The following is a 57,671-nucleotide window of genomic DNA, read 5'->3' on the forward strand; positions in this document are numbered from 1 at the left end:
CAGTGTTACGAGAGAGAGGTTTCCGGCATTTATTTCAATTAAAATAGTTCTGCTGCCTATTGCTCCTGTACCCGCACCGGGCTGAGAATACCCACGAATATTCACGGGATTTGTAATATTGGGCAAAAAACTGGCAAGAACAATTGTTTTTACACCAGCTCCCGGGATATTAAATGTAATATCGTCTGATGCAGCCGTCGCATTAGCATTAATAATTGCCTGTCTTAGTGATCCTGTACCTGAATCATTTGTATTCGTAACAGGTATAGTCGCTGCTTTCAGGCTGTTAACGGTGCTTAAAAGCAATAACATCAAAAATAGAGCAAAGCTGAATTTTTGATATTTTCTATAAAAAATGGTAAAGAATTTCATTATTTTAAAAATTTTATTTATTGGTTATGATGACCAAAATATTTCATCAGATTGTTTTTTCATTTAAACTGAAAGAGCAGGAGGCGGTCTTACAGAAAAGCATACGTTGGCTGGTTGAGAGAAAAAATGAAAAATTTTTGAATTTAAAATTTTTACTTCACTGTAATCATAATCTTGGTTTACAAGATATTTTGTTACAGCTATGTCTATAACTTTAAAAACCGGCGTAGATGTTACAGCGTAATTGTTTCTCTTAGTTGTTTGAAAGTGATTGTTTATATTGGGGAAATCTTTAAAATTTACCTCGGTAGATTCTTTCTTTTCTATTTTTTTTCCTGCTGTACTTTTATTTGCCGAATCAAGTTTTCCTGAAATACTTTTGTGTTTTGTTCTTCTTTCCCTGAGACTTTTTTTGCTGTTTTTTTCAGACGAAATTTTAACAGATAATTTATGATCTATCGGAACTTTTGTTATAACTGAGTCGAATAATGATTCTTTTTCTGCATAAATATATGTTCCTTCTGATACGAAAATCTGAGAAGGACAGAACTGAACAAGCAGTAATATAAAAACAGTAAAAACTTTTTTCATTTTAAAAAAGTTTTTTGCAGATGGATAAATAAAACGGGACAATTGGAACTGATTATGTTTTCTGGTTCAAAGGAACGCAAACAAACCTGTTCAAAAACAAAAACAGCCTATCTATTGTGTATCTATTTTATTTTAATATGTTGAATTTCAGTTATTTATTTTTTAAACTTAACATAATTGAGCTTTTGTCTTTCTGTTTTGTTTTATCTTTTTGAAAAATTGAATTGGGATTTTTCTGAACTGTTTCAGGAGATAAACAATGCAGAATTGAGATGTTTTACATCGGGAATTTTGGGGTTGGAAATAAATAAGGCATTCTGAAATTTTCAGAACGCCTTTCATAAGTTTAGTGTTTTCAATTGTTGTTTCTAGAAAATCTCAGAAGCAAACATTTTCTTGTTGAGGTGTGCAATATGAGCTTTCAGAAAAGCATGAAGTTTGGTATTTTCTATAATGGAATCGGAAAATGTAGGGACAATCATAGATTTATTGGAAACAATATTCCGCATTATTTCATATTCTTCACCAAAAAAGATATCCAATCCGAATTCTTTTTTTACACAGGAATGCAGATAATCATCAATATACTTTTTAGAATCAACAGAAACTGCTTTTTCCGCATCAGAATTATTTTTCATACCCAGATCTAATAATTTTTAAAGGTAATGAAAAATATTTAAGTGTATAAATATTTATTAATTTAAATTAAATAGTATATTTGTATACTAATTTTTACAAAATGGAATATTCTTTGATTAAAGACATAATAGGATTATTAGAAGAATTTGAAACAGAAAATTCCGGAAATTTATATTCTAAAGATCTTCATGGATTTAAATCCTGGATATTTGATAAAGAGTCTTCTAAAAATAAGGATAAGCAGACTGAACCCTATTGGGAAGGAAAAGAAAGCGGGAGAACTCCTGAAAGTGCTATTAATACACTTTTGGTTCATCTCAACAGATATGCAAAAACTTATTCTAAATCTGCAATAGCCGATTCCGAATTTTCTACACAGGAAGAATTTATATACCTGATTAATTTAAGAGCTTACGGAAGAATGACCAAAACAGAGCTTATTAAAAAAAATATTCAGGAAAAACCTGCGGGAATGCTTATTATTACCAGATTATTAAAACAGGGTTGGATCGAACAGACCGAATCTGATGACGATAAACGGAGTAAGTACATCAGCATTTCAGAAAAAGGAATAATTGCCCTGGAAAAGCAGATGGAGAAGATCCGCAATGCCACAAATATTGTTGCAGGAAACCTAAATCATACAGAAAAAATGGAACTTATACGTATTCTGAACAAGCTTGATCGTTTTCACCACCCGATATTTTCCAGAAATATCGACAGCAAAGATCTGATTAATACGGTGTTTAAGGAATACACTTTTAAAAACTAAAACTATGAGCAAAAAAGTAGCAATTATCGGTTCAGGATTTTCCGGCTTGTCGGCAGCTTCTTATTTATCTAAAGATGGATACGAAGTACATGTTTATGAGAAAAACGGTGATGTGGGAGGAAGAGCCAGACAGTTTACCACAGATAATGGTTACGTTTTCGATATGGGACCAAGCTGGTATTGGATGCCCGATATTATAGAAGCTTTTTTTAATGACTTCGGAAGGAAATCTTCGGATTTCTACGATCTTATTCCTTTAAATCCTCAGTTTGAAATGGTTTTTTCAGACGGAGTAATGGGAATTCCGGAAAATTATGAAGAAATGAAAAGCCTTTTCGAAAGTATTGAAAAAGGGGCAGGAGAGAAGCTTGATGAATTCATGAACGACGCACAGTATAAATATGAAGTCGGCATGAAAGATTTCGTAAACAAACCCTGCCATTCATGGTTTGAATTTGTTTCTCCAAAAATTGCAAAAAGCGCTTTAAAATTAGATTTATTGACCAATTTTCAGCGTTTTGTAAGAAAATATTTCAAAAATCCTAAGCTTATTATGCTCATGGAATTTCCCGTAATATTCTTGGGAGCAGCACCAAAAGATATTCCCGCTTTGTATAGTCTGATGAATTACGGCGGTTATAAGCTGGGAACATGGTATCCGATGGGCGGATTTGCGAAAGTTACTCAGGCAATGATGCAGATCGCTTCCGAAAACGGAGTGCACTTCCATTTCAACTCCAATGTAGAAAAAATTATTCTTGAAAATAACAAAGCCGTTGGTCTGAAAATAAATGGTGAGGAATTAAGATTCGACACAATCATAGCTTCATCAGATTATCAGCATACCGAAACCTTATTACCAGAATCTCACAGAAATTATGATGAAAAATACTGGGAAAAAAGAGTTTTTGCTCCTTCATGTCTTATCTATTATTTAGGTTTTAACGAAAAAATTCCTAATCTTATCCATCACACTTTATTTTTTGAAAACGATCTTGAACTTCATACAAACGAAATTTACGAAGATAAAAAATGGCCTACCAAACCATTGTTCTACGCTTGCTGCCCTTCTAAAACAGATAAAGATACCGCACCGGAAAACGGAGAAAACGTATTTCTTCTGATGCCTGTAGCACCCGGAATTGAAGATTCTGAAGAAATGAGAGAAAAATATTTCCTTGAAATGATCTCAAGACTGGAGAAACATACCGGAACTTCGGATCTTATTGCTAAATTAGAGTATAAAAGAAGTTATTGCGTAGAAGATTTTAAGAAAGATTATAATGCATACAAAGGCAATGCATACGGTCTTGCCAACACCTTATCACAAACTGCAGTTTTAAAACCATCTGTAAAAAATAAGAAAGTAAAAAACCTTCTTTACACAGGTCAGCTAACGGTTCCGGGACCCGGTGTTCCTCCGTCCATTATATCAGGTAAAATAGTCGCCAGAGAAGCAATTAAATTGAATTAACTATGAAAAAACTTTTTGATGACCTGTCTTACAAAATAAGCAGGGAAACGACCAGACAGTACAGCACCAGCTTTTCTTTAGGAATTATGGCGCTTTCTCCGAAAATCCGAAATCCGATCTATGCCATCTACGGTTATGTGCGTTTAGCCGATGAAATCGTAGACAGTTTTCATGATCACGATAAGCAGAAGCTTCTTTCAAAATATAAAGAAGAAACATTCTGTGCTTTGGAAGATAAAATTTCCCTGAATCCGGTGCTTCATTCTTTTCAGGAAACCGTTCATCAATATAAAATCGATCATGCGCTGATTCATCAGTTTCTGAAAAGTATGGAAATGGATCTTCAGAAAATTGATTATAATTCAGATTTGTACAAAGAATATATTCTGGGTTCTGCGGAAGTCGTAGGATTAATGTGTCTTCATATTTTTACAGAAGGAAATATTGATGAATTTGAAAGGCTGAAACCATATGCTATGACTTTAGGATCGGCTTTTCAGAAAGTGAATTTCCTTCGCGATATGAAAGATGATTATCAGATTTTAGGCCGTTCTTACTTTCCGAATGTTGATATTTCATACTTTGATAATGCAGTAAAAGCCCAGATTGAAAAAGAAATTGAAGAAGAATTCAAAATTTCGCTGGAAGGAATCAGAAAGCTTCCTCCATCCTCAAGATTCGGCGTTTATCTGGCGTACAGATATTATATTTCGCTTTTCAGAAAGATTAAAAAAACATCCGCTGCCAAAATTATCAACCAGAGAATAAGAATATCCAACGGAAGAAAGCTTTCTTTAATGATGAGCAGTTACGTACAATATAAAACTTCTTTTTTGTAGATACATTTACTTTATACCCTTAATAATGAGACACAGACTATACAGAGAGCAGCAGCTGAATTGTGATATCGAAACCGCATGGAAATTTTTTTCTTCGGCAAACAATCTTTCCAAAATTACTCCTAAAGAGATGAACTTTGTTGTCCGCACCAAAATGGAAAACGACGAAATCTACGAAGGAATGAACATCGATTATTACGTTTCTCCTTTGTTCGGAATAAAAATGAAGTGGAGAACGAAAATTATTCAGGTAGATTATCAGAAGAGTTTTACGGATTTTCAGGAACAGGGACCTTATAAGCTGTGGCATCATCATCACGAGTTTATTCCCAATGAAAATGGTATTTTTATGAAAGATACTGTGGATTACGAATTGCCTTTGGGATTTTTGGGAGAAATTGCACACAGCATTCTGGTAAAGAAGAAAGTGGAAGATATTTTCACGTACCGATACCGAATTTTGGAAGATATGTTTAACAAAAATACCACGAAATAATGAATTTTCTGATTGTAGCAGCCACTTTCTTCATTATGGAAGGAATGACGTGGATCATTCATAAATATGTAATGCATGGTTTTTTGTGGTCACTTCACAAAGATCATCATGATCACAGCAACGACGGACCATTGGAAAAAAACGATTATTTCTTCGTTATTTTCGCTGTTCCCACCATTATTCTGATGTATTACGGAACCATGCAGAATTTCAATCACTGGTTTTACATCGGAGTCGGAATTGCCCTGTACGGAATGGCTTACTTTTTCGTTCATGATATTTTCATTCATCAGCGTTTTAAAATTCTGCGAAATACCCAGAATCCATACCTTTTGGCGATCAGAAGAGCGCACAAGCAGCATCATAAGCATACAGGAAAAGAAAGAGGGGAGTGTTTCGGATTTCTTTGGGTTCCGGTAAAGTACTTCAAAATGTATTTTAAAAAACAAACTACCTGAAAATGCTTCAATATACGTATCTGTTAATCAATTTTTTTACGGTTATCGTCTGTTTTATTTTTTCCTTCCATCATAAGATAAAATTCAACAGGCATTTTAAGGCATTTATCCTTGCTTCCTCTATTGTAGCCCTGTTTTTTATCGTTTGGGACATCTGGTTTACCAAAATAGGAGTGTGGTGGTTTAATGATAAATATCTTCTGGGACTCAGAATTGTAAATCTGCCGATTGAAGAAATCTTATTCTTCATCTGCATTCCGTTTTCGTGTATTTTCACCTACTTCTGTCTGGATAAATTCTTCAGGCTCGACTGGAAACCGGAAATGGAGAAAATATTTGTTATTTTTTCCATCCTTACTTTGGTTATTCTTGCATTGTACTGCAACGACAGAATTTATCCTTTTATGACGTTTTTAACAACGGCAATCAGTCTTTTTGTACTGTATTTCATATTAAACGCAAGATGGATCGGCAAAGCTTCTTTTATTTATCTGATTCTGATGCCCGGTTTTTTAGGGGTAAACGGAATTCTTACCGGAACAGGACTGGATTCTCCGATTGTAAATTACAATCCTGAACATTTTCTGGGAATCAGAATTTTGACGATTCCGATTGAAGATACGGTCTACGGTTATGAAATGATTCTATGGAATATTTTCCTGTTTCAGAAATTTAAAAAGAAAGAACAGACGATAGAAGAAACGGCATAATTTTATCATCATCAAAATAATTTTCCCGTTAAATCTATTTTTTCTGGTCACAGTTCTTCGGAGTCTGTGGCTTTTTTTTCGTCAATCTTTTTTCAGATTAATTTAGAAAAATACTTATGTAACAAAAGTAGCAGTAAAGCCATTTTTAAATCCTGAAATTTGTTCAGAAAATATTTTAAAAATGAACTTACTATCCATATTATTTGGCAAAAAAGATAACTCCGCACTGGAAAATGCATTGAAGAACAATCCTTTTCTGGTCGACGTGAGAACTCACTCCGAATTCGCTTCAGGAAGTGCAGAAGGTGCAGGAAATATTCCTCTGAACGAAATTAAAAATCAGATTTCAAAGTTTACAAACAAAAACCAGATTATTGTATTCTGCAGAAGCGGAAACAGGAGTGCCATGGCAAAAGGTATACTGGAAAAAAATGGCATTTCCAATGTGGTGAATGGCGGAAGTTTAGAAAATGTGGTAAAAACGATGCAGAAAATCAAAAATCTAGGTTGATTTTAAGCAGGAATAAAATCTTCAGTAAAATAAAAAATCAAAAAATGTTTCACAATCTATTTAAAAACTGGAACTTTGTAAGACTTCTGCGGTTGGCAATGGGAATATTCCTAACCTTTGAAGCAGTAAGATCAGGGATATGGTTTCTGATAATTACAGGAGTGATTTTTACAGTGATGCCATTGCTGAATATCGGATGCTGTTCAGGAAGAAGCTGTTCGGTTTCCACCAAAAATCATAAGCAGATAAATGATGAAATTGAATATGAAGAAATCAAATAAAACCATTAATAAACAAAATAGAATATGAACAAGTTTCAGGAAATCATCAGTCAGGACAAACCCGTTCTGGTAGATTTTTTTGCAGAATGGTGCGGTCCGTGCAAAATGCAGGCTCCCATTCTTCAGGATCTTAAAAAAGCAATCGGAGATTCGGCAAATATCATCAAAATAGATGTCGATAAAAATCAGGCAGTTGCCGCACAGTTCGGAATCAGAAGCGTTCCTACTTTAATGATCTTTAAAAACGGAGAAGTGAAGTGGAAACAGTCCGGAGTCTTTCAGGCAGATGAATTGGAAAAATTAATAAAACAAAACATCTAAAATGTACAGAAACATCATCATTGCATTCTTCTTAGTAGTCGTTACAGGATGCGGAAAAGCACAAAGTATAACAGATAACGTACTTCCCGCAACCGAATTTTCCCAGAAACTCGATAAAACCAAAGACGCACAGTTAGTGGACGTAAGAACCTCCGGAGAATTTAAAAACGGACATCTGAAAAACGCAATGAATATCGACTGGAACGGAGGAGATTTCACAGAAAAAGCCGCCGCTCTAGATAAAAATAAGCCCGTCTTCGTCTACTGTATGAGTGGGCCGAGAAGCACCGCTGCAGCCGCAAAACTCAGAGAATTAGGCTATAAAAACGTCTACGAAATGCAGGGCGGAATGATGAAATGGAGAAACGCAGATCTTCCCGAGATCAAAACATCAACAGCCAAAGGAATCACTCTTGCACAATACAATGATTTGTTGAAAAGCAAAACGCCCGTTTTGGTAGACTTCTATGCAGAATGGTGCGCTCCGTGCAAAAAAATGGAACCTTTTCTCAAAAAAATGGCTGCCGAAATGCCGGACAAGGTAAAGATTGTAAGAATCAATGTTGATGAAAACACAGAACTATGTAAAGAACTCAGTGTTTCTGCGCTTCCGGTTCTCAAACTTTATAAAAACGATAAAATTGTTTGGGATAATCTGGGATTGATCACCGAAGATGAGGTAAAAAAACAAATTACCCATTAAATCATGGAAAAATCTCTTCTGTGGATCAGAAAAAACTGGAGTACAGTGATTATGATTGCTGTACTCATTCTTTTGTGGGGAAGTCCCGATGCAAAAGCATGGGTGATGAGACAGATGATTTCCACCGGATTATTCAATTCAAAAATAGAAGAAAAAACAAAAGAATCTTCACTTGTACCGCCAAATTTCAGCGTAAGAAATGAAAACGGAAAAATAATCAATACTTCTCAACTAAAGGGAAAAGTAATCTTCATCAATTTCTGGGCTTCGTGGTGTCCTCCATGCCGCGCAGAATTTCCCTCCGTTCAGAAATTTTATGATGCTTATAAAACAAACCAAAATCTGGTGTTTCTTACCGTAAATCTTGATGATGAAATAATTTTGGGTAAAAAATATCTGCAAAAAGAAAAATTCAGCATTCCTTTTCTGGTTCCAGACAGCAGTATTCCCAAAGAATTATACAGTGGCTCTCTTCCTACAACCATTATTTTAGATAAGACAGGGAAGATAAGAATGCACCATTCCGGAATGGCAGATTACAGCAAAGACTCTTTCTATCAGGAAATTGAAGCGCTTTTGAAAGAATGATCTTTAAAAATATAATACCGGTTAAACTATTTCGGAATTAGCTGCAAAAGACAATCATAAATCTATTAATAAAATAATCAAAGCTTTCAAAAGAATAAAAATCGAAGATTCTTTTAAAACTGTTGTATTCTTTTCTTATTACGCTTATTAACTTTTATAAAACATTAAAATCTTAATGATTGTCCGTAATTTGCCATAATTGAAAAAGCTTTGAGTTCTTTGCTGAGTGAATAGTTTATGCTGAGCTTTTCGAAGTACTTTTGCGAACTTAAAAACAGTTAGTATTTAACAAAACCTTTGCGAGCTTTTGCGTCAAAATTAGCATGATCATTAATAACGAATAATCTCATAATTTAAAACCATTCTTAACGAAACATTTTATAATTTTGCAGAAGTGAAAAAACTGATCTCAATACTATTGCTTAGTTTATACTTGGTTTCTACAACCGAGCTCTATCAGTTTTTGAAAATTCCGGTTCTTATTGAACATTATCTGGAACACAAAGAGCAGAATCCGAAACTCACCATTGGTTCATTCTTCAAAATCCATTACGATAATCCGGTAAAAGATTCAGATTATACCAAAGATCAGCAGTTGCCGTTTGTTTCCCACGCAGCGCATCTTATCATCGTATGTACACCTGCGACACCCTTTACGTTTCAGTTGTCCGACAAAGAATCCAACCCGATTATTAAGTCCAAACAGACTTTTTACAAAAGCATCTTTTACAATAAAGATATTCTCAATTCCATTTGGCAGCCGCCGAAATCTTGTTGATTTTTTTCTGAATTCCTCTCAAATATCACTTTGGGAGATTTCTGATACTTATTGGTAAATTTTATACAGGTTTTTATTTGGGCAGCTAATCCGCCCTCCGTTCCCGCTTTTTGTAATTTTGCCAACGCTTTTCCAACCGAAAAATTACAAAAGAGCTCCACTCAGGTCGGGCTGCAAACCAGTATAAATTCCAGTGCTTAAAACAGGCATTAATTGGTATCAGACCATTATTATTTATTCATAAGCATTTGCTAGAATCGTAAATTCAAATAGAGGTATTTATCAGTAACCTAGTTATCTATCATCTATTATCAATTATCTATCATCTGCTAATAAGCCCAACAAAACATTATGCTTACAAAAATCATTGAGTTTTCTGTAAAGAATAAACTCATCATTGCGCTGTTGATTTTGGGATTGATAGGCATTGGTTCCTATCAGGTCACCAAACTTCCGATCGACGCCGTTCCCGATATCACCAATAATCAGGTTCAGGTCATCACCATTGCTCCTTCGTTTGGCGCAACAGACATCGAAAGACTCGTGACATTTCCCATAGAACAGGCGAACAATAACATTTCAGGATTAAAAGAGATCCGCAGTTTTTCACGATTCGGTTTATCGCTCGTTACCATCGTTTTCGAGGATGACGTCGATGTATACTGGGCAAGACAGCAGGTTGCAGAACGGCTGCAGCAGGTTCAGACCCAGATCCCACAAGGAATCGGAACTCCCGAATTAGGTCCTATTTCCACAGGTTTAGGCGAAATTTTCCAGTACGTGATCCGTCCCGAAAAAGGCTACGAGAAAAAATACGACATTACAGAACTTCGCACCATTCAGGACTGGATCGTAAGACGACAGCTTCTCGGTGTAAAAGGCGTTGCCGAAGTCAGCAGTTTCGGAGGAAAACTGAAACAATACGAAATTGCCGTAAATCCCGACAGATTAAACGCTTACGGGATTACCATCAACGATGTTTTTGATGCTTTAAACACCAATAACCAGAACACAGGAGGAGCTTATATCGAAAAAGGACCAACCGTTTTATACATTCGGAGTGAAGGTCTGATCGGAAATATTGAAGACATCAAAAATATTGCAATCGCTTCCAAAACCAATGAAATTCCGCTGTTCATAAGAGATGTTGCAGACGTGAAAACCAGCTTTGCCACAAGATACGGTGCAATGACGTTCAACGATCAGGGTGAAGTTTCCGGAGCAGTGGTGATGATGCTGAAAGGCGAAAACAGCAATCAGGTCATTAAAAATGTAAAAGAAAAAATCGCACAGATCCAGAAAACCCTTCCGAAAGGAGTAGTGATAGAACCGTTCCTCGATCGTACCAAAATGGTAAACAACGCCATCGGAACCGTAGAGAAAAACCTTACAGAAGGCGCATTAATTGTTGTTTTTGTACTGGTTCTTTTCCTCGGAAATGTACGCGCAGGACTGCTTGTGGCTTCCGTAATTCCTCTCGCAATGCTTTTTGCCATCTGTATGATGAATCTTTTCGGAGTCAGCGGAAACCTGATGAGTCTCGGTGCACTGGATTTTGGTTTGATTATCGATGGTGCGGTCATTATTGTAGAATCCGTCCTGCATCAGTTCAGCCATAATTCAAAATTCAAAAAAATATTCTCCGTCGGAAAAGAAGAAATGAACACCATTGTTATCGATTCTGCCGGAAAAATGATGAACAGTGCTGTCTTCGGTCAGATCATCATCCTTATTGTTTACCTTCCGATTCTTACCTTACAGGGAATTGAAGGAAAAATGTTCAAGCCAATGGCTCAGACGGTGGCTTTTGCTTTATTAGGCGCATTTTTATTGTCGTTAACCTACATTCCGATGATGAGTTCTTTGCTGTTGAGAAAAAGAAGCTCAAAACCAACCTTATCAGACCGGATGATGAAAAAAGTAGAGAAACTCTATCTGAAAACATTGCTTAAAATCTTAAGAGTTCCGAAAATGGTATTCTCCATCGTGGCTGTACTTTTCGTATTGGCAATTTTCATTCTCAGCAGAATGGGAGGAGAATTTATTCCTTCCCTTGAAGAAGGAGATTTTGCCGTAGAAACCAGAGTTTTGCCGGGAAGTAATCTTACCACAACCATTGAAAGTACCCAAAAAGCTGCTCACATTCTGAAATCGAGATTTCCAGAAGTACAAAAAGTAGTGACAAAAATCGGAAGCGGCGAAGTTCCTACAGATCCGATGCCGATGGATGCTGCCGATTTAATGGTGATTCTGAAAGATAAAAAAGAATGGACTTCCGCATCCACATTTCCGGAACTGGCAGATAAAATGAGCAAAGAACTGCAGGATGTTCCCGGAGTAACGGTAAGTTTTCAGTTTCCGGTGCAGATGCGTTTCAATGAACTGATGACGGGAGCAAGACAGGATGTCGTGGTGAAAATTTTCGGTGATGATCTGGACGTTCTTTCCCAAAATGCTCAAAAACTTGGGAAAATTATTGAAACCGTAGACGGAGCCCAGAATCTTTACATCGAACCGATTGCCGGAATGCCGCAGGTAACCATAGAATACAACCGTCCTGTTATTGCACAATATCATTTATCCATTTCCGATATTAACCGGATTGTGAATGCTGCATTTGCAGGACAGAGTACAGGTCTCGTGTTCGAAAGCGAAAAACGTTTTGATATGGTCGTTCGTCTCGATTCCAAAGTCCGTAAAAATGTAGATGATATTAAAAATCTGCTCGTTCCGACCCCTTTCGGAAACCAGATTCCGCTTTCCCAGCTAGCAAAAGTTGAAGTAAAGAACGGCCCCAATCAAATTCAGAGAGAAAATGCACAACGCAGAATTGTCGTTGGATTCAACATCAAAGGAAGAGACGTTCAGAGCATCGTGGAAGAACTTCAGACTAAAGTAAACAAAGAAATGAAACTTCCGACAGGTTATTATATGACTTACGGCGGTTCTTTTGAAAACCTGAACAATGCAAAACAGCGTCTGATGATTGCCGTTCCGGTTGCTTTGGCGCTTATTTTTGTGATGTTGTTCTTAGCATTCGGCTCGGTGAAAGAAAGTCTGCTGATTTACACCGCAATTCCACTTTCAATTATTGGCGGCGTATTTCTTCTTGCTTTGAGAGGAATGCCTTTCAGCATCAGTGCAGGCGTTGGATTCATCGCCCTTTTCGGAGTGGCAGTTCTCAACGGAATCGTTCTCATCTCAGAATTCAACAGATTATACAAAAGTGGAATCCGGAATATCGTAAGAATTGTAATTGATGGCGGAGAATCCAGACTTCGTCCGGTTCTGATGACGGCTTTCGTAGCATCTTTAGGATTTATTCCGATGGCGCTCAGCAACGGAGCAGGAGCAGAAGTGCAGCGTCCGTTGGCAACCGTGGTGATCGGAGGTCTGCTCGTGGCAACCTTCCTTACGCTTTTTGTATTGCCACTTCTTTATGTAACCATTGAAAAAGGATTTAAAATGAAATCGCCATCATTTGGAAAACGCAAACGCCTATGAAGAAAACGCGATTACATATGACCTTTAAAAAACAATAAATATCTACATATGAAAAATAATCACAAAAATATAACGGCTGTATTGATTTTGTTATTCAGCTTTGCAGGATTCGGACTGAAAGCGCAAACGCCAATCAATCTTCAGACTGCAATCAATACCGCACTGGAAAACAACAGAAATCTTAAAAACGAAAAGCTGAAATCGGAATATTCCAAAGCTTTGATAAAATCGGCTAATGATATTCCGCAGACTGGTGTAACATTCGATTACGGACAGATCAACAGTGCGTACAACGATATGAAATTTAGCGTTTCCCAGAACATTGCTTTTCCGACAGTGTATAAAAAGCAGAAAAATGTATATACCGAAGAATGGAAAAAATCTCTGCTGAATGTTTCCCTGAAAGAATATGAACTAAAAAAAGCAGTCAGCCTTACCTTTTACAACATTCTGTACTGGAAAGAAAAAGAAAAACTGCTGAATGAAATCCTGAAACTGTACACCGACTTTTCAGACAAAGCGAACCTCAGACTGAAAGCAGGAGAGAGCAATATTCTCGAAAAAACAACCGCTTCAAGCCAGAAATCGGCGATAGAAATTCAGTTAAAACAATTGCAGCAGGAATTAGCAGTTTTAAAGATTCAGTTTCAGTGGCTTTTGAATACGGAAACCGATTTCATTCCCGAAGATTCAAAATCTTTTGCCAATTCTTTAAACGAAAAACTGGCGGATCATCCTTTGCTGAAAATCTGGGAACAGCAGAAAAATATTTCCACAGAACAGATCGCGCTGGAAAAAGCAAAAATGCTTCCCGGTCTGCAATTGGCTTATAACCTGAACAGTTTTAAAGGATTGGGTCCGGATGATAAACTCTACAATGCAACACCTCAGTTTCATTCGGTTCAGGTCGGTGTTTCGCTTCCGATATTTTCAGGAGGTCAGAAAGCGAGAATTGAAGCCGCAAAAGTAGCGAAGTCTGTTGCAGAAAGTGAACTGAAAAACGCTGAATTCAACCTTCAGAATCAGCTTAAAAAAGCCAGAGAAATCTATCAGTCCAATCTGGAAATTGTTTCAAAATATGAAAGTTCCGACCTGAAAAATGCAGACGTCATTACCGAAACGGCAAAAAGACAGTTTATCGGCGGAGAAATCAATTACCTCGAATTTGTGATCCTCGTGAATCAGGCAGTACAGCTTAAAAACAATTACACCGATGCAGTCTGGAAACTTAACCAAAGTGCCATTGAACTGGAATACCTTACTTTAAATCCGTAAAAAAAATGAAATCAATTTCAATATATACCTTATTAATCAGCTTTTTTGTATTCATTCAATGTAAAAAAGAAGAAGCTCCCAAACAGGAAAAAAATATCCCGAAAGACGAAAATGTAGTGACTTTAACCGATGCACAGTTAAGAAATGCACCGATAGAAACAACCACACTTTCGTTACAGAATATCGCTTCCACCCTGAAATTAAACGGAATGATCGATGTTCCGCCGCAAAATCTGGTTTCAGTAAGCATTCCGCTTGGCGGTTATCTGAAATCCAGCAATCTTCTTCCGGGAATGCCGGTTTCCAGAGGTCAGGTGATTGCTGTGATTGAAAATCCACAGTTCATTCAGCTTCAGCAGGATTATCTGATGGCAAGATCCAAAGCACATTTTGCGGAACTGGATTACAACCGTCAGAAAACCCTGAACCAAAGTCAGGCAAGCAGCGACAAAGCGATGCAGCTCGCCCAATCTGAAATGAACAGCCAGAGAATTTTAATGAATTCATTGGCACAGCAGCTCAGACTCATCAATATCAATCCGGAATCTTTAAAATCAGGAAGCATTACGAAAAGCGTTCCCGTGTACAGCTCAATCAATGGTTTTGTAAGCAAAGTGAATGTGAATATCGGAAAATATGTAAATCCTTCGGATGTACTTTTTGAGCTCATCAATCCGGACGACATCCACCTGAATCTTAAAGTGTACGAAAAAGATCTGGAAAACCTGAAAAAAGGACAGCGTTTTGCAGCGTACACCAATGCAGATCCGGGCAAAAAATATTATGGGGAAATCCTTCTCATCAGCAAAGATATCAGTCAGGGCGGTTTGGCGGAAGTTCACTGCCATTTCGATAAATACGATCACAGTCTCGTTCCGGGAATGTATATGAACGCCGAAATTGAAACCAGCACCTCTTTTTCCAATGCGGTTCCGGAAGAAAGCATCGTGAATTTTGAAGGCAAAGACTTTGTGTTTGTTGAGGTTAAAAAACAAACGTACCGATTGACTCCGGTGACTTTAGGCGAAACGGAAAACGGGTTTATCCAGATTCTTAATTCTGATGATTTTAAGAATAAAAAGATCGTGACCAAAAATGCCTATACGCTTTTGATGAAGCTTAAAAATACGGAGGAAGAAGAGTAAAATATTAAGTTTAAAGTAATTTGATATAATTAATCGTCAGTTAAATATATAGAGTCTGTTTAAACTTTTTATTTAACCGCAAAAGTAAAAAAGATGAAGTAAACTTTTGAAGTAGCTTAGAGTAAAATAGCGTTGCTCCTTTAGAAGAAGAATCTGTGTAGAAATAAGAATGAGTGTATCTCTAATACGATAAATGTTCTAAAGATAGCGTTCCTACGGAACGCCGGATATCTTGCGAATATGATTTCTACACAGATAAAACTTCATCGAGTTTTCTAACATTTTACTTTAAACAACTTTTTTATTTAAATATCTAATCATCGCATTATGATAATCTTTTGAGCCTCTTGCGGATAATTCGGAAATTAGTTTAAACAATAAACTAAAGCTGAACAATTTATTGAACATTGTAGCGTTATAATTCAGATTAATTTAAAATCATTCTTAACAGAAGATTTTATACCTTTGATTGGGTGAAAAAGTTGATTTCCATATTGTTGCTGTCCTTATATTTGGTTTCTACAACCGAGTTATATCAGCTTTTAAAAATACCAACTTTGGTAGAACATTATTGGGAACACAAAAATATGAATCCCGATATGCCTGTAATTGCATTTCTGAGGGCTCATTATGATCATCCGGCTAAAGACGGAGATTTTGGAAAAGATCAGAAACTCCCGTTCATTATTCATTCCACAACGTTATCTTTGGTTTTTACCATCAATCCGGGTTTCTATTTTGAAACAAAAACAGAAAATTTCAGATCCCTGAAATCGCATAAAATTCCTTCCAAAGACGAAGATTTCTGCTACAAAGGATTCGCAGGATCAGTCTGGGAACCGCCGAAATCATTTTCTTAATCCATTTACAATCTGATTATATCATAATCAGAACACATCATTTATTCTAAAAAATCATTATAACATTTTACAGTAATGAAAACAATAGTATCAGCCATACTTATGGTTGTATTTTCCTTTGGTTTCCACGCACAAAACAGACTGGAAATCGCAAAAAAAACCGCTGCAGAAAACAAAGAACTTATTCTGCTTAATTTTTCCGGTTCAGACTGGTGTATTCCCTGCATCAAGCTTCATAAAAATATCATCGAAACAGAAGATTTCAAAAAACTGGAATCCGATAAAGTGATAGTCTACATCAATGCAGATTTCCCTAGAAATAAGAAAAATCAGCTTTCTGCCGATCTTAAAAAAGAAAACGCTTCTCTTGCCGATGCATACAATAAAAAAGGCTTGTTTCCGTACACGCTTTTATTAAATTCAGAAGGGAAAATTCTGAAAAGCTGGGAAGGACTGCCTTCAGAAAATGCATTGGCTTTCAGTAAGGAGATCAGAGAAATCAGAGAAAATCAAAAATAAAATAATAGAGATGCTTAGAGAATTCAAAAGACCTCAGAAACTGATGGGGAACGCTTTTGAAATTACCGTTGTAAGCGATAATGAAAAACTTGCTTATGATCATATTGATACAGCCATTGCCGAAATCCGCAGAATCGAAAAACTGCTGACAACCTTCAGCGATGACAGTCAGACCAATCTCATCAACAGAAATGCAGGAATAAAGCCTGTACAAGTAGACCGCGAGATTTTTGACCTCATTGAAAGAAGCTTACGAATCAGCAGAATTACAGACGGTTACTTCGATATTTCTTACGGCGGAATTGATAAAAGTTTCTGGAATTTCGACCGTGAAATGAAAGAGCTTCCCGATCCTGAAAAAATAAAAAATCATCTGAAACTCGTTAATTATCAGAATATTATTCTCAATCGCGACAATCAGACCGTTTTCCTCAAAGAAAAAGGAATGCGCATCGGTTTTGGAGGAATCGGGAAAGGATATGCCGCAGAAATGGCAAAAAGAATTCTTCAGGAAAGAAATGTACATTCCGGAATTGTAAATGCTTCGGGCGATTTAACGACTTGGGGAAATCAGGCGGACGGAAAACCCTGGACTGTAGGAATTGCCGATCCCGACAATGCAAAACAGCCTTTTTCTTATATGAATATTACGGATATGGCGGTCGCAACTTCAGGAAATTACGAGAAATTCGTGGTCATCAATGGTAAAAAATATTCTCATACCATCAATCCGAAAACAGGAATGCCGGTTTCGGGCGTAAAAAGTGTTACCGTATTTTGTCCCAATGCAGAAATTGCCGACGCAATGGCGACTCCCGTCAGTATTATGGGAATCGATGCCGCGCTCGGTATGATCAACCAGATCAATCAGCTGGAGTGCATCATTATCGACGATGAGGACAGAATTTATTCATCTCAAAACATTAATTTAAAATAAAATGCTTTGTTGTCAGAACAAAATTGAGTTAAATAAACACACAGTATCTGATTCAGAGTAAGGCAGTTAAATCAACTTTAAAAACAGATCAATACAAATGACAGACCTTATAAAAAACAGTCAGAAGCTTTTCGGATATTTATTTGGGCAGCTTTCACCGTCTTCCACTCCCGCTTTTTTGCTCGTTCCTCACAAAAAGAGCTCCGTTCAAGCCGGGCTGCGAAGATTCAACGCTTTAAATTACAGAACAATTGCAATTCTTTCGATATTGACAATTCCGTTTTTGAATTCCTGTACCACCATAAAAGAATACGAAAAAAATAAACTCAACGATGCCGAAATGGTTCTCGGAAACCGAACAATTGAAAAGACCGAACTGAGCTTTCAGTCTTACAGAGAAGGTTCTTCAGGAGCCAATGCCGGAAAAGTGGGCGGTGGTTGCGGATGCAATTAAGAAAAGAGAATGGTAAAAATTTAATGTGATCTACAATGAAAAAAATAATCATAAGTGTTGTTGCTCTTTTCGGAATTTTTAATGCAAAAGCACAGGAAAACACAAATAACGAACAGCCCAAAAAGCTGACTTTTGATGAAGCTAATTTAGTTTCTAGTTACTACAAACAGGACGGAAACAATTCTGCCGTTACAGGAGGAATCGGCTCAGAAAAACTGACCGATGTTTCCAACACGATTGATGTAACGATGGTAAAATACGATAAAAAATACCGTAAAAATAAATTCAATGTAAGTGTCGGGATCGATCATTATACTTCCGCATCTTCGGATATGATTGATCTGAAAGCCAATTCATCGGCTTCGCACGCAGACAACAGAATTTATCCTGCATTAAGCTGGAGCCGCGAGAATACAGATAAAGGAACGACTTTAATGGCGGGAGTTTCTACCTCTTTCGAATTCGATTATGCATCTTACGGTGCAAACATCGGGTTTTCGCAAAAAACAGCGAACAGAATGGGAGAGTTCACGGCGAAATTTCAGGCATATCTCGATCAGGTAAAACTCATTGCTCCGATTGAATTGAGAACCAACGGAAGCAAAGGCGGCGAACACGAAAACTACGGAACCAGCGGAAGAAATACCTTTGCTTTATCTTTGGCGTACTCACAGATCATCAATCAGAATTTTCAGGTTGAATTTCTGGCAGACGGAGTTCAGCAGACCGGATATTTAAGTTTGCCTTTCCACAGGGTTTACTTTAATGATAAATCGGTTCATCAGGAAGCTTTGCCGGATAAAAGATTTAAAATTCCTTTGGGAGTAAGAGCCAATTATTTCTTAGGAGACAAAGTGATTCTGAGAGCGTATTACCGTTATTATACTGACGATTGGGGCTTGAAATCCAATACTTTCAGTCTGGAAACGCCGGTAAAGATTTCTCCTTTTGTTTCGGTAAGTCCTTTTTACCGTTATTATTCTCAGACTGCGGCTAAATATTTTGCGCCTTATCAGCAGCATACCGCCTTTGATGATTTCTACACCAGCAATTATGATCTGTCCAAATTCGACAGCCATTTTTACGGAGCAGGAATCAGAATCAGTCCGAAGAACGGTTTATTCGGCGTAGAAAGACTGAATATGCTGGAAATAAGATACGGACATTACACAAAATCCATCGGAATGAAGTCTGATATTATTTCGTTAAATTTAAGGTTTAAATAAAAAAATCAGTTTAATTTTGACTTGTTAACACATTTAGCAAGTCATTTTTTTTAACTTAAAAACTAAAGCATATGCATCATCAGTTGGAAAAACATTATGTAAACAGAGTAGGCTGGCTTCGTGCAGCGGTTTTGGGTGCGAATGACGGATTGTTATCAACCACAAGTATCGTTATTGGTGTTGCCGCTGCTTCACCGGACAGAAATACAATTGTCCTTGCCGCACTTGCCGGAATGATTGCAGGAGCCATGTCTATGGCTGCAGGCGAATATGTATCGGTAAGTTCGCAGGAAGATACCGAAAAAGCAGATCTCCTGCGCGAAAAACGCGAACTGGAAGAAATGCCCGAAGTTGAACTTCTGGAACTGGCTAAAATCTACGAAAAAAGAGGCGTAAGCAAAGAAACTGCTTTGAAAGTGGCTACAGAACTTACGGAACACGATGCTTTGGCAGCTCACGCTCATGACGAACTGGGAATTAATGAAATTACTCAGGCTAAACCGTTACAGGCTGCATTGGCGTCATTCGGTTCCTTTGCTTTGGGAGCGTTACTGCCGTTTGTTGTATCGCTTTTGGCTCCTTTAAAAGAAATGGTTTATTTTCAGTATGGTTTTTCCATTGTATTTCTGATGATTTTGGGCGCCATTTCAGCAAAAACAGGAGGCTCAAAAATAGGAATCGCTGTTCTCAGAATTTGTTTCTGGGGAACTGTTGCGATGGGAATTACGGCTTTAATAGGGCATCTTTTCGGTGTTACGGTAGCTTAAATTTGTTTAAATAAATTCAGAATTAACCGCAAAAGTTGCAAAAGATATTCATACAGCGATTATTAGAATTTTTAAAGTTCTCAAAAGAATAAAAGTCAAAGATTTTTAAAAACTATTGTGATCTTTTTTATTTTTAATCACCAACTTTAAATGAAAGTTTAGTTGATCTTTTTTGACTTTTGCGGTTAAATAAAAAGTTTAAACAGACCTATAGTTAATGAATTGAAAGGCTGTCTCAAAAATTAAATTATTTGACATTTGTCATTCTGAGAACAGTGAAAAATATCTAAAAACCAGATGGTTAATGTTCTTTACTGAGTTTTATTTCTTTCAGAATAACATTTTTGAGACAGCCTTTTATTTTTTACAGAAATTAATTTTTCCTTCCATACATTAAAATTCTTTTGAAAGAATAAATTGCCGGAAGCTTAGGGAAATTTTTCTGAATTCTTTGTTTAAATTCTGTCTTAAAAGTTTCCTGCTCATCCTCCGAAAGTCTTTCCAGATAGGGAATGAGTGCAGATCCCGAAATGAAATTAAATAGCGTTTCATGATCTTCCGCGATGATGGGATACACCTTTTGAAATATGTTTAAATCATCAATTCCGTTTTCGAATAGAATTTGTACGTATTCGTCAATGGTTAAAACAGAAGAAGTACGGTTCCAGCCGTTTAATTGTGTTCGGAAAGGTTCCTCATTCGACATTTCAAACAAAATCTGATTGAGAATATTTCCGGGTTGATAAGGCATTTGGATCGCAAGTTGTCCGTTACACTTCAGTTTTGAAATCAATTCTGGGAATAATTTATGATGATTATCAGACCATTGCAAAGCCGCATTGCTGAAGATCAAATCCCATTTTTCATCACTTTCCAGAATTTCTTCTGTTGTCGCCTGTCTGAAATGGAGACGTTCATTTTCAAGACTTTTTGATTGCTCAAGCATTTCGGCAGAAGAATCTATTCCGATAAATACAGCTTCGGGAAATTTTTCGGCTAATATTGCAGTCTGTTCACCCGTTCCGCAACCCAGATCAATTGCCTTCATTGTTTTTTCATCTTTAATTAAATCTGAAAGATCAAAGAAAGGTTTATAGCGAATGTTTTTAAACTGATTGTAAATTTCAGGATTCCAGGGCATAATTTTGTTGATTTAATGTAACTAAATTTACAAAATTATAAATTGACAGCACATAAAATAGTCTCTTAGTTTGTATTCAGATGAAGGAAGGATCTAAAAGTAGCGATAAAAAAATCGAAAGATTCGTGCTTAGATTCTTACAGGATGACAAATTTGGAGGAAAGTTGGGCGTTTTCAAACGCAAAGTTTTTTTATGATCGTGATTATTTTAAGAAAGCAAAGTTATGCAGATTTCATCTGTGATGAAGCGTGTGTTTTAGCATTCGTCTTGCTTTGCTTATTTTTTTCATAATTTCTAATACTTCGCTTAGATCCTTTCAGGATGACAAATGTGCTGGAAGTTGGGCGTTTTCAAACGCAAAGTTTTTTTATGATCGTGATTATTTTAAGGAAGCAAAGTTATGCAGATTTCATCTGTGATGAAGCGTGCGGTTTAGCATTTGTCTTGCTTTGCTTATTTTTTTCATAATTTCTAATACTTCGCTTAGATCCTTTCAGGATGACAAATGTGCTGGAAGTTGGGCATTTTCAAACGTAAGTTTTTTTTATGATGGTGATTATTTTAAGGAAGCAAAGTTATGCAGATTTCATCTGTAATGAAGCGTTCGGTTTAGCATCCGTCTTGCTTTGCTTATTTTTTTCATAATTTCTAATACTTCGCTTAGATTCTTATAGGATGACAAAAACTAAGCAAAATAATCATGGCAAAATTACTCAATTGCTGAGTGAAACGCCCTTGCGAACGAAAAATATTCACAACAATTTTAAAAATATCTTTGTGATCTTTCCGTTAAAAATAATTTGCCAGAAAAAATGACTACAAAATCTGAGAACTTTCCTTAATACTGTTCATCACAAAAATACTTTTTGTCTGTCCGATTCCTTCAATTTCAGAGAGTTTGTTCACAAAAAATTCATGAAATTCATCCATATTCGGAGCGAGAATTTTCAGCATAAAATCGAAATCTCCGCTGATGTTGTAAAATTCAACCACTTCTTTCAGTTTTCCGACTTCCTCAATGAATTTCCCTGCCGTTTTTTTGTTGTGGACATTCAGCGCGATCATACAGATTACCATCATACCTTTATTCACTTTTTTGCGGTCAACAATGGTGGTATATTCTTTAATAATTCCCAGTTTTTCCATTCGTTTAATTCTTTCGTGAGTAGGAGTGGGACTCAGATTAATCCTTGCTGCAATATCTCGGACGCTTAATTTCGCATCTTTCTGTAAAATTCTGAGAATGGAAAGGTCTTTTTCGTCGGGTATATAATTTTCTGTTGCCATCTGTTCTGTTTTTGAAGAATTAATTTCAAATATAAGACTATTTGTTCTTTTTTAAATTGAATTACATTAAATATGTTCTTAATTTTAGTTTGAATTTTTATATACGTTCTATTAATTTTAATTTTGCAGCATAATTGAACTATATGGAGAGAAAGAATTTGATATTGATTTTAGCATCGGTAGGAACATTTGTGGAGGCTTTGGATATTGCCATTATCAATCTGACAATTCCTTCTATTCAACAACAATTCAGGATTGGTGCAGAAACCGTACAATGGCTTCAGACACTGTATGTGTTATTTTTCGGCGGTTTTCTGATTATCGGCGGAAAACTCTCCGATCAGCTCGGAAGAAAGAAAATTTTTCTTTTGGGATTATTCCTTTTTATGCTGACTTCTTTGGGAGCCGGTTTGTCTGAAAGTTTTGGAACTTTAGCTATTTTTCGGGCTTTACAGGGATTGGGAGCGGCTTTCATTATGCCTTCGGCAATGTCGATTGTGACGAATACTTTTAAAGAAGATCAGGAAAGAAACCGTGCGATTGGGATTTTCAGTTCTTTTGCTGCGATTGGTTCCGGAAGCGGACTTTCTTTGGGGGGAATCATCAGTACGTATCTGAGTTGGCATTGGGTTTTCTTAATCAATGTTCCGATTCTTTTCATCACGTTGATTTTTGCGTATCAGTATCTTCCGAAAGATGAGAAAGGGGTGTCCCAAAAAACAGATCTTCTGTCGGGAATTTTATTGGTTTTAGGTTTACTGAGCTTGACATACGGAACGCATGAACTGGTTCACATCAAAGAACAGACTTTATTGGTTGCAGGTTCGTTAATTTTGGCGGTTATTTTACTGGCTTCTGTCGTTTTCCGTCTAAAATCGGTTCCCCAACCTTTGATTGATTTAAAATTATTAAGACATTCATCACTGGTAGTTTCTAATCTGGCTTTTGTGGCTTTAGGAGCATTTTTTATCGGATTTTTGTTTTTAATATCGTTGATGTTACAGAAAGATATGAATCACAGTGCGGCTTCGGCGGGGTTGATGTTGGTTCCTTTCAGCATTATGTCGGCTTTGGTAGCTAAATTTATCCTTCCTCATGTTGCCAAAAGATTAAATTCTTCGCAGATGGGAATTTTGGGTTGGATCTTTATGTTAAGCGGAGCTTTGGCGTTATTGGTCTCTATTTATTTCGGGCATCCTTTGTCAATGGTTTTATTAGGTGCAGCATGCATTTCAGGAATAGGGATGACGTTTTGTTTTACCGCTTTGTCTGTTTTGGGAATTCAGGATGTGAATCCTTCCTCTTACGGAGTGGCTTCGAGTCTCAGTTCGACAAGCTATTTTTTAGGCGCAGGAATCGGGTTGTCTTTTATGACGTTGATGAGCCAGATTTTTCCTTCGGAACTGGCGGTTGGAAATTTGAGCCTGATTATTCTGATCGGCTATGCTGTTTTTGCACTGACAATGCTGTGCTATTTTATCTTTAAAAATATAAAAATCGCAGAATCTGAAATCGCTGTTTCGTAAACTGACCTACTTTAAACTAAATTATATAACTGAATGTTTACACTTTTTAAGTAACGGAAAATTAGTTTAGACATTCTTATTGAGAGAACCGCAAGAAATTGTCGGTTCTTTTTTTATTTTAGCACCATGAAAATACAAATCATCAGCGATCTGCATCAGGAATTCGGAATGTCGGAATTATCTTTTGATCAAGCCGATGTCGTTGTTTTGGCAGGAGATGTTAATTTGGGAACGAAAGGAATTGAATGGATCAAAACAAAAATTCCCGATAAACCTGTGATTTATGTGTTGGGAAATCATGAATATTACAAAGGTTCTTATCCTAAAACGTTAAATAAAATAAAAGCTGCCGCAGAAAATTCTAATGTTTTTGTGCTGGAAGATGCTTTTGCAGACATCGACGGGATTCGTTTTCATGGCGCAACGTTGTGGACGGATTTTTCTGTTTTCGGAGATCCGAGATATTACGGATTCGTCTGTCAGCAAGGAATGAACGATTATAAGAAAATTAAAAGAGATCCTTCTTATTCCAAGATGAGGTCGATAGATATTTATAAAATTCATCAGTTTTCAAGATTATGGCTAAAAGAAAGTCTTGAAAATTCAAAGGTCATGAAAAATATTGTAGTGACGCATCATGCGCCAAGTTTACAGTCGAGTCCGGAACATTTCAAAAATGATCCGCTGACTTCCGCATGCGTTTCCAATCTGGAAGATTTTATTCTGAAATATCAACCGCTGTATTGGATTCACGGGCATATTCACACGCCGAAAAGATACAAAATAGGAGAGACGGAGATTATTTGTAATCCACATGGTTATATTTCGGAAAAGTATAATGGATTTGAGAGGGAGCTGATTGTGGAGGTGTAGAATAGTTCAACAAAAAATTATATCTTTGATAGTATCAAATGATACTATCATATTTTGGAATCCTCATATAATTTTACAGATAAAACTTTTCATTATATAGATCAGGTTTATGAAATAATTTTTAAGCATCATTATGATTACGAAAAATCCTGGTCAGATTTATCTGCTCTTTTAAAAATTGTTGAAAGCGAAGAGTTTGATAAAGACTTTTCATATTATCAATTAATAGCGACACTGGAATATTTTATTTGTAAATCTACTGTAAAAAATGGGCCGTATGAAAGTTTACTTTCTAAAAATGAAAAGGTAGAAAAGTATTTTAAAACATCGTTTAAGCTTGATCAAAACAATCCACCTTTACAATATTTATATGGATTATATTTATATGAAATAGGTGATTTTAAAAATGCTGAATATGAATTTTCAAAAATCAACATTCGCTATTTTGAGAAGATGGAAGGTGATGACAGAATATTAAAAATTGAAGAATTAATTATCTGTTGTAAGATATTTTTAAGCGAGATTTACGAGTATAGCATTCTTGGTTTTATTCATGAAATAAAAAATTCTGAAGATGGATTTTATCCCGCTGATCTAATTGAAACTTTAAAGTTCAACGAAAAAAAAATTACGAAAAAAATTCGTTTAGAACTTGATGGAATGTAAAAAGAGCCCTTAAAAAAGGACTCTCCGTTTTAGAAATATATAAGTAAGATTACTTTAACGTAAACTTCACCTTCGTTTTTATGGCATCGGAAGAATTACCGATCTGTGCTTCAAAATCTCCCGGTTCTGCAACCCAGTCATGTTTTTGGGGATCGAAGAAACTTAAAGCAGATTGATCAATGGTAAATGTTACTTCTTTTTCTTCTCCCGGATTCAGATACACTTTTTCAAAACCTTTTAATTCTTTAGCCGGTCTTTCAACAGACGATTTAAGGTCGGAAATATACAGTTGGGCAACTTCCGCTCCGGCTCTTTTCCCTGTATTTTTTACAGAAACTGTGAATGTAATTTTATCATCCTGAGACATCGTTATTTTATCAGCTTTGGCTTTTCCAAACTCAAAAGTGGTGTAGCTTAAACCATGTCCGAAACTAAATAACGGCTTGATTTTTTTCGTATCATGCCATCTGTAGCCTACAAAAATTCCTTCGTTGTAGCTAATATTGATCGGGTTTTTCTGATCTTTTCCTTTATCCGCTGCCAATTCCGCTTTATTTCCGGGATATTCTCCCAACTGATGTGCGGAATTGTCTTCCAGTTTCACAGGGAAAGTGAAAGGCAGTTTTCCTGATGGGTTTGCATCACCTGCTAAAACCGAAGCTATAGAATTTCCTGCCTCAGAACCCAAATACCAAGCCTGAACAACAGTCGGAACTTCTTTAATCCACGGCATTGCCACCGCATTTCCGGAAACCAGAACAACCGCAAGGTTTTTATTCGCTTTAGCCAGTGCAGCAATCACATTGTCCTGATTGTAAGGTAATCCGTAACTTTTTCTGTCGTTCCCTTCACTGTCCTGAAAATCTGCTTTGTTTAATCCTCCAACGAAAATAACATAATCAGATTTTTTTGCCAGTTCTACGGCTTCGTTTAATAATTCAGCTTCAGAACGGCTGTCTTTTAAATCCTGTCCAGATTTTACACCGTTGTATTCTCCGCCGATGTCTCCCACATAACCTCTTGCGTATTGTACATCCGACTGTTTCCCGAATCTCGCTTTAATTCCATCTAAAGGAAGGGTTTCGTATTTCACTTTTAATGAAGAAGAACCACCGCCAACGGTCATGATTTTAATAGCATTTTCACCAATGACCGCTATTTTTTTAGCTTTATTCAGATCAATCGGAAGAATATTTCCCTGATTTTTCAACAATACAATTCCTTCTTCCCCGATTTCTTTTGCAATAGCTTTATGCTCTTCAGAAGCGATATTTCCGAAAGGTTTGTTTCGGTTCATTGTTGTTTTATACGCAAGATTTAAAAGCCTTGAAACCTTATCGTCCAATTCTTTCGTTCCTACTTTTCCGGATTTAATTAAATCTAAATAAGGCTTTGCCAGATAATAATTGTCGTAAGCATTTTTTGTCCCTGCTGAAAGTCCGTTTGTCCAGCTTCCGAACTCAAGATCCAGTCCGTTATGGATAGCCTGTTCGGTATTGTTAACAGCACCCCAGTCGGAAACCACGACCCCTTTGTATTTCCATTCACCTTTTAAAATATCATTCAGAAGATATTGGTTCTGGCTTGCATACTGACCTTTGTACATATCATAAGCTCCCATGATCGTCCAAGAATCACCTTCTGTTACAGCCGCCTTAAAAGCCGGAAGATAAATTTCGTATAAAGCTCTGTCGTCCACTTTTACATTGCTTGTATGGCGGAACATTTCCTGATTGTTCAGGGCAAAATGCTTCACAGAAGTTGCCACACCATTCGATTGAACGCCTTTGATGTAAGGAACCACCATTTTTGAAGTCAGATAAGGATCTTCACCCATATATTCGAAGTTTCTTCCGTTGAGTGGAGTTCTGTAAATATTAACTCCCGGTCCCAGAAGAATATCTTTTTTTCGGTAACGGGCTTCTTCACCCAGTGCTTTACCGTAATTCCATGACATTTTTTTGTTCCATGTCGCGGAAAGTGCCGTTAAAGCAGGGTAGGCGATAATAGAGTCGTTTGTCCAGCCTGCCTGATTCCATTCGTCCCACATCACTTCAGGGCGAACTCCGTGAGGACCGTCCGTCGTCCAGAATTCAGGAATTCCCAATCTCGGAACACCCGGTGAACTGAATTTTGACTGCGCATGAAGCATCGCCACTTTTTCTTCCAGAGTCATTCTGGAAAGGGCATCTTTTACCCGTAATTCCACAGGTTTGGATTCGTCTAAATAAACAGGAAGCGGTGTATTTTGAGCCATATAAGAAGCAGAAATAAATGTGAATAAACTTACAATGGCGGTTTTCTTAAACATAAAAAGCCTTTTTTGATTGGAAACAAAAATAGCAAAAAATTTTATTATCTCAAATTGAGAAAATATATTTTAAATAAATAATTTTTAATAACCAGTGATTTGAAAATAAAAAAGACATCATTTCAAAAAACTGAAACAATGTCCAAATATATAATAATAGACTTTTTCAAAATGTCAATAGTGAATTGTCAATGGTGAATTGTCAATGATGAATTCTGCGGCATTATCAAAGAATTCACTATTAACCATTCACCAAATCAGTTCCAGCCTTTCACAGCACCGCCTTTGAAAATTTCTTCCGCCTTTTTTACCACTTCATCAGATTCATAGGCTTTTACGAAATTTTTCACCTTTTCGGACATCTTGTTATCTTCTCTGGAAACAATTACATTTACATAAGGAGAATCTTTATCTTCTTTAAAAATTCCCTGTTTATCGGCATCCAATCCCGCCTGAGCCGCAAAATTATTGTTGATAATGGCAATCACCACTTCTTTATCATCCAACACTCTCGGCAGTTGCGGCGCTTCAATTTCAAGGATATTTAACTGTTTAGGATTTGCGACAATATCCGTTAATTTGGGTAGTAATCCGATGCCGTCTTTCAGTTTCAGCAAACCGTTTTTCTGTAAAAGAAGTAGGGAACGGCCGCCATTGGTAGGATCATTCGGAATAACGATGGTACTTCCGTTCTGAAGTTCATTAATACTTTTAATTTTCTTTGAATACGCAACGATAGGGTAGACAAAAGTATTTCCTACAACCGCTAATTTATATCCTCTCTGTTTGGATTGCTCGGTTAAATAAGGAACGTGCTGAAAAGCGTTGGCATCAATATCGCCGTTATTCAGGGCTTCATTGGGAACCACATAATCGTTGAAAGAAACCAGTTCTACTTCAAGGTTGTATTTTTCCTTCGCTACTTTTTTCGCCACTTCGGCAATTTCCTGTTCCGGTCCGGAAGTTATTCCCACTTTTATAAAGTTCGGATCCTCTTTTTTGGATGAATTACAGCCGGTAAATGCTAACAAACCCGCTGCTAAAAAACTTAAAATCTTTATTTTTTTCATTGTAAATTATTTTCTTTTAAAAAAAGGGCGAAAAGCAAAAAGGTTAGATTTTTTAAATTCTTTAATAAATAAAATATGGCTTTTACTCCTTTTTGCTGATTTTCGCCCGATTGATGGCTGAAATTTTCAAACCATCACACTATTTCACATTCACACTTATCACATTATTTTCAAAATACTCACACACACTCTCACTCACACTCTCTCACACTCAAACACTCACACCCTCCAACACAAAAACCCTCCAACACAAAAACCCTCCCACTAAAAAAACTCAACGATGATCAAACCTCTTCGCTAATCGGTTTCCCGAAAACTGAATGATAAAAACAATCGCAACCAGCAATCCCAACACAAGATTCATGATTACCGCATCATAACCGATGTAGCCGTACTGATAACCAATCTGTCCCAATCCTCCTGCTCCGACAGCACCTCCCATCGCAGAATAGCCGACAAGCGTAATTAAGGTAATTGTTGCATTATTAATTAAGGAAGGAAGTGCTTCCGGCAACAGTATTTTTCTGATGATCTGAAACGGACTTGCTCCCAAAGCTCTTGCGGTTTCAATTAAACCATAAGGAACTTCCAGTAAGCTGTTTTCTACCAGTCTTGCAATAAAAGGAGCCGCTCCGATGCTTAATGGAACCAAAGCTGCGTTTACTCCAATTGATGTTCCCACCAGATTTCTCGTGAAAGGAATCATCCATACAATTAAAATAATAAAAGGAATAGAACGGAAAATATTCACCAGAACAGATAAAATCCTGTTATAGATTACATTTTCCAAAAGCTGTCCTTTCCGCGTTAAAAACAATAGAATTCCGACAGGCAAACCCAGAACAAATCCGAAAAACCCCGAAACAAACGTCATAAAAACCGTTTCCCAAATTCCCTTTGATAAAAGAGAAATCACTGTATCACTAAGCATATCCTCTTACCGTATTTTGAATTTTATTCTGATTGAAATAATAAATGGCCTGCTGATTTTTCTCCTCTTCTCCCTGAAGCTGAAGCAATAGTTTTCCAAAATTGGAATCGCCTAAATATTCAACATCCGCTTTCAGCAGTTTGTATGGAATTTTATATTTATCGTAAACAATGGAAAGCAGTTCTTCCACCGATATATTTTCATTAAGTTCTACTTCCACCAATGGAAATAATCCGTCTTGTGGCTCTTTCTGTAGTTTTTTATTCAGTTCCTGTGGTATCGTCATAACACTAGAGTTTAAAAATTGTTTGATGATAGGATTCTCTTTGTTTGAGACAATCTCGCTCAAAGTTCCTTTAATTAATAGTTGACCTTTGTCGATTACCGCAACATGGTTGCAGACCGTTTTGATGACTTCCATTTCGTGCGTAATCAGCAAAATCGTAATTCCAAGTCTCTGATTAATATCCCTCAACAATTGTAAAATCGATTGTGTAGTTGCAGGATCGAGCGCACTCGTCGCCTCATCACAGAGCAGGAGATAAGGATCATTTGCTAAAGCCCTTGCAATGGCAACCCTCTGTTTTTGTCCTCCCGAAAGACTTTTAGGATAATCATGAGCTTTCTCTTCCAGTCCTACGATTTTCAGCAGTTCATTTACTTTTTTATTAATTTCAGTTTTGCTGACATGATCCAGCTCTAACGGAAGCGCAATATTTTCAAAAACAGTTCTCGAAGAAAGCAGATTGAAATGCTGAAAAATCATCCCGATCTTTTTCCTTTCCTGTGCTAATTGTCTCGAATTTAACTTCGTAAAATCCTTTCCGTTAATCACAATTTCACCGCTGTCAGGTTTTTCAAGAAGATTCACCGTTCGGATTAAGGTACTTTTTCCCGCTCCCGAAAATCCGATGATTCCTACAATATCGCCCTGTTCAATCCTCAGACTTACATTATTCAGCGCCTTAAACGACTGTTTCTTCTGATGAAATGTTTTTGAAACATTCTTTATCTCTATCATTTTTTACTTAAATTTTATATTGGCTGATAAGGTCTTGCGTTTTTGTTTACGTGTCTTATCACTCTTCTTATTTTCACCTTAGACCGCTTGGAAAGCTTAAAATATTTAGTCACGTTCGTTAAAAGAACTCCGGCAAGAATAACAATCAGTCCGTAAAACTGGTTGATGTTAATGGTCTGATTTGCAACGATCCAACCCGCAATTACAGTAACAATAGGGTTGATGTAAGTATGCGTGCTTACCAAAGCGGCAGGTTTTACAGACAAAAGCCAGATATACGAAAGATAAGCGATAATCGATCCGAATACAATAAGGAAAAACAATCCTAACCAGGCGTTTAACGGTACTTTTACGATTGAAAAACCAGTCCATTCATTTCTGAAAAACGCAATAATAAATGAAGCGATACCGGCAGTAATAAGCTGTTGGGCAATATTCATAAAAGTTGAATGACCGGCCGGATTTTTTTTGGAATAAAGAGATCCTAAAACCCACGCTACGGAACTTAAGCCCAGAACAACAAATGCAATTATCCTGATTGAAGCATCTGCCGTTTGTATATGTGAGCCGGAACCACTTACACTTCCGTTAAGAAATAAAATAAGTCCTGCAAACCCGATCACCAAACCTAAAGGAATAAACTTATCCGAGAAATAATAACTCCAGTTTTTCTTATCAATGGCGATAAACCAGAATGGTCCGGTTGCAATAGCGATGGCTGCTTCAGAAGCGGTTACGTATTGTTCTCCCCACGCAACCAATCCCGTTCCTCCCGTAAGGATGAGAATTCCGGTGATGGCATTTTTTTTCCAGTTAATGGCAGAATTGGCTTTTTCACCTTTTACGAGCAGATATCCGATCATTATTATTCCTGCTCCTAAAAATCTGAACCCCGAAAGAATAAAAGGCGGAAATCCGTTTAACCCGAAAGAAATGGCGAGGAAAGTAATTCCCCATATTACATAAATATTGGTGAAGGCTATAGGAATCAGCCATTTGTTTTTATTAGTATTCATGATATTTTTTAATGTTGTTTTTAAAATAAAAAAGGCTCTACAACGTGGTAAAGCCTTTAGAAATATGTCATATAAAAGTAAGGTTAACCACAACAGGAATGAAGCATAGGCATACAGCAATACATCATCATAAAATGATTGATATGTTTTCTTACGCTGCTGTTCTTGAATTCTGCTTTCATTGTATTATTATATCCTGATTACGGTTGCAAATATAAAACATATTTTTCTATTAGTCCACTAAAAAAGTAGACTTTTTAGCAAATAAATTGATCTCTTGTTTTAATGTTTTGATTTTTAATGATTTAATTTTTGAAAATACTATCAATTCACCTGTGATTTCGATCAAAAAAGCCGAATAATAGCTTTCAACTTTCTGTTGATGTTCCGAAAATCAAGCCTCCGCTGCGTGTAACACCTTCGCAAACAAGAAAATTACAACAATAAAGACAGAAAATTTATGTTCATCATGTTAAAAAAAATTCACGGCTTCTTTCAGTTTAATCAAAATAAAACCGATTTATTATCATACATCATGATCCGGCAAATTCAGGCTGCCTAATTTTACATCATTATTAAAAATCAAAATCATGGAAAGAACAGAAGTTGTTTTAGGAAATGTAAGAGGAGAGATTCAGCTTTTCTCAGACGATAAAAAAGCAGGGAAAATGGACATCTCCGTCATTAAAGATAAACTAACGGTGTATCATACAGAAGTAAACGAAGAATTTGAAGGCAGAGGATTTGCAAAGATCCTGCTGGAAAAACTGGTGTCCTATGCAAGAGAAAATCATCTCAAAATTGTTCCGCTGTGTCCTTATGTTCATGCCCAGTTCAAACGCCGTCCCGATGAATACAGCGATGTATGGTTCAAAGAAGAACTGTAAAATTTTAAAATTGTAAACCATTAACTTTTAATTGAATCAAAATGAAAGCACTGAACTTTTTGGTAATCGGAAAAAATGACGAAATTCTTGCAACCTTACAAAGAATTATCGAAAAAAATGATGGATGGAAGGCTGAAATTCTGAGTGATGAAAGCAAGAGTCAGGATTTTATCAAAAATAATCCCGTCGATATTGTTTTGCTGAGTTCCGGTCTGGAAGAACAGTTCGAAAAACAGATCAGTGTTTTTTGCAGAAATTTTGATGAAAATATAAAAGTAATAGAACATTACGGCGGCGGAAGCGGATTGCTGTTCAACGAGGTGGAAAACAGTTTTGCAGCAGCAAAAAAGCCTGAAAACAGAGTCGTGCACCGCGCAGATTCAAGAGGAGTAACCAACGAACAGTGGCTGATCAGTAAAAAGACCTTCAGCTTCGGAGAATTTTATGACCCCGAAAAAATGCAGTTCGGTGCCTTAAGAGTTCTGAATGATGATACCGTAGCCGCAGGAAAAGGTTTTGGAACACATCCTCACGACAATATGGAAATCATCAGCATTGCACTGGAAGGAACCCTGATCCATCATGATAATCTGGGAAACCATAACGAAATAAAAGGCGGCGAAATTCAGGTGATGAGCGCCGGAACTGGATTAATGCACAGTGAATTCAGTAAAGATGAAGGCGATTGGGTTAAATTTCTGCAAATCTGGGTTTATCCCAATAAAAGAAATGTAACGCCGAGATACGACCAGATGAAACTCGACAGAACGAAAAGCCAAAACAGATTTCAGCAGATCCTTTCACCCGATCCTCAAGACGACGGAATATGGATTCATCAGGAAGCATGGTTTCATCTCGGAGATTTTGAAAATACGGCTGAAACCCGATATCAGATAAAGAAAAAAGGAAACGGCGTCTACGTTTTCATCATCAAAGGAAGCGCAGAAATTGAAGGACAGCAACTCGAAGAAAGAGACGGCTTCGGAATTTGGGATATTTCCGAATTAAACATAAAATCCACATCGGAAAACACAGAGATTCTCCTCATGGAAGTTCCGATGGAAGTGTAGTGATATCGTGTGAATTGTTTTAAAGCTCTCTTTTTTAAGGGAGCTTTTTTAATTTCAGATTTTCCTTTCATATTAACTTTAATAGCCACTACTTTATCCTACAGTTAGGTTTAATTATTTTTTACCACACAGAGACATAGTCTATATAGATTATTTTAAATTAACTCAAAAAAAAACAGGATAAAATATTTCATCTTATCCTGTTTATTTCATAGTGAATACTTAATTTATCAAACCAATTATTTACATGAAAACTTTTTCAAAAATTATGGATTTAATTGTACCTTAAGTTCCTTTATATCACTTCCTCTATACAGGGTTAAATATGCTTTAGACAGATCTGCATCTTTAGGTATTATAAAATAAAATACTCTTTCAGCTTTTTCACCTTTCTTTAAAATTAGATTATTATTGTCTGTTGCAATATTTACAGCATCAGGATTTGCTTTGTAAAATGCTGGTGTAAAAGAAGTGAAATTTTGTATTTCTTCAGCTTTATCATTTAAATGAATAGATAAACTTGTATTCATTGTAGAAAATCTTCCTAGACACTCAAGACTCTCAAGACCAACGTTTACAGCTAATAATTGTTGTTCTTCGTTTGGCGCACCATACTCGATGTCTTTTTCAGCAAATTTAGCATTCGTGGTATAACTTACAATAGTATATTTTTCTTTTGTATAAAATCCTGATTGAAATTGCTTATCGTAAGTATTCTCACTTTCATCTATAAAAGAAGTACCGGATACAGTTGTTTTTGGCTCCGGTCTTACAATATTAGTGGTGTTTTCTTTAGCTTGTTGCTCAGTTTGTTCCTTAGTTTGTTCTTTTGTCTGTTCATTCTTACAAGATGTCAGGATCAGTCCAATTGCTAAAATTGAAATTCTAAATAGTTTCATTGTTTAAATATTGTTAACATAGTTATTAATGCGATAAAAGTATAATAATAATTTCTACCAACCTAATAAATTTTTCAAAACTAAAAGCGGCTAATAGTAAAGGTTGTCTAATTATGCAGATTTTTTCATTTTAACCGGGTAGATGTAAGTAAAATCATATTTTTTTAACATTATTTAAATATTCATTATGTAAAATTATATTTTTGTATTATCAAATTATAATTCCTACACTTTATAATTATAATTTGATTAATTGTATTGATATTTTGATAATCTGTAAGTAATATTCTTTCTTCTGTAAATCTAATATGAGCAACTGTATTTATATTTTGAGCGCCTGTAAGTAATATTCTTTCTTCTGTAATTGTAATTTGATTATCTGTATTTATATTTTGATCAACTGTAAGTAATATTCTTTCACCTGTAAATATGATATGAGCACCTGTATTTATAATTTAAGCGCCTGAAGAAAATATTTTATCACAATAAATTAGAAATGAACAACATCATTCTAAAATATATCATCCACATTTTCAACCAACAATCCGCAAATTAGCAAAATCCAAAAAAATTCCCGATTTTTGCCCTCTCCAAAAAATTCCGAGACATTCATGAAACTTTGTATTGCCGAAAAACCCAGTGTTGCCAGAGATATCGCCAAAGTGTTGGGCGCCACCACGCCGAAACAGGGCTATATGGAAGGAAACGGCTATTGTGTGACATGGACTTTCGGGCATCTTTGCACCCTCAAAGAACCTCACGATTACGGTCCGCAGTACAAATCGTGGAATCTGTTTTTGCTGCCCATTATTCCCAATAATTTCGGGATCAAATTAATTCCCAACAAAGGCGTAGAAAATCAGTTTAAAGTTATTGAAAGATTAGTTGAAGAATGTGATGAGGTCATCAATTGCGGGGATGCCGGTCAGGAAGGAGAACTGATCCAGAGATGGGTTTTACAGAAAGCAAAATGCAACAAGCCCATTCAGCGTTTGTGGATTTCTTCCCTTACCGAAGAAGCCATTAAAGAAGGTTTTGCCAATTTAAAACCTGCCGAAGAGTACAAAAATCTCTACCTAGCCGGAAATGCAAGAGCGATTGGAGATTGGTTATTAGGAATCAATGCAACGCGGCTTTTCACCAAAAAATTTGGGGGAAATAAAGCCGTTCTTTCCATCGGAAGAGTGCAGACTCCCACTTTGGCAATGCTCGTTCAGCGTCAGAAAGAAATTGATGCTTTTACCACCGAAGAATATTGGGAACTGAAAACCAAATACCGCGAAGTTATTTTTAACGCCGCCATCGACCGTCTCAAAACTTTGGAACGAGCAGAAAAAGGGCTGGAATATTTAAAACAGAATCCTTTCGAAATCGTTTCTTTTGAAATTAAAGAAGGAAAAGAAAAAAATCCAAGACTGTTCGATTTAACGGCACTTCAGGTGGAAGCCAACAAAAAATACGGTTATTCTGCGGAGAATACTTTAAATTATATTCAGAGTCTTTACGAGAAAAAGCACGTTACTTATCCGCGTGTGGATACAACGTACTTGTCTGAAAGTTTATATCCGAAAATAGAAGGAATTCTGAAGAAAATGTATTTCTATCAGGAACTTATCGCCCCTTTACTGGAAGCTCCGATTCCCAAATCGAAAGCGGTTTTTGATGATACCAAAGTAACAGATCACCACGCAATCATTCCGACGGAAGTTCCGCCTTCCCAGAATTTAAGCAGGGAAGAAAAACTGGTCTATGATCTCGTAGCGAAACGTTTCATTGCCGTATTTTATCCCGAGTGTAAAATTTCCAATACTTTAGTAGAAGGAAAAGTAGGAACCATTCCTTTCAAAACCAGCGGAAGACAGGTTCTGGAACCGGGATGGAGAGCCGTTTATGCCAAAGAACCGAAAGAAGAACCCAATGATAAAGAAAAAGAAAAGGAAGAAGAACAGACCATTCCCGAATTTACCGTCGGAGAAACCGGACCGCATGATCCGATGATCCATCAGGGAAAAACGACTCCGCCAAAACCTTACACGGAAGCAACTTTGCTGAGAGCTATGGAAACCGCAGGAAAACAGGTGGAAGATGATGAACTGCGCGAACTCCTGAAAAACAACGGTATCGGAAGACCTTCAACCCGCGCCAATATTATCGAAACCCTTTTCAAGCGGAAATATATCGAGAAGAAAAGAAAAAATCTCATCGCCACCCAAACCGGAATTCAGCTGATTGACACCATTGAAGATGAATTGCTGAAAAGTCCCGAATTAACCGGAGAATGGGAACTGAAACTCCGAAAAATTGAAAAAGGCGAATATGAAGCCAATCATTTTAAGGAAGAGCTCATCCAGATGGTGACGGAGCTTACCAAAAAAGTAGTCGACGGAAAAGGAAAAGTCATTTCTTTGGAAGAAGAAAAAGTGGAAGAGGTAAAAGAAAAGAAAAAACGCGAACCTGCCGTTAAAAAAGAACTTCAGTCGTGGGAAGAAACCAAATGCCCGAAATGCAAAGAACATCATTTAATGAAAGGAAAAACCGCTGTCGGATGCTCCGATTTTAAAAACTGCGGCTTTAAAGTTTCCTTTGAGATCTTCGGAAAAAAACTGTCGGACAAACAGCTAATGGATTTGGTCTTAAAAGGCAAAACCTCAAAATTAAAAGGCTTCACCACCCATCCCGAAAGTGTGGCAGAAGGTGTTTTATCGATGGATGAGCAATTTCAGATTGTTTTAAACTAAAGATTAAACACAAATACCACAACGAAACATCAATAGGAGCGGACTTTAGTCCGCTTTCAAATTTTGTCAAATTTCAACGGCTTCAGCCAAAACATAATAATTCTTAAACTTAAAAATGGCTTTAGTCCAACTTAATAATTCTTAACCTCTCAAATATCCTTAACGGTTAAAATATTTGCGCCATTTGCGAAATCTATTCGTGCTATTTGTGCTTAAACACAAACTTCGATTTTTAATCATTTAAATAACAGCAACATAACATTTGCGAAATTTGTGAACAAATTATTCGTGCAATTCGTTTTTAAACATAAAATTTGTGAAATCTATCTGTGCCATTTGTGTTTAAATAACTTCAGCCAAAACATAATAATTCTTAAACTTAAAAATGGCTTTAGTCCAACTTAATAATTCTTAACCTCTCAAATATCCTTAACGGTTAAAATATTTGCGCCATTTGCGAAATCTATTCGTGCTATTTGTGCTTAAACACAAACTTCGATTTTTAATCATTTAAATAACAGCAACATAACATTTGCGAAATTTGTGAACAAATTATTCGTGCAATTCGTTTTTAAACATAAAATTTGTGAAATCTATCTGTGCCATTTGTGTTTAAATAACTTCAGCCAAAACTCAATAATTCTTAACCTCTCAAACATCCTTCATGGTTAAAATATTTGCGCCATTTGTGAAATCTACTCGTGCCATTTGTGTTTAAATCAAAAGCAAGCATAATATTTTCGCATTTGTAAAAAAAATTGTGCAACTTGTGTTCAAATTATAAACAAAAAATGACACCCCATAAAAAACAGCTCATCACCGACAGCTTCAACCGCTCCGAGACATTAAAATTCTACAAAGCCGAACTGTTGGAAGTGGAAACCGACTTCATTTCCATGAAAATCCCGAAAATGGAACTCATGACAAGAAAAGCGGGAATGTTCAACGGAGCCATGATTGCTTCTTTGGTGGATGTTTCTTCAGGTTATGCGGCAGTAAGTCATTACGAAGAAGACTGTTATGTCGTAACCGTTGAGTTGAAAGTCAATTATTTAAGACCAGCCATCGGAGACGCTTTAGTTTCAAAATCCTACGTAATAAAAGGAGGTTCAAAGATCAGTGTGATCCGCACCGAAATTTATGTGGTAGATGAAGACGGAGCTTCCGAAAGTCACGTTGCCACGTCTTTGGTTACGATGATGAAGATCAGATAATTTTTTATAACAAGTGGAATAGCTTTTGCACAGGAACACGCATCAACAACATTAAAAATCATACTATGAACTTAATTATTCGACTTTTGGTAACGGCCATTGTTGCCTATCTTTTAACATGGATTTTACCGGGAGTACACTTTACAGGATTTGGCGGAGCGATCATTTTTGCCATCGTTTTAGGGCTTTTAAATTTAATTGTAAAACCTGTTCTTAATATTTTGGGATTGCCTTTAACGATTATTACATTGGGGCTGTTCACCTTAGTAATCAATGCAATTATCATCCTGATCGCCGATTATTTTATAGACAGCATGATGGTAGACGGATTTTTGTGGGCACTGATTTTCAGCATCCTGCTTTCCATTGTCAGCTCACTGGCAAACTCAATGTTTTCGGACGGAGATTAATTTAAAATTTAAAATGATATAAAAATCGCCTGTTAAAACGACAGGCGATTTTTTGTGCGCGTTTGTGTTTTAAAAATAGTTAACTTTGGCAATCTTTGAATTAAATAAAGACTTTATGATTGGATTGAATGATAAAGTCATAAAAAATGAATTAATATGAAACTTAAGTACAGTCTGCTGGCTTTGGCAGCTCCGCTCTTAATGAATGCACAACAACTAATGACGCCTGAAATTTTATGGACTTTGAAAAAAGTTGGAGTACAGGCAGTTTCTCCCGATCAGTCTTCGTTAATCTATAAAATAGGACAGACCGATCTTAAAACCGAAAAAACAAAAAGCGAGAACTATTTCCTGAATGTTCTCAACAATCAGTCCGTGAAAGTTGATTTAGGCAAAAAAGCACTGATTCAGTGGGATAAAAACGGATTGTACGCGCAGGAAGGCGATAAGATTTTTCTTTCAAAAGACAACGGTAAAACATGGACGGAGTTTTACACCATCGGTGAAGCAGATAATATTGTTATTTCTCCCGACGGTAAAAAAATAGCTTTCAGCAAGCAGGTTTTGGTAGAAAAAGTAATGGGAAAAGACAAATATTCCGATACTCCGAAAACCACCGCGCAGGTTTATACAGATCTGAATCACAGACACTGGGATTATTTTAATGAAGGAAAGTACAATCATGTTTTCGTAGTAAATGTTTCAGATAAAGCAGATTCTGCAAAAGATTTACTGGAAGGGAAGATGTGGGATTCTCCGCAAAGACCTTTCGGCGGAGCAGAAGATTTCATCTGGAGCCCGGATTCTGCACAGCTTTTATATGTAACTAAACCGAAAAGCGGCAAAGAATACTCTACAAGCACAAACACAGATATTTTTGCATACGATCTTGCTTCAGGAACAACAAAAAATTTAACCGAATCCAATAAAGGATACGACGTTAATCCGAAATTCAGTCCGGACGGAAAATCACTTTTGTGGCAGAGTATGGCAAGAGACGGTTATGAAGCCGATAAAAATGATGTAAAAATCATGGATTGGAAATCCGGAAAAACAACAAACCTCACCGCAGGTTGGGACGAAAGTGTTTCCGGAGATGTTTTCTGGAGCGGAGATTCAAAAATGATCTATTTCACGGCAGCTTTCAGAGGAACAAAGCAGTTATTCTCTTTAGATCCTAAAAATGCTAAAGTGCAGCAGATCACAAAAGGTGATTTTGATGTGAACGAAATTTTTGCCGATCAGAAAACTTCACTTTTGGTAGGAAGAACCGATATCAATCACGCCACAGATATTTTCTCTGTCAACCTTAAAAACGGAGAAATGAAGCAGGTTACGGAAGCCAATAAAGAAATGTATGCACAGTTGGCTCAGGGAAAATCTGAACTGAAAATGGTGAAAACTTCGGACGGAAAAGAAATGGGAGTGTGGTTCCATTATCCGCCAAACTTTGACCCAAACAAAAAATATCCAACCCTTGTTTATTGTCAGGGAGGTCCGCAATCTGCCTTAACACAGTTCTTCAGCACAAGATGGAACTTTGCTTTAATGGCAGCCAACGGATACATTGTTGTTGCACCAAACAGAAGAGGAATGCCGGGTTGGGGAACAAAATGGAATGAAGAAATCTCAAGAGACTGGGGAGGACAACCAATGAGAGATTATTTGGCCGCAACAGATTACGCAAAAACTTTACCTTACGTTGACGGAAGCAGAGTAGCGGCTGTCGGAGCAAGTTATGGAGGATACAGCGTATTTATGTTAGCCGGAATTCACGAAAACAGATTCAAAACGTTCATTGCTCATGATGGATTATTTGATATGAAATCTTGGTATTTAACAACAGAAGAACTTTGGTTTGCGAACTGGGATTTAGGTTCACCATGGGAAAAACCACAGCCAAAAGCTTATACGGAATTTAACCCTAGCAATTTTGTTGATAAATGGAACAAACCGATCATGATCGTTCAGGGCGGAATAGATTACCGTGTTCCTTACGAGCAGGGTCAAGAAGCATTTCAGGCAGCAAAACTGAGAGGTTTGAAATCCAAATTGGTTTATTTCCCGAACGAAAATCACTGGGTGTTGCATCCTCAAAACGGTTTGGTTTGGCAAAGAGAATTCTTCGACTGGCTAAAAGAAACTTTATAAATGTAATCTTCCCTTCTGAATTCCCCTCCTTTGGAGGGGTGGCAAAAATTCATAGAATTTTTGACGGGGTGGTTTAAACAGATACAAAAATCAACAGAAAACGGGCTTTTAGTCCGTTTTTTGTTTTCGAAAATATGCTCATTGGCTGAGTGAAACTTCATCGCGAACGAAAAATATTCGGTTTTATTTAAAAGTTTGTTTAAACTCATTTTAAATTTAACTGCAAAAGATACAAAAGACTTTATTGGATTTATTTAAAGTATTTCTAAAGTCTGAAAAGAGAAAAAATCTTTGATTTTTTTAAACTTATGTGCTCTTTTTTCCATTTAAGTAGTAAACTTAAACAACTAAAATGTAACAATCTTTTGCATCTTTTGCGGTAAAAAAGTTTAGACAAGTTTTAAAAGAAAATCTTAGCGATCATCGGGTTAAAAAAAATAAAAACCTATAAATTTGATTTATGCAAAACAGAATATCTTCCTTTCCCCCAATCATCGACAACGATTCTAAAATCATCATTCTGGGATCAATTCCCGGTGTAAAATCGTTAGAAAAACAACAATATTACGGACATCCCCAAAACAAATTCTGGAAAATTATTTTTGAATTGCTCAACGAAGAATTTACAGAAGATTATGATGAAAAAATCAACCTTTTAAAGAAACACAATATCGCACTTTGGGACGTTATCGATTCCTGCGAAAGAAAAGGAAGCCTCGATTCTGAAATAAAAAATGAAGAAGCCAATCAGATTGAAGAACTCCTGGAAGATCATCCGAATATTCAGGCAATCTTTTGTAACGGTGGAAAGTCGTATAAAAATTTGCAGAAAATTTTAGGGAAAAATTACAAAATACCTGTATTTTTACTGCCTTCTACAAGTCCGCTTCACACAGTGTCTTTTGAAAAGAAACTGGAGGAATGGAAATTAATTAAGGCATATTTATGAAAAAACTAATAGCGTTATTTTTATTCTTTACTTTTGTTAATATGTTTTCTCAGGAGTATCATTTTGATTATTACATTAGATACAAGCATGAATTAAAGAAAAATAATAAAGAACGACCTGAAATTATGGATTTGCAATATATTGTTAATTCTCAAGATCATTCTTACAGGATTTTTTTCATACCTGTTAATAGAAATAGGCTCACTGCTTCAATTATAGATTTTAAAAATAATTTGCAACATTATTTTGATATAAGGAATACAAAATTTCCTTTAAAGGAAAGTGATTTTGATTATAAATATTCAATGAGAATGCCTTTTGTTAAAAAGCAATTTGAAGAAGAATCCAAAAGAAGATTTTTCAATTCCGAATTGCTTAAAAAACAAAATGATGGACTTGTTAATTATTCGATTAAAGAATTTACAAATGAGAAAATGAAGAATCCAAGAGCTTCTGCGGAGGTTGTATTCGCAGACTTTAAAGATGATTTGTCATTTGTTGGGCTTCAATTATTGTTTGATTACTATGAAATTGATAAGAAAGTAAAATTCAGCAGTAACTATATTTTAAAATCCGCCTCAAAAAAGTTTGAAGATTTAGAAATTAATCTGTCATTAGATGCTATTGAACCACAGGATTTCATTATTAATATAAGTCAAAGCCAGTTAAAATTTAAAAATAATTAAAATATAAGAGGCATTCTCGAAAGTGAAACAGCCTCTTATATTTATTATTGAAATAATTACTTCTCAATTCTGTAAACCTCTTCATAAGGCTGAATCAGAACCCATCCATTCCCCGAAAACTTCATCTGGAATTCCTCACCGCTTCCTCTTCCAATCAGACTTTTGAAAGAAACGTTGGTTTTCAGTTCAGGAGAAAGGTTTCCGGACCATGCAACGGTTGCATTCGGATCTGTGAAAACCGGCGCATCCGGAGTTACCAGTAACGTTAAAGGCTCACCGTGAGTGGTAATAGCAATGTGTCCTGTTCCTGAAAGCTTTACCTGAAAAAGTCCGCCCGACATTACCCCTGCAATACTTTTGAGCATGGTAATATCGCTTTTAATGCTTTGTTCATGCGCTAAAACATCGTTTCCGTTTACGCAGACCGCTTCATTATTTAGATAAAGAATACGGACTTTTTTACCTGAATCCGCAACGTACAATTTTCCGGTTCCTTCGGCTTTCATTAATTTTGCGCCTTCGCCGCTGATCGCTTTTTTCAATAAATTTCCGATTCCTCCGGAAAGCATTCCCTGTCTTTCGAAATTAACGTTTCCGATGTAGCCAACCATGCTTCCTGCCTTCGTCCAGACAGACTGATTGTTGAGGTTGATCTCCAGAAGAGAGGGTTTTTCCAGCTCGAAATAATCTCTTTCCATTGGATTTTCTTTCGTTTCGTTCACAAAAGATTCAATCGAATATTTGCTAATAGTGTAAATTTTTAATGTTCTCAAAAATAGCTTTTTTATGGCTTAAAAAATATCGGAAAATCACGGTTTTTTATTTCACGAAAAATTTTATTTAACATCTGTTTAAATATTACTTGACAAAGGGGTATCGAATGTCGTATATTTGCACTCCGAAAATTACACCTTGTAATTTCAATAAATTTTTAAACCGTAATTTAAAAAATGAAAACATCAGATTTTAATTTTGATCTTCCTGCGGAATTATTGGCAGAACACCCATCAGAACACAGAGATGAAGCCAGATTAATGGTTTTAGACAGAAAAACTGAAACGATTCAGCATAAACTGTTCAAAGATGTGGTTGATTATTTCGACGAAGGAGATCTTTTTATCTTCAACAATACTAAAGTTTTTCCTGCACGTTTATACGGAAATAAAGAAAAAACAGGAGCTAAGATTGAAGTTTTCCTTTTGAGAGAGCTTGATAAGGAAACCCGTGTTTGGGACGTTTTGGTAGATCCGGCAAGAAAAATCAGAATCGGAAATAAATTATTCTTCACAGAAGATGAGTCTTTGGTTGCTGAAGTAATTGATAACACCACTTCAAGAGGAAGAACTTTAAGATTCTTATTCGACGGTTCTTACGAAGAATTCAGAGCTAAATTAAAGGAATTGGGAGAAACTCCGCTTCCGAAATACATCAAGAGAGACGTTGAGCCGGAAGATGCTGAAAGATATCAGACGATTTATGCGAAAGTAGAAGGCGCGGTTGCAGCACCTACTGCAGGTCTTCACTTCTCAAGACATTTGATGAAGAGACTGGAAATCAAAGGAATCGACTTTGCTGAGGTTACACTTCACGTTGGTTTGGGAACTTTTAACCCTATTGAGGTAGAAGATCTTTCTAAGCACAAAATGGAATCTGAGGAAATCTTTATTGATGAGAAAAACGCTCAGATCATCAACAACGCTGTTGATGCGAACAGAAGAGTTTGTGCAGTTGGAACGACTACCATGAGAACACTTGAAACTTCAGTTTCTTCAAATAAAAAAATCTCTGCTTTCCACGGATGGACCAATAAATTCATTTATCCTCCACACGATTTCGGAGTGGCAAACTGTATGATCACCAACTTCCACACGCCAAAATCTACATTAATTATGATGATTGCAGCGTTTGCAGGAAGAGATTTCATAATGCACGCCTACGAAGAAGCCGTAAAAGAGAAATACAAATTCTACTCTTACGGAGATGCAATGTTAATTTTATAAGAACGGAAGCTGGAAGTTGGGTGCTGGAAGTTTGCAATTCGGCACCCAATTTTTCTTCCATCTTCTGACATCCAACATCCAACAACATAATGAAAGACATCAGAACTTTATCACTGGACCAGCTCAAAGAATACTTTGTTTCTTTGGGAGAAAAGCCGTTTCGTGCGAAGCAGGTTTATGATTGGTTGTGGAGTAAAAATCTTCACTCGATTGATGAAATGACGAATCTTTCAAAACCTCTTCGTGAGAGAATCGCCGAAGAATATACCATCAATCCTGTTTCTGTGGATCAGCTTCAGAAAAGTACAGACGGCACCATTAAAAACGGAGTGAAATTGCACGACGGCTTATTGGTGGAATCTGTTCTTATTCCTACAGAAACCAGAACCACCGCTTGTGTTTCTTCACAGGTCGGATGTTCATTAAACTGCGAATTCTGCGCAACCGCAAGACTCAAAAGAATGAGAAATCTTGAAGTTGCCGAGATCGTGGATCAGGTTGCTTTAATCGACAGCCAGAGCAAAATGTATTTCGACAGACCGCTTTCCAATATTGTTTTTATGGGAATGGGAGAGCCGATGATGAATTACAAAAACGTGGTGGAAGCCATCCGCAAAATTACCCAGCCGGAAGGTTTGGGAATGTCTCCCAGAAGAATTACCGTTTCCACTTCAGGAATTCCGAAGATGATTAAAATGCTCGCTGATGAAGAACTGAAAGTGAAACTGGCTTTGTCTCTTCACTCTGCCATTGAAGCGAAGCGTAACGAGATCATGCCTTTTTCCGATAAATTTCCTCTAACGGAAATCATGGAATCTCTTCAGTACTGGTATAAAAAAACAGGCTCTGTCATCACTTTCGAATACTGTGTCTGGAAGGACATTAATGACGGTGATGAAGATATCAAAGCTCTGATTAAATACTGCAAACAGGTTCCTTCTAAAGTTAATTTAATTCAGTATAATCCTATTGGTGACGGAAAATATGACCAGTGCAACAAACAGGCAGAAGAAAATTATATCCGTCAGTTGGAAAATGCAGGAATTGTCTGCGTGGTAAGAAAAAGCCGTGGCGGAGACATTGATGCAGCCTGCGGACAGCTTGCCAATAAATCTGCGGATTAAAATTTTATTAAAAAAATCAAAAAATTTTCTTAACGCTTTCCTAAAATCATAACTTTGTACCACAAATTTTAAAAGTGATGATGGATTACTTTATGGATGAAAATGGATTGGAAAGTGTCTATTCATGGTCTATTCCTGTTCATGCAACCGTTATTTTAGCCGAAATGATTTACAGTCATGTTTCGGAGGCTAAATTATACGATAAAAAAGATGTGGCAACGAGCGTTTTTCTGGCATTAATGAATTTCGGACTGGATTTATTGATGAAGGCTTTTGCAATGGGAGTCATGTTCTTCTTTTACAATCTTAGATTTTTCTCGTGGGATTTTACGATCTGGTACTGGCTGATTTGCTTTGTGGTAACGGATTTTGCATATTACGTTCTCCATTATGTAGATCATCATTCCAGAGCATTCTGGGCGGTTCATATTACGCACCACAACTCAGAATATTTCAATTTGACAACAGGTTTCAGAAGTCCGGTTTTACAGCCGCTTTACCGATATTTGTACTTTTCGCCACTGGCTTTTTTAGGATTCAATCCATGGCATATTATGGTGGTGTATGCAATCGGTCAGGTATATGGAACGTGGGTTCACACCCAGACTGTGAAAAGTATGGGCTTCCTTGAGTATATTTTGGTAACGCCTTCTCATCACCGTGTTCATCATGCGTGCAACATCAAATATCTTGACAGAAATATGGGAATGTGTCTCATTATCTGGGATAAAATTTTCGGAACTTTTGAAAAAGAAGACCCCAATGTTCCTGTGAAATATGGAATTTATCCAAAAATGCCGGATAATAAACCCGATACGGTTCTTCTGTACGAATGGAGAAAAATATGGAAAGATATTAAACAGCCGGGACTGAAATTTTCAGATCGTATCAATTATATTTTTAATTCTCCGGGATGGCGACACGACGGAACCGGAAAAACCGTGAGACAATATCAAAAAGATTACTGGGCAAGAAAAAATAAAAATAAAGATCAGATTCAGAAGAAATCTGCTTAGTTTTTAAACGCAGACAACACAAATTTTACACGGACTTCACAAATATTTTAATTATTTGGATTTAAATATAATCTTAAGTCTGTTTAAACTTTTTATTTAACCATAAAGGAGAACTAAACGGTTATTTAGATTTTGATGATTATAAATAAGAAGGCCACAATAGTTTTTAAAAATCTTTGATTTTTATTCTTTTGAGCGCTTTTATTATTCTGGAAATTCGCTTTATCATTATCTTTTGCATCTTTTGTGGTTAATTCTGAAATTAGTTTAAATAAGTTGCCTTTGCGAAATTAAAAGCATAAAATTTTTAAATAAAACTTTTGCGATCTATCTGTTAAAAATAGATTCTTCTTTCGTCAGAATGACAGAGGAACCTCTAATTTTGTATAAAAAACTAGTGTCATTTGTGTTTAAATAAATATTTTTACCTCATGAAAAAGCTTTTCCTCATACTTACCCTTACAACTTTCACCTTCTCATTTTCCCAACAGGCTGAACTTTTCAAAATCAGAAAATACAGAATTGGTAATTTGGAAGATAAGGTGAAGGAAACTTCCGGTTTAAGTTTAATGAACGGAAAACTGTATACTTTTAATGACAGCGGAAATTCTCCCGAACTTTTTGAGTTGGATAAATCGACAGGACAAATCATCGGCACGATACAAATCAACGGAAAAAATAAAGATTGGGAAGCGCTTACAAACGACGGTAAAAACTTCTACATTGGAGATTTCGGAAACAACGGCGGAACCAGAAAAGACCTCGAAATTTATAAAGTTCCTTTTGAAAATAATTCATCAAAAAATGATTCGGTTAAATTAATTTCTTTTGAATATCCTGAACAGCAGGAATTTATTCCCAAATATTCCGAAACGGATTTCGATGCGGAAGCGATGATTTATCTGAATGGTAAGATTCATCTTTTTACGAAAGAGTGGGGTTCAAAATCAACAACACATTACCTTATCGATCCTGAAATTTCAGAAAAGCAGAACGCTCAGAAAATCGAAAATTACAAGACTGGTTTTATGGTAACAGACGCTTCTTACTTTAATAAAAAACTCTACTTAATAGGCTATACCAAGAAGACAGAAGTGTTTTTAGATATTTTTGATGAAGCAGAGCCGGGAATTTTTTTTAAACAAAATCCTCAACATTATTATCTCGGAAGCGCTTTATCTATTGGACAAATTGAAGGAATTGCCGTTGATGAAACAGGAATCTATATTTCGGGGGAAAAGTTTCATTCTCCGATTGGCGGAGGAAAACAAAGCCTTTATTTTATTCCGATAGATAAACTCAAAGATTAATTTCCCTTAAAATTGCCCGAAAAAAATTATCTTTGTGGGAATTAATAATTTATCTCTTATTCAAAGATTGTGGCGAACACCGTTGAAGAAATCAAGCGACCGATCAATGAGGAAATGAAACTTTTCGAGCAGAAGTTTTATGAATCCATGCAGAGCAAAGTACCTTTACTAGATAAAGTCACTCGTTTTATCGTTACCACAAAAGGAAAGCAGATGCGTCCGATGTTTGTCTTTCTTTGTGCAAAATTAGTCGGCGACGTCAACGAAAAAACGTATCGCGGAGCTTCCATGATCGAGCTGATTCATACGGCAACTCTGGTGCATGATGATGTGGTGGATGAAAGTTTTAAACGTCGTAATTTCTTTTCAATCAATGCGTTGTGGAAAAACAAGATTGCTGTTTTGGTTGGAGATTATCTTTTATCCAAATCGGTTTTATTATCCACAGATCATAAAGACTACGATTTATTAGGTGTTATTTCAAGAACCATCCGCGAAATGTCCGAAGGAGAGCTTCTTCAGTTGGAGAAAGCCAGAAAACTGGATATTACAGAAGAGGTTTATTATGAAATCATCCGTCAGAAAACAGCGACTTTAATTGCTGCATGCTGCGAAATCGGCGTTTTGTCGAATAATGCAGACGAAGTTCTGGCTAAAAAAATGATGGATTTCGGAACCTATACCGGAATGGCTTTCCAGATCAAAGACGACCTTTTTGATTATCTAACTTCAAACGTTATCGGAAAACCGGTAGGAATTGATATCAAAGAGCAGAAAATGACGCTGCCTTTGATTCATACTTTAAAAATAGCAAACGAAAAAGACAGAAAATACTATTTCAATACGATTAAGCGTTACAACAACGATCAGAAACGCGTAAAAGAGTTGATTAATTTTGTTAAAAGTTCCGGAGGTCTGGAGTATGCGATTACCGTAATGAAAGACTTTCAGCAAAAAGCAATTGATATTCTGAACGAATTTCCCGATTCTGAAGCAAAAAAGTCATTGCGAATCATGCTGGATTATGTCATCGAAAGAAAATTTTAAAACAGATTTTTCAAAATAAAAAAAATCGGAATGTGCAAAACGTTCCGATTTTTTATTGGTTATATTTTCTGAATCGTAATATTGGTAACATTACCACTTCCTGTACTTCCTGTTTCCGAAGCTAAAACCGTACAGTTTTGATTCGGAGCTGCCGTAAAACGAACCTGATATCCTGCACTCGGTACAATAAGCATCGTCGTGTAGTTCATGAGTTCCCCAATTCTGACAGTGGCAGTGAGTGTAGGGGTATCCGCTCCCGCGTAATGGCTTCCTCTCGCAAGATAATTATTATCGGGAACAGGTCTTACTCCCAAAACAAGCTGTGTACCTGCAGTAACATTTCCAAAACTTGCCTGAAACGTTACAATATAATTTCCTGCCTGATTGAAGGTAAGCGTTCCGGTAGTTGAATTGTAAGAATAATACGTTGAAGTTACCAAAGGAGCTGCAAAAAGTAAAGTAGCAATCACGCCGCTGTTTGCGTTCTGATCGGCAGATAACCGCGCATGGAAAAGATCTGTTGTGGTAAAATTTATGGTTTTTAATACACCGTTTCCATCTGCGACTACATATTTATCTGTTCCGGGAACTCCTGTATTGGAATTGATGGCACGAACTCTTACGTTTCCTGTTGCTACATCCAGTTTTTCACTGGGATTTATCGTGCTTATTCCTACATTTCCGGAATTTGTTATTGCAAAATCATTAGCTTGTTGTGTGGTAGTTGGAGTTCCGGAAGCCGCATTATCTTTGTTTCCGTCTACATGAAAGGTCGTTTGAGGATTAGCAGTGTTAACTCCTACCTGTGCGTAAGAAGACAATGGTATCAAAATAAAGGGTAATATTTTAGTTACCTGAAATAATTTGTTTCTCATGATTTTTGAAATTTGTGAATTTTTTTCCAAACTCTTCAAAAATCGTACCGATTGATTTTGTATATTTTTAATTAAATTTGATTTTCGTTGATTTTATTTTGTTGTTTAATGTGTTTTAAATATTAATAAATGGTTATTGATGTTGTTTATTTAAATATAATTTAATATGAATTTATCAGATTAAAGTTAAATTATTTTTACTGTCACAATAATTACAGCCAGAACAATGCAAAATAAAGCGATTAAAAATAAATAATCCGCAATAGTTTCAAATCTGAAAGAACGTCTTTCATGCTTCGATCTTATTGCAAGAAAAGAAAAGAAACAACTGAAAGCAAAAAAAAGACAGGCAACTCCTGCAAACTCGTCCAAATGCGTGCTGTGGCTGATTTTTGATATCTTTAATGAAGTGATAATGACCAGAGAAAACCCCAGAAGATTACTCGATGCATTAAGGATATGAGACGATTTTTTCTCCATCATTTACAAATTTATTCCAATATAAACACAATTTATTTTATTATCAAATTTTTAAAAAAGATTATTAAAAATTAAAATTAATTTAAAAAGTGTATATTAGCAAAATACTTCAAAATAAAAATATTTAATATTTGGCTATGCAGACAACCTATATTGAAACACAGCAAATTTCCTTTCAAGATTTTAAAAATCAGATACTTGAAGATTATAAATTAGGAAGGATTTCTCGTGAAATGTCCTATTTGGGAAGAAGAGAAGTTCTTACGGGAAAAGCTAAGTTTGGTATTTTTGGGGACGGAAAAGAGCTTCCTCAGCTTGCAATGGCGAAAGTTTTCAGAGATGGAGACTTCCGTTCGGGATATTACAGAGATCAGACCTTTGCATTGGCTGTAAATGCGTTGACTGTTGAAAGTTTTTTTGCACAATTGTATGCAGATACAAGCGTGGAAAGAGAACCTGCTTCAGCCGGAAGACAGATGAACGGTCACTTTGCGACAAGAAGTTTAAATGAAGATGGAAGCTGGAAAGATCTAACGGCTCAGAAAAATATCTCTTCCGATATTTCTCCTACTGCGGGACAGATGCCGAGATTATTAGGATTGGCTCAGGCTTCTAAAATTTATAAAACCGTAAAATTCGAAGGCTCTGAAAAGTTTTCCAGAGAAGGAAATGAGATTGCTTTCGGAACAATCGGGGATGCTTCTACAGCAGAAGGTCATTTCTGGGAAACACTGAATGCGGCTTGTGCGCTTCAGGTTCCAATGGTAGTTTCGATCTGGGACGACGGGTACGGAATTTCTGTTCCTACGAAAAATCAGAGAGCAAAAGCCGATATCGCTGAAATGCTGAGCGGTTTCCAGAGAAAAGAAGGAGAAAATCAGGGGTGTGAAATCATTCAGGTGAAAGCTTGGGATTATCCTGCACTTTTGGATGCTTATGCTAGAGCAGAACAGTTTGCGAGAGTAGAAAGCGTTCCGGTAGTGGTTCATGTGATTGAAGTTACACAGCCACAAGGTCACTCCACTTCAGGATCTCACGAAAGATATAAAAATGAAGAGCGTCTGTCTTGGGAATCTCAGTTTGACGGATTGGTGAAATTCAGAGAATGGATTTTGAATTATTCCATCGAAATTGAAGGCAAAGAAGAAGTTCTGGCAACAGCAGAAGAGCTGGATGCTATTGATAATGAAGCGAAAAAAACGGTAAAAACAGGTCAGAAACAGGCTTGGGAAAATTATCAGAAAACAATTACAGATTTAATCGGTTCTGTTTTACCTTTGGTTGAAAATCTTAAAGGGCAAAACACTGAAATCGATAATTATATTACTCACTTCAATAAACTGGTTTCAAAAGCGAAGAAAGATGTTTTCCATTTGGTGAGAAAATCTTTACTGGCAACGAGAGGAACCCATTCTGCAGAAAGAAACCAACTGATGCAGAAATACAACGAGATTTTTGAAGTTGAAAAAGACAATTATTCTTCTCACTTATATTCTCAGTCTCAGTGGAAAGCAGAAAACGTAAAAGAAATTAAGCCAATTTATTCCGATGCTTCTGAAGATGTGGACGGAAGAGTAGTGGTAAGAAACAATTTCGATAAAATATTCGAAAAATATCCTGAAACTTTAGTCTTTGGTGAAGATGCCGGAAATATCGGTGATGTAAACCAGGGTCTTGAAGGAATGCAGGAAAAATACGGTGACGTTCGTGTTGCCGATACTGGAATCCGTGAAGCAACCATTTTAGGACAGGGAATCGGAATGGCAATGAGAGGTTTAAGACCGATTGCCGAAATCCAGTATCTTGATTATATTTTGTACTGTTTACAGGGGATGAGCGACGATTTGGCAACCGTTCAGTACAGAACAAAAGGAGGTCAGAAATCGCCGGTTATCATCAGAACGAGAGGTCACAGACTGGAAGGAGTTTGGCATTCAGGTTCTCCGATGGCAGGAATTCTGAATCTTTCTAAGGGAATTCTGGTATTGGTTCCAAGAAACTTAACGAAAGCTGCCGGATTCTACAACACCATGCTTCAGAGCGATGATCCTGCTGTAATCGTTGAATGTTTAAATGGGTACAGATTAAAAGAAAAACAACCGGATAATTTAGGTGAATTCACTGTTCCTGTCGGAAAAATCGAGGTGACAAAAGAAGGAAAAGACGTTACTTTGGTTACTTATGGTTCTACATGGAGAATTGTAATGGAAGCAGCGGAAGAGCTTGAAAAATTAGGAATTTCTGCGGAAGTGATTGACGTTCAGTCATTAATTCCTTTTGATTTAACACATGAGATTGCAGAATCTGTAAATAAAACAAACCGATTAGTCGTAATCGACGAAGATGTGGAAGGCGGAACTTCAGCGTTTATTCTTCAGCAGATTTTAGAAAAACAAAAAGCGTTCAGATTCTTGGATTCTGATCCGTTAACAATTTCTGCAAATGATCACAGACCGGCTTACGCAAGTGACGGAGATTATTTCAGCAAGCCTTCTACGGATGATATGGTTGAAAAAATCTATGCAATGTTTAACGAAACAAATCCTCAGAAATATCCTGCGATATTTTAATTGGGATTTTAAATAAATTTTGAAACCGCTTTCTTTTGGAGGGCGGTTTTTATTTTGAATTATTAGATAACATTAATTTCCTTAATTTTATAAATATAAATTTTTAATAATAACATGGATAGTCAAATTAAGGGAACAGAAGGAGAAGATTTCGTCAATGATTTAGCATTTTCTTCATTTTTTAAATATTGGTGTTATCCAAGTCCAAAATATGAGAATGGTGACAAAAAGGAAATATGTGATTTGCTTGTTATCTTTAATGATGTTTTGATTATTTTTTCGGTTAAAAATTATGAGTTTAAAGGAAATCATCTAAGATATTTTAATAATACAATCTCAAAAGCGACTAAACAAATAGCAGGTGCTTTTAAGACTCTTTTCAGTGATAAAGAAATAAAAATTAAGCACCCTGACAAAATAGAAGAAATTTTTCTAAAAGATAAAATTCAAAAAATTTTTAGAATAGTTGTTAATTTGGGTGAAAACGTAAAATTTTATCCATTTAATTCTCTAACTAATAAAAATGATTTTGTTACAGTTTTTGATAAAATAACATTTAAGACGATAATTAAAGAGCTTGATACTATTCCGGATTTTATAGATTATCTTAAAAAAAGAGAAGAGTTATTTAAAGATAGATTTACAATAATTCTTCCAGCAGATGAGAATGATTTTTCTGAAGAAACTCAAAAAGATTTTTTTTCTTTAACTCAAGACAATTTAAATACATCGATGAAAACAATGTTAGTTTCTGGATCTGAAAATGATTTACTAGCCTACTTTTTATTAAATAAAAGAGAATTTCCTAAAGTTTTACAAGATGAAGAAATTACAGATTATTATTTAACTATTGATGGTAAATGGGAGGAATTTACAAATCAGAAGTTATTTGAAAATAAGAAAGAAGCGGATAGAATTAGTTATTTTATAGATAAATTTGTTGAAAATGAATTACTTATAAATATAACTGCTGACCGAGAAAAGATAGCAAAATATTTATTATCTTTTGATAGACTAACCAGACGATCAATTTCACAAAGCTATTTTGATTTTCATGAAAAAAATACAAAAAATTCTGGTCTTTATTTTGGAAGGAGAATAGGAAACTTTAATGGAGTTGGTATTTTGTTTACTAGTTATACTGATGAAATGTCAGATGAAATGTTTAGTACTTTGAATCAACTTGCGATTGAATCATTCAATTTATATGAGAAGTATAAATACAAAACAATTATTCTCATTTCTACAAACAAACATCATCGCTTTAAATTTGGTCTAGTGGAGAATATAGTGCCTTATCCAAAAGAATATGAACAGCAAATAATTCATGATATAAATGTGTTAGGTTGGTTTACAAATCTAACAGAAGAAAAATATACTAATAAAGAATTTCCTGATTAATTAAAAAATGCTATTAAATAACAGTCTTTTTTACTTTCTTCCCTTCCAAAATCATTTTGCAATCCTTCTCTTTCTCCGGATCATACACATGATATTTCGTTTCCCATTCTTCCAGTTGATATAAAATCGGAAGGAGAGCCAATCCTTTTTCTGTGAGTGAATACTCAACTCTTGGAGGAATTTCTTTGAACTCCTCACGAATTACCAATCCGTCCGATTCCATTTCTCTCAATTGGTCGGTCAGAACTTTTCTGGAGATCACATTGATTCTTGCTGCCAATTCTCCGAAACGCAATTTACGGTCTTTAATCACTAATACAATGATCGGTTTCCATTTGCTTCCCAAAGCAGACATTGCTTTTCCCAAAGGACAACTGTATTGCATTAATTCGTTCTTTTTCATAAAGATGTATTTCTAATTTCTATTTTTTTGTTGAACACGAAGTTCACAAAGATTTTTTTATACTAACTGTTTCAAGTTTCACAAAGCCGTTTCACTTATAGGAGAACAGAAATCTTCTACAATATCACCACACTAAAATTATAGGATCCTCTCAATCTTAGACTCTACCTCAACCTAAACCTTACTGTTACCTCCACGTTACCATCATCAGTTACCACAAAGTTACCACTTTTTTTCTTTGTAAGATACAAATATGAACTATTATTAGTTACTTTGTGTAACAATAATAAAATAGTAAGTTAAAAATGAGCACAGAATCATTATTTCAACCTTTTAAATACAAGAATTTAGAACTTAAAAATAGAATCGTAATGGCTCCGATGACGAGAGCACAATCCGATAACGGAGTTCCTACACAGCAAATCACAGATTATTATGCAAGAAGAGCGGCTTCCGAAGTGGGATTAATTCTTTCGGAAGGAACGGTAATTAACAGACCTGCTTCAAAAAACTTACAGAATATCCCGGATTTTTACGGAACTGAAGCATTGAACGGATGGAAAAATGTAATCGATGCAGTTCATGAAAACGGAGGAAAAATGGGACCTCAAATCTGGCACGTTGGAGACACAAGAAGTTCTGCGGATTATCCTTCTATTGAGATGGAAAAAGCTTCTGCCATGACGTTGGAAGACATTCAGGATACTATTGCTCAGTTTGCCGCTTCTGCAAAATCTGCAAAAGACTTAGGATTTGATGTAGTGGAAATTCACGGAGCTCACGGTTATCTTATCGACCAGTTTTTCTGGGATGTAACCAATACAAGAGCCGATGAGTATGGTGGTAAAACGCTGAAAGAGAGAAGCAGATTTGCGGTTGATGTGGTTAAAGCGATCAGAGCTGCGGTTGGTGAAGATTTCACGATTATTATTCGTCTTTCTCAATGGAAACAGCAGGATTATTCTGCAAAACTTGCGAATACACCGGAAGAAATGGAAGAGTGGTTATTGCCATTGAAAGAAGCGGGAGTTGATATTTTCCACTGCTCTCAAAGACGTTTCTGGGAAGCAGAATTCGAAGGTTCTGATCTTAATTTCGCAGGATGGGCAAAGAAAATTACCGGACAGCCAACCATTACTGTAGGTTCTGTAGGTCTTGAAGGAGATTTTATGGCGGCTTTCGGAGGACACGGAACTGAAAAGGCGGATTTAACGGAGCTTACGAAAAGACTGGAAAGAGGAGATTTCGATCTGGTTGCGGTTGGTCGTGCACTTTTACAGGATCCTGAATGGGTGAAGAAAGTGAAAGAAGGAAAAATGGACGAACTTCAGGATTTCAAAGCCGAAAGCATGGCAACACTTTATTAAAAGTCAAAAGTCAATGGTGAATTGCTTTGCTGCCAGTTTTTATTGGAAAAATAAAAGCAAATTCATTATTCACTTTTACATAATTTTACCTATCAATTATTTTAAACGAAACCGCTTCAGGAGAGATTCTGAAGCGGTTTTTTCTTTTAAATATTCTAAAGATTTAAAATAACGTTAATTTCAGACACCTGAATTTACATTTAATTAGGACATCCGAAAGTAACGGAAACACATTTCCAGTATCCCGGAATTCCATTTTTTGGCGGATAGTAACACTCAACAGTATTTACTGGACATTCCGGAGCATTTCCTCCATTAATTCTTTTTAAATCAGATTTTGGTAATTTTCTTAAGTTTTTCATATTGAATAAATTTAATTTAATTATCAAATATAATATTTCTCCATTGAATGAAAAAATATTACAGCTCTTAAAAATGAAACTGCTTTCAATTCATTATTTAGATTTTACATTTAAAAAATTAAATCTGACTAAAGAAAATCAACGTGATATTTAAACAGCAAAGCTTTAACTACTTAAAAAACAATAGACAAAATAAAACCGCTCCCAAAAATGAGAGCGGTTTTTAACAGATTTAAATATCTAAAATTGTCATCATTGATGACAAAAGTGATCACATTTAGAGACCAATATTTTTTGTTGGCTTCAGTTGCTTTTTAATTGATTTTGGGAGCGCATCCTTATGAACCAGAATTGCTGTCGATTTGTATTCTACATAAGGTCTTGTTACATAAATATACCCTTCAAAGTCATTGGTAACACCCCAGGAATTTTTCACCATATAATATTCTTTCCCCGACTGATCTTTTGCCAGTCCTACGATGTGCATTCCGTGGTCGTCTGTTGTAGAAAGATTATTCAAAGCTTTCTGACGCATATCTTCAGTAATTGTCTTGTCTTTTTTCGGTTCTGTGAATAAACTTCCTTTGTTTTCTTTTGTGATCTGATCCAGATCCATGTCCGGAACATAAGCAACCCCGTTTTTATAAGA

The 57,671-nt window shown here is 36.2% G+C and carries 57 protein-coding genes (2 of these 57 cut by a window edge); 40 read left to right on the forward strand and 17 right to left on the reverse strand.

Features of this window, described 5'->3' with window-relative positions; translation table 11 throughout:
* From BW951_RS22415 to BW951_RS16485, 3 genes are all read right to left on the reverse strand, one after another.
* Positions 1–372 carry the 5' end (the start) of a DUF11 domain-containing protein gene (locus tag BW951_RS22415; protein WP_084196467.1) on the reverse strand. It extends 3,384 nt beyond the left edge of the window, so 372 of the gene's 3,756 nt are visible here — the first part of the coding sequence; the start codon lies at positions 370–372; the stop codon falls past the left edge of the window.
* 63 nt (positions 373–435) lie between these two features.
* Positions 436–963 (reverse strand): hypothetical protein, encoded by a 528-nt coding sequence (locus tag BW951_RS16480; protein ID WP_139326191.1) that lies wholly within the window; start codon positions 961–963, stop codon positions 436–438.
* A 368-nt stretch (positions 964–1,331) separates the two neighbouring features.
* Entirely contained in the window at positions 1,332–1,601 is a 270-nt protein-coding gene (locus BW951_RS16485) for a hypothetical protein (RefSeq protein ID WP_076394886.1), read from the reverse strand.
* Positions 1,602–1,702: 101 nt separating this feature from the next.
* On the opposite strand from BW951_RS16485, the gene BW951_RS16490 reads away from it, so the two are divergent.
* From BW951_RS16490 to BW951_RS16585, 21 genes are all read left to right on the forward strand, one after another.
* Positions 1,703–2,374: a MarR family winged helix-turn-helix transcriptional regulator gene (locus tag BW951_RS16490; protein ID WP_076394888.1), complete on the forward strand. Its 672-nt coding sequence runs from the start codon at positions 1,703–1,705 to the stop codon at positions 2,372–2,374.
* A 4-nt stretch (positions 2,375–2,378) separates the two neighbouring features.
* Entirely contained in the window at positions 2,379–3,848 is a 1,470-nt protein-coding gene (locus BW951_RS16495; protein ID WP_076394890.1) for a phytoene desaturase family protein, read from the forward strand.
* Between the two features lie 2 nt (positions 3,849–3,850).
* On the forward strand, positions 3,851–4,687 hold the full coding sequence (locus tag BW951_RS16500) for a phytoene/squalene synthase family protein (RefSeq protein WP_076394892.1): 837 nt from the start codon (positions 3,851–3,853) through the stop codon (positions 4,685–4,687).
* Between the two features lie 25 nt (positions 4,688–4,712).
* Positions 4,713–5,183, forward strand: coding sequence for an SRPBCC family protein (locus BW951_RS16505; RefSeq protein WP_076394895.1), 471 nt, complete (start codon positions 4,713–4,715; stop codon positions 5,181–5,183).
* Positions 5,183–5,641, forward strand: coding sequence for a sterol desaturase family protein (locus BW951_RS16510; protein ID WP_076394897.1), 459 nt, complete (start codon positions 5,183–5,185; stop codon positions 5,639–5,641). Before BW951_RS16505 ends, BW951_RS16510 begins: the two co-directional genes overlap by 1 nt.
* 2 nt (positions 5,642–5,643) lie before the next feature.
* Positions 5,644–6,351 (forward strand): lycopene cyclase domain-containing protein, encoded by a 708-nt coding sequence (locus tag BW951_RS16515; protein WP_076394899.1) that lies wholly within the window; start codon positions 5,644–5,646, stop codon positions 6,349–6,351.
* 181 nt (positions 6,352–6,532) lie between these two features.
* Positions 6,533–6,862 carry a rhodanese-like domain-containing protein gene (locus BW951_RS16520; protein WP_084196468.1) on the forward strand — a complete coding sequence of 110 codons (330 nt, stop codon included), beginning with the start codon at positions 6,533–6,535 and terminating at the stop codon, positions 6,860–6,862.
* A 44-nt stretch (positions 6,863–6,906) separates the two neighbouring features.
* The gene (locus BW951_RS16525; protein WP_076394903.1) at positions 6,907–7,143 is read left to right on the forward strand and encodes a hypothetical protein; all 237 of its coding nucleotides are present in this window, start codon (positions 6,907–6,909) and stop codon (positions 7,141–7,143) included.
* A 24-nt stretch (positions 7,144–7,167) separates the two neighbouring features.
* Positions 7,168–7,464, forward strand: a complete 297-nt coding sequence (gene trxA, locus BW951_RS16530) for a thioredoxin (protein ID WP_076394905.1) — start codon at positions 7,168–7,170, stop codon at positions 7,462–7,464.
* A gap of 1 nt (position 7,465) precedes the next feature.
* On the forward strand, positions 7,466–8,167 hold the full coding sequence (locus tag BW951_RS16535; RefSeq protein WP_076394907.1) for a thioredoxin domain-containing protein: 702 nt from the start codon (positions 7,466–7,468) through the stop codon (positions 8,165–8,167).
* Positions 8,168–8,170: 3 nt separating this feature from the next.
* Positions 8,171–8,755, forward strand: coding sequence for a TlpA family protein disulfide reductase (locus tag BW951_RS16540; protein WP_076394909.1), 585 nt, complete (start codon positions 8,171–8,173; stop codon positions 8,753–8,755).
* Positions 8,756–9,149: 394 nt separating this feature from the next.
* A complete protein-coding gene (locus BW951_RS16545) occupies positions 9,150–9,533 on the forward strand; it encodes a hypothetical protein (RefSeq protein ID WP_076394911.1) in 384 nt (127 codons plus the stop codon).
* Positions 9,534–9,884: 351 nt separating this feature from the next.
* Entirely contained in the window at positions 9,885–13,037 is a 3,153-nt protein-coding gene (locus BW951_RS16550) for an efflux RND transporter permease subunit (protein ID WP_175608837.1), read from the forward strand.
* A gap of 48 nt (positions 13,038–13,085) precedes the next feature.
* Positions 13,086–14,312 (forward strand): TolC family protein, encoded by a 1,227-nt coding sequence (locus tag BW951_RS23270; RefSeq protein WP_175608838.1) that lies wholly within the window; start codon positions 13,086–13,088, stop codon positions 14,310–14,312.
* A gap of 5 nt (positions 14,313–14,317) precedes the next feature.
* Positions 14,318–15,457 (forward strand): efflux RND transporter periplasmic adaptor subunit, encoded by a 1,140-nt coding sequence (locus tag BW951_RS16555; RefSeq protein WP_076394913.1) that lies wholly within the window; start codon positions 14,318–14,320, stop codon positions 15,455–15,457.
* A gap of 473 nt (positions 15,458–15,930) precedes the next feature.
* Positions 15,931–16,317: a hypothetical protein gene (locus BW951_RS16560; protein ID WP_084196470.1), complete on the forward strand. Its 387-nt coding sequence runs from the start codon at positions 15,931–15,933 to the stop codon at positions 16,315–16,317.
* Between the two features lie 75 nt (positions 16,318–16,392).
* Positions 16,393–16,836 carry a thioredoxin family protein gene (locus BW951_RS16565; protein WP_076394915.1) on the forward strand — a complete coding sequence of 148 codons (444 nt, stop codon included), beginning with the start codon at positions 16,393–16,395 and terminating at the stop codon, positions 16,834–16,836.
* 10 nt (positions 16,837–16,846) lie between these two features.
* On the forward strand, positions 16,847–17,773 hold the full coding sequence (locus BW951_RS16570) for an FAD:protein FMN transferase (protein WP_076394985.1): 927 nt from the start codon (positions 16,847–16,849) through the stop codon (positions 17,771–17,773).
* 97 nt (positions 17,774–17,870) lie between these two features.
* Positions 17,871–18,227, forward strand: coding sequence for a DUF4266 domain-containing protein (locus BW951_RS23330; protein WP_477099925.1), 357 nt, complete (start codon positions 17,871–17,873; stop codon positions 18,225–18,227).
* A 35-nt stretch (positions 18,228–18,262) separates the two neighbouring features.
* On the forward strand, positions 18,263–19,453 hold the full coding sequence (locus BW951_RS16580; RefSeq protein ID WP_076394917.1) for a DUF3570 domain-containing protein: 1,191 nt from the start codon (positions 18,263–18,265) through the stop codon (positions 19,451–19,453).
* Positions 19,454–19,524: 71 nt separating this feature from the next.
* Positions 19,525–20,220: a VIT1/CCC1 transporter family protein gene (locus BW951_RS16585; RefSeq protein WP_076394919.1), complete on the forward strand. Its 696-nt coding sequence runs from the start codon at positions 19,525–19,527 to the stop codon at positions 20,218–20,220.
* 373 nt (positions 20,221–20,593) lie between these two features.
* Here BW951_RS16585 and BW951_RS16590 read toward each other — a convergent pair whose 3' ends face one another.
* Entirely contained in the window at positions 20,594–21,361 is a 768-nt protein-coding gene (locus BW951_RS16590) for a methyltransferase domain-containing protein (protein WP_076394921.1), read from the reverse strand.
* A gap of 817 nt (positions 21,362–22,178) precedes the next feature.
* The gene (locus BW951_RS16595; protein ID WP_076394923.1) at positions 22,179–22,649 is read right to left on the reverse strand and encodes an Lrp/AsnC family transcriptional regulator; all 471 of its coding nucleotides are present in this window, start codon (positions 22,647–22,649) and stop codon (positions 22,179–22,181) included.
* 143 nt (positions 22,650–22,792) lie between these two features.
* Here BW951_RS16595 and BW951_RS16600 point away from each other — a divergent pair, with 143 nt between their 5' ends.
* From BW951_RS16600 to BW951_RS16610, 3 genes are all read left to right on the forward strand, one after another.
* On the forward strand, positions 22,793–24,175 hold the full coding sequence (locus tag BW951_RS16600) for an MFS transporter (protein WP_076394925.1): 1,383 nt from the start codon (positions 22,793–22,795) through the stop codon (positions 24,173–24,175).
* Positions 24,176–24,301: 126 nt separating this feature from the next.
* Positions 24,302–25,048: a metallophosphoesterase gene (locus BW951_RS16605; RefSeq protein ID WP_076394927.1), complete on the forward strand. Its 747-nt coding sequence runs from the start codon at positions 24,302–24,304 to the stop codon at positions 25,046–25,048.
* Between the two features lie 54 nt (positions 25,049–25,102).
* Positions 25,103–25,714: a hypothetical protein gene (locus BW951_RS16610; RefSeq protein ID WP_076394929.1), complete on the forward strand. Its 612-nt coding sequence runs from the start codon at positions 25,103–25,105 to the stop codon at positions 25,712–25,714.
* A 49-nt stretch (positions 25,715–25,763) separates the two neighbouring features.
* Here the strand turns inward: BW951_RS16610 and BW951_RS16615 are convergent, their stop codons facing one another.
* From BW951_RS16615 to BW951_RS16635, 5 genes are all read right to left on the reverse strand, one after another.
* On the reverse strand, positions 25,764–28,025 hold the full coding sequence (locus BW951_RS16615; RefSeq protein ID WP_076394931.1) for a glycoside hydrolase family 3 C-terminal domain-containing protein: 2,262 nt from the start codon (positions 28,023–28,025) through the stop codon (positions 25,764–25,766).
* A 257-nt stretch (positions 28,026–28,282) separates the two neighbouring features.
* On the reverse strand, positions 28,283–29,095 hold the full coding sequence (gene metQ / locus BW951_RS16620) for a methionine ABC transporter substrate-binding lipoprotein MetQ (protein WP_076394933.1): 813 nt from the start codon (positions 29,093–29,095) through the stop codon (positions 28,283–28,285).
* A gap of 274 nt (positions 29,096–29,369) precedes the next feature.
* Positions 29,370–30,026 carry a methionine ABC transporter permease MetI gene (gene metI / locus BW951_RS16625; RefSeq protein ID WP_076394936.1) on the reverse strand — a complete coding sequence of 219 codons (657 nt, stop codon included), beginning with the start codon at positions 30,024–30,026 and terminating at the stop codon, positions 29,370–29,372.
* Positions 30,019–31,047, reverse strand: a complete 1,029-nt coding sequence (locus BW951_RS16630; RefSeq protein ID WP_076394938.1) for a methionine ABC transporter ATP-binding protein — start codon at positions 31,045–31,047, stop codon at positions 30,019–30,021. The genes metI and BW951_RS16630 overlap by 8 nt, the downstream gene beginning before the upstream one ends.
* A gap of 14 nt (positions 31,048–31,061) precedes the next feature.
* Positions 31,062–32,063 (reverse strand): EamA family transporter, encoded by a 1,002-nt coding sequence (locus tag BW951_RS16635; protein ID WP_076394940.1) that lies wholly within the window; start codon positions 32,061–32,063, stop codon positions 31,062–31,064.
* 590 nt (positions 32,064–32,653) lie between these two features.
* Here BW951_RS16635 and BW951_RS16640 point away from each other — a divergent pair.
* Together BW951_RS16640 and BW951_RS16645 are read left to right on the forward strand one after the other, a co-directional pair.
* On the forward strand, positions 32,654–32,950 hold the full coding sequence (locus BW951_RS16640; RefSeq protein WP_076394942.1) for a GNAT family N-acetyltransferase: 297 nt from the start codon (positions 32,654–32,656) through the stop codon (positions 32,948–32,950).
* A 41-nt stretch (positions 32,951–32,991) separates the two neighbouring features.
* Entirely contained in the window at positions 32,992–34,020 is a 1,029-nt protein-coding gene (locus tag BW951_RS16645) for a pirin family protein (protein WP_084196471.1), read from the forward strand.
* Positions 34,021–34,286: 266 nt separating this feature from the next.
* On the opposite strand, the gene BW951_RS16650 is transcribed toward BW951_RS16645, so the two are convergent.
* Positions 34,287–34,919 (reverse strand): hypothetical protein, encoded by a 633-nt coding sequence (locus BW951_RS16650; protein WP_076394944.1) that lies wholly within the window; start codon positions 34,917–34,919, stop codon positions 34,287–34,289.
* A 611-nt stretch (positions 34,920–35,530) separates the two neighbouring features.
* Between BW951_RS16650 and BW951_RS16655 the strand changes: the two genes are divergently transcribed.
* From BW951_RS16655 to BW951_RS16680, 6 genes are all read left to right on the forward strand, one after another.
* Positions 35,531–37,657 carry a type IA DNA topoisomerase gene (locus BW951_RS16655; protein WP_076394946.1) on the forward strand — a complete coding sequence of 709 codons (2,127 nt, stop codon included), beginning with the start codon at positions 35,531–35,533 and terminating at the stop codon, positions 37,655–37,657.
* A 791-nt stretch (positions 37,658–38,448) separates the two neighbouring features.
* Positions 38,449–38,871: a PaaI family thioesterase gene (locus tag BW951_RS16660; protein ID WP_076394948.1), complete on the forward strand. Its 423-nt coding sequence runs from the start codon at positions 38,449–38,451 to the stop codon at positions 38,869–38,871.
* 65 nt (positions 38,872–38,936) lie between these two features.
* A complete protein-coding gene (locus BW951_RS16665; RefSeq protein ID WP_076394950.1) occupies positions 38,937–39,281 on the forward strand; it encodes a phage holin family protein in 345 nt (114 codons plus the stop codon).
* Between the two features lie 156 nt (positions 39,282–39,437).
* Positions 39,438–41,432, forward strand: coding sequence for a S9 family peptidase (locus BW951_RS16670; protein WP_076394952.1), 1,995 nt, complete (start codon positions 39,438–39,440; stop codon positions 41,430–41,432).
* Positions 41,433–41,892: 460 nt separating this feature from the next.
* Complete coding sequence (locus BW951_RS16675; RefSeq protein WP_076394954.1) at positions 41,893–42,381, forward strand: DNA-deoxyinosine glycosylase; 489 nt, start codon at positions 41,893–41,895, stop codon at positions 42,379–42,381.
* Positions 42,378–43,067, forward strand: a complete 690-nt coding sequence (locus tag BW951_RS16680; RefSeq protein ID WP_139326192.1) for a hypothetical protein — start codon at positions 42,378–42,380, stop codon at positions 43,065–43,067. Before BW951_RS16675 ends, BW951_RS16680 begins: the two co-directional genes overlap by 4 nt.
* 56 nt (positions 43,068–43,123) lie before the next feature.
* On the opposite strand, the gene BW951_RS16685 is transcribed toward BW951_RS16680, so the two are convergent.
* Complete coding sequence (locus tag BW951_RS16685; RefSeq protein ID WP_228427556.1) at positions 43,124–43,840, reverse strand: AIM24 family protein; 717 nt, start codon at positions 43,838–43,840, stop codon at positions 43,124–43,126.
* 177 nt (positions 43,841–44,017) lie between these two features.
* On the opposite strand from BW951_RS16685, the gene queA reads away from it, so the two are divergent.
* The 5 genes from queA to BW951_RS16710 all read left to right on the forward strand — a co-directional run bounded on the left by queA (position 44,018) and on the right by BW951_RS16710 (position 49,564).
* Positions 44,018–45,067, forward strand: coding sequence for a tRNA preQ1(34) S-adenosylmethionine ribosyltransferase-isomerase QueA (gene queA / locus BW951_RS16690; RefSeq protein WP_076394958.1), 1,050 nt, complete (start codon positions 44,018–44,020; stop codon positions 45,065–45,067).
* A gap of 89 nt (positions 45,068–45,156) precedes the next feature.
* Positions 45,157–46,191, forward strand: a complete 1,035-nt coding sequence (gene rlmN, locus BW951_RS16695) for a dual-specificity RNA methyltransferase RlmN (RefSeq protein ID WP_076394960.1) — start codon at positions 45,157–45,159, stop codon at positions 46,189–46,191.
* A gap of 77 nt (positions 46,192–46,268) precedes the next feature.
* Positions 46,269–47,207, forward strand: coding sequence for a sterol desaturase family protein (locus tag BW951_RS16700; protein ID WP_076394962.1), 939 nt, complete (start codon positions 46,269–46,271; stop codon positions 47,205–47,207).
* A 431-nt stretch (positions 47,208–47,638) separates the two neighbouring features.
* A complete protein-coding gene (locus tag BW951_RS16705) occupies positions 47,639–48,517 on the forward strand; it encodes a hypothetical protein (RefSeq protein WP_076394964.1) in 879 nt (292 codons plus the stop codon).
* A 69-nt stretch (positions 48,518–48,586) separates the two neighbouring features.
* Positions 48,587–49,564, forward strand: a complete 978-nt coding sequence (locus BW951_RS16710) for a polyprenyl synthetase family protein (protein WP_076394966.1) — start codon at positions 48,587–48,589, stop codon at positions 49,562–49,564.
* Between the two features lie 59 nt (positions 49,565–49,623).
* Here the strand turns inward: BW951_RS16710 and BW951_RS16715 are convergent, their stop codons facing one another.
* Together BW951_RS16715 and BW951_RS16720 are read right to left on the reverse strand one after the other, a co-directional pair.
* Entirely contained in the window at positions 49,624–50,439 is an 816-nt protein-coding gene (locus BW951_RS16715; RefSeq protein WP_139326193.1) for a hypothetical protein, read from the reverse strand.
* A gap of 186 nt (positions 50,440–50,625) precedes the next feature.
* The gene (locus BW951_RS16720) at positions 50,626–50,922 is read right to left on the reverse strand and encodes a hypothetical protein (protein WP_228427557.1); all 297 of its coding nucleotides are present in this window, start codon (positions 50,920–50,922) and stop codon (positions 50,626–50,628) included.
* 134 nt (positions 50,923–51,056) lie between these two features.
* Between BW951_RS16720 and BW951_RS16725 the strand changes: the two genes are divergently transcribed.
* Positions 51,057–53,489, forward strand: coding sequence for an alpha-ketoacid dehydrogenase subunit alpha/beta (locus tag BW951_RS16725; protein ID WP_076394970.1), 2,433 nt, complete (start codon positions 51,057–51,059; stop codon positions 53,487–53,489).
* Between the two features lie 114 nt (positions 53,490–53,603).
* Positions 53,604–54,890 (forward strand): hypothetical protein, encoded by a 1,287-nt coding sequence (locus tag BW951_RS16730; RefSeq protein WP_076394972.1) that lies wholly within the window; start codon positions 53,604–53,606, stop codon positions 54,888–54,890.
* Between the two features lie 13 nt (positions 54,891–54,903).
* Here BW951_RS16730 and BW951_RS16735 read toward each other — a convergent pair whose 3' ends face one another.
* Positions 54,904–55,293, reverse strand: coding sequence for a winged helix-turn-helix transcriptional regulator (locus tag BW951_RS16735; protein WP_076394974.1), 390 nt, complete (start codon positions 55,291–55,293; stop codon positions 54,904–54,906).
* Between the two features lie 305 nt (positions 55,294–55,598).
* On the opposite strand from BW951_RS16735, the gene BW951_RS16740 reads away from it, so the two are divergent.
* A complete protein-coding gene (locus BW951_RS16740; RefSeq protein ID WP_076394976.1) occupies positions 55,599–56,660 on the forward strand; it encodes an NADH:flavin oxidoreductase in 1,062 nt (353 codons plus the stop codon).
* 200 nt (positions 56,661–56,860) lie between these two features.
* Here BW951_RS16740 and BW951_RS22855 read toward each other — a convergent pair whose 3' ends face one another.
* Together BW951_RS22855 and BW951_RS16745 are read right to left on the reverse strand one after the other, a co-directional pair.
* On the reverse strand, positions 56,861–57,022 hold the full coding sequence (locus tag BW951_RS22855) for a bacteriocin-like protein (RefSeq protein ID WP_157967285.1): 162 nt from the start codon (positions 57,020–57,022) through the stop codon (positions 56,861–56,863).
* 277 nt (positions 57,023–57,299) lie between these two features.
* Positions 57,300–57,671, reverse strand: the final stretch of a protein-coding gene (locus BW951_RS16745) for a C1 family peptidase (protein ID WP_076394977.1). The gene runs 831 nt beyond the window's last position; 372 of the gene's 1,203 nt are visible here — the last part of the coding sequence; its start codon lies beyond the right edge, outside the window; its stop codon occupies positions 57,300–57,302.

The sequence above is a fragment of the Chryseobacterium gambrini genome (assembly GCF_900156825.1).
Lineage (GTDB): Bacteria > Bacteroidota > Bacteroidia > Flavobacteriales > Weeksellaceae > Chryseobacterium > Chryseobacterium gambrini.

Coding starts and splice junctions, on each gene's coding strand:
- BW951_RS16480 (WP_139326191.1), bottom strand. CDS start 963: ATGAAAAAAGTTTTTACTGTTTTTATATTACTGCTTGTTCAGTTCTGT.
- BW951_RS16485 (WP_076394886.1), bottom strand. CDS start 1,601: ATGAAAAATAATTCTGATGCGGAAAAAGCAGTTTCTGTTGATTCTAAA.
- BW951_RS16490 (WP_076394888.1), top strand. CDS start 1,703: ATGGAATATTCTTTGATTAAAGACATAATAGGATTATTAGAAGAATTT.
- BW951_RS16495 (WP_076394890.1), top strand. CDS start 2,379: ATGAGCAAAAAAGTAGCAATTATCGGTTCAGGATTTTCCGGCTTGTCG.
- BW951_RS16500 (WP_076394892.1), top strand. CDS start 3,851: ATGAAAAAACTTTTTGATGACCTGTCTTACAAAATAAGCAGGGAAACG.
- BW951_RS16505 (WP_076394895.1), top strand. CDS start 4,713: ATGAGACACAGACTATACAGAGAGCAGCAGCTGAATTGTGATATCGAA.
- BW951_RS16510 (WP_076394897.1), top strand. CDS start 5,183: ATGAATTTTCTGATTGTAGCAGCCACTTTCTTCATTATGGAAGGAATG.
- BW951_RS16515 (WP_076394899.1), top strand. CDS start 5,644: ATGCTTCAATATACGTATCTGTTAATCAATTTTTTTACGGTTATCGTC.
- BW951_RS16520 (WP_084196468.1), top strand. CDS start 6,533: ATGAACTTACTATCCATATTATTTGGCAAAAAAGATAACTCCGCACTG.
- BW951_RS16525 (WP_076394903.1), top strand. CDS start 6,907: ATGTTTCACAATCTATTTAAAAACTGGAACTTTGTAAGACTTCTGCGG.
- trxA (WP_076394905.1), top strand. CDS start 7,168: ATGAACAAGTTTCAGGAAATCATCAGTCAGGACAAACCCGTTCTGGTA.
- BW951_RS16535 (WP_076394907.1), top strand. CDS start 7,466: ATGTACAGAAACATCATCATTGCATTCTTCTTAGTAGTCGTTACAGGA.
- BW951_RS16540 (WP_076394909.1), top strand. CDS start 8,171: ATGGAAAAATCTCTTCTGTGGATCAGAAAAAACTGGAGTACAGTGATT.
- BW951_RS16550 (WP_175608837.1), top strand. CDS start 9,885: ATGCTTACAAAAATCATTGAGTTTTCTGTAAAGAATAAACTCATCATT.
- BW951_RS23270 (WP_175608838.1), top strand. CDS start 13,086: ATGAAAAATAATCACAAAAATATAACGGCTGTATTGATTTTGTTATTC.
- BW951_RS16555 (WP_076394913.1), top strand. CDS start 14,318: ATGAAATCAATTTCAATATATACCTTATTAATCAGCTTTTTTGTATTC.
- BW951_RS16565 (WP_076394915.1), top strand. CDS start 16,393: ATGAAAACAATAGTATCAGCCATACTTATGGTTGTATTTTCCTTTGGT.
- BW951_RS16570 (WP_076394985.1), top strand. CDS start 16,847: ATGCTTAGAGAATTCAAAAGACCTCAGAAACTGATGGGGAACGCTTTT.
- BW951_RS23330 (WP_477099925.1), top strand. CDS start 17,871: ATGACAGACCTTATAAAAAACAGTCAGAAGCTTTTCGGATATTTATTT.
- BW951_RS16580 (WP_076394917.1), top strand. CDS start 18,263: ATGAAAAAAATAATCATAAGTGTTGTTGCTCTTTTCGGAATTTTTAAT.
- BW951_RS16585 (WP_076394919.1), top strand. CDS start 19,525: ATGCATCATCAGTTGGAAAAACATTATGTAAACAGAGTAGGCTGGCTT.
- BW951_RS16590 (WP_076394921.1), bottom strand. CDS start 21,361: ATGCCCTGGAATCCTGAAATTTACAATCAGTTTAAAAACATTCGCTAT.
- BW951_RS16595 (WP_076394923.1), bottom strand. CDS start 22,649: ATGGCAACAGAAAATTATATACCCGACGAAAAAGACCTTTCCATTCTC.
- BW951_RS16600 (WP_076394925.1), top strand. CDS start 22,793: ATGGAGAGAAAGAATTTGATATTGATTTTAGCATCGGTAGGAACATTT.
- BW951_RS16605 (WP_076394927.1), top strand. CDS start 24,302: ATGAAAATACAAATCATCAGCGATCTGCATCAGGAATTCGGAATGTCG.
- BW951_RS16615 (WP_076394931.1), bottom strand. CDS start 28,025: ATGTTTAAGAAAACCGCCATTGTAAGTTTATTCACATTTATTTCTGCT.
- metQ (WP_076394933.1), bottom strand. CDS start 29,095: ATGAAAAAAATAAAGATTTTAAGTTTTTTAGCAGCGGGTTTGTTAGCA.
- metI (WP_076394936.1), bottom strand. CDS start 30,026: ATGCTTAGTGATACAGTGATTTCTCTTTTATCAAAGGGAATTTGGGAA.
- BW951_RS16630 (WP_076394938.1), bottom strand. CDS start 31,047: ATGATAGAGATAAAGAATGTTTCAAAAACATTTCATCAGAAGAAACAG.
- BW951_RS16635 (WP_076394940.1), bottom strand. CDS start 32,063: ATGAATACTAATAAAAACAAATGGCTGATTCCTATAGCCTTCACCAAT.
- BW951_RS16640 (WP_076394942.1), top strand. CDS start 32,654: ATGGAAAGAACAGAAGTTGTTTTAGGAAATGTAAGAGGAGAGATTCAG.
- BW951_RS16645 (WP_084196471.1), top strand. CDS start 32,992: ATGAAAGCACTGAACTTTTTGGTAATCGGAAAAAATGACGAAATTCTT.
- BW951_RS16650 (WP_076394944.1), bottom strand. CDS start 34,919: ATGAAACTATTTAGAATTTCAATTTTAGCAATTGGACTGATCCTGACA.
- BW951_RS16655 (WP_076394946.1), top strand. CDS start 35,531: ATGAAACTTTGTATTGCCGAAAAACCCAGTGTTGCCAGAGATATCGCC.
- BW951_RS16660 (WP_076394948.1), top strand. CDS start 38,449: ATGACACCCCATAAAAAACAGCTCATCACCGACAGCTTCAACCGCTCC.
- BW951_RS16665 (WP_076394950.1), top strand. CDS start 38,937: ATGAACTTAATTATTCGACTTTTGGTAACGGCCATTGTTGCCTATCTT.
- BW951_RS16670 (WP_076394952.1), top strand. CDS start 39,438: ATGAAACTTAAGTACAGTCTGCTGGCTTTGGCAGCTCCGCTCTTAATG.
- BW951_RS16675 (WP_076394954.1), top strand. CDS start 41,893: ATGCAAAACAGAATATCTTCCTTTCCCCCAATCATCGACAACGATTCT.
- BW951_RS16680 (WP_139326192.1), top strand. CDS start 42,378: ATGAAAAAACTAATAGCGTTATTTTTATTCTTTACTTTTGTTAATATG.
- queA (WP_076394958.1), top strand. CDS start 44,018: ATGAAAACATCAGATTTTAATTTTGATCTTCCTGCGGAATTATTGGCA.
- rlmN (WP_076394960.1), top strand. CDS start 45,157: ATGAAAGACATCAGAACTTTATCACTGGACCAGCTCAAAGAATACTTT.
- BW951_RS16700 (WP_076394962.1), top strand. CDS start 46,269: ATGATGGATTACTTTATGGATGAAAATGGATTGGAAAGTGTCTATTCA.
- BW951_RS16705 (WP_076394964.1), top strand. CDS start 47,639: ATGAAAAAGCTTTTCCTCATACTTACCCTTACAACTTTCACCTTCTCA.
- BW951_RS16715 (WP_139326193.1), bottom strand. CDS start 50,439: ATGAGAAACAAATTATTTCAGGTAACTAAAATATTACCCTTTATTTTG.
- BW951_RS16720 (WP_228427557.1), bottom strand. CDS start 50,922: ATGATGGAGAAAAAATCGTCTCATATCCTTAATGCATCGAGTAATCTT.
- BW951_RS16725 (WP_076394970.1), top strand. CDS start 51,057: ATGCAGACAACCTATATTGAAACACAGCAAATTTCCTTTCAAGATTTT.
- BW951_RS16730 (WP_076394972.1), top strand. CDS start 53,604: ATGGATAGTCAAATTAAGGGAACAGAAGGAGAAGATTTCGTCAATGAT.
- BW951_RS16735 (WP_076394974.1), bottom strand. CDS start 55,293: ATGAAAAAGAACGAATTAATGCAATACAGTTGTCCTTTGGGAAAAGCA.
- BW951_RS16740 (WP_076394976.1), top strand. CDS start 55,599: ATGAGCACAGAATCATTATTTCAACCTTTTAAATACAAGAATTTAGAA.
- BW951_RS22855 (WP_157967285.1), bottom strand. CDS start 57,022: ATGAAAAACTTAAGAAAATTACCAAAATCTGATTTAAAAAGAATTAAT.